A 53,202-nucleotide genomic window follows, 5' to 3' on the forward strand; every position below is an offset into this window, starting at 1 on the left:
GGGCGAAGCGAGCTGAACTATGGCGCGCATCGCACGATCGCCGACACCCTCTCCAGGATCGAAGCGGTAACGCTAGACGAGGTGAACACCGTCGCGCGCAAACTGCTGACCCGGCAATACGGTGGCGCAGTTCTCGGTCCGCAAACTTCGAAAAGGATGCTGCCACAGCCGCTTCGGGACATCACGCGCTGATCGCCTAGGCTGGGAGTCGATGACTCGACTGAGGCGCTCCGGCGCCGACATCCAGCAACTGTCCAGACGAAACGTTCTGCTCGGTGGGTTGACGCTCGCCGCGGTGGCCGCATCCTTGTCACGTACCGCGACGGCACAGCCGCCGCCGTCCATCGAGGCGTCCCTGCAGGGTCTCGAGCAACGCCACAACGCCGCTATCGGGCTGTTCGCTTCAAACCTGGTGTCAGACAAGACTGTTGCGCACCGCGCACAGGATCAGTTCGCCCTGTGTTCGGTGTTCAAGGGGTATGCCTCGGCGCGAGTATTGCAGATGGCTCAGCACGGTGAGCTCTCGCTCGACGACAGGATGTTCGTCGACCCGGCTCAGATCCTGCCGAATTCACCCGTCACCGGACCGCGCGCCGGCAGCGAGATGACGCTCGCCGAGCTGTGCCAGGCCACGCTGCAGCAGAGTGACAACGCCGCGGCGAACCTGCTGCTCAGCAGGATCGGCGGGCCGCAGGCGATCACCGCGTTCGCGCGCAGCATCGGGGACCGGCAAACGCGTCTGGACCGCTGGGAGACAGAGCTGAACTCGGCGATCCCGGGTGATCCGCGGGACACCAGCACACCAGAGTCGCTCGGTGTGGGTTATCGCGCGATGCTTGAGGGAGACGTCCTCGCGCCACCTCAACGCCGCCTGCTCGAGGATTGGATGCGTGCCAATCAGACGTCGAGCATGCGGGCGGGGTTTCCGCCGGACTGGACCAGTGCCGACAAGACCGGCAGCGGGGACTACGGCACCACCAACGACGTCGGTGTCGCGTACGGGCCGGACGGCCAACGCGTGCTGCTCGCGCTCATGACGCGGTCGCAAGCCGATGATCCCCAAGCGGAGAACATGCGCCCGCTCATCGGGGAGATCACGGCGCTGGTGCTGCCGACGCTGCTCGCGTAAACGCCGCTGACCAGGACACCCGGTCCCCCCGGTAGTCCGGGTGTGCCTGGTCAGACGACTGCTTACGGGGTGTGTGGAGCACCTGCAGCTGAACCAACGGTATCGGAGCCGCCCGCGGAACGAATCGGGTGAAACCCTATGATTCCGACCTCAGGGACCCCTAAAACGCAGCAAAGTCGGCTTGGCACACTGTGAGCATGGATCCGGCCGCGTTGTGTCCCTGCGGTTCGGAACTGCTGTTCGGACGCTGTTGCCTACCGCTGCACCTGGGCGAAAGACAGGCCGAAACGGCCGAACAATTGATGCGGTCACGCTACAGCGCCTTTGCCGTCGACAACCTCGACTATGTCTGGCAGACCTGGCACCCAAGGACACGACCCTCGGAGCTGACGCCGGAGGCCGCACTGACGTGGACCGGGCTCGAGATCGTGGACACCGTCGACGGCCGCGCCGGCGATGATTCGGGCGAGGTCGAATTCCGTGCGCACTACCGACAGAACAGACGCTCAGGCCGATCTGCTCCTTGCGGCGCGGGGACGCTACATGAGCGGTCCCGCTTCGCCGTTAGAGCCCGTCGGTGGTTTTACATCGACGGGGAGTTGTTCGAGTGATCACGCCAGCAGTGCGGCCGGATCGGTGAAGGGCAGATCCAGATCGGTGGCGACCTGCTCGGAGAGCAGCGAGCCCTGGTGCGTCGACAGTCCCTTGGCCAGCGCCGGATCGGCCTCGCATGCGGCCTGCCAGCCCTTGTCGGCCAGCTTCAGCACATAGGGCATCGTGGCGTTGGTCAGCGCGTAGGTCGACGTGCGCGGAACCGCGCCCGGCATGTTGGCCACGCAGTAGAACACGGTGTCGTGGACGGCGAAGGTCGGATCGTCGTGCGTGGTGGGCCGCGAATCTTCGAAGCACCCGCCCTGATCGATCGCGATATCGACGAGCACCGCACCGGACTTCATGTGCGCCACAGTCGAATTCGTCACCAGCTTGGGCGCCTTGGCGCCAGGGACGAGCACCGCGCCGATGACCAGATCGGCCTCCTTGACCGCGTCCTCCAGATCGAGGGTGGAGGAGTAACGGGTCTCGATGGCGCCGCCGTACTCGGCGTCGATCTTGCGCAGGATGTTGATGTTGAGGTCGAACACGGTGACGTGCGCGCCCATGCCCCAGGCGACGGCGGCGGCGTTGTCGCCGGCCATGCCACCGCCGATGACCACGACCTTGGCCGGCGCGACGCCGGGGACGCCGCCCATCAGCACGCCACGACCACCTCGGGTTCGCATCAGGTGATATGCGCCGACCTGGGCGGCCAGTCGTCCCGCGACCTCGCTCATGGGGGCGAGCAGCGGCAGGGATCCGTCGGCCAGCTGGACGGTTTCGTAGGCGATCGACGTGGTGCCCGAGGCGAGCAGTGCGTCGGTGCACGGCTTGGAGGCGGCCAGGTGCAGGTAGGTGAACAGGGTCTGGCCCTCGCGCAGGCGCGAGTACTCGGCCTCGATCGGCTCCTTGACCTTGAGCAGCAGCTCGGACTCTGCCCACACCTCGTCGACACTGGGGATCATCTGCGCGCCAGCGCGCTTGAAGTCGGCATCAGAGACCGCCGAGCCCTCGCCCGCGCCGGCCTGAATGAGCACCTCATGGCCCCGCCGGACCAGCTCAGAGACACCGGCCGGGGTGATGGCCACACGGAATTCGTTGTTCTTGATCTCGGTCGGGATGCCGACGCGCATGATCGCTCCTATAGTCGAACTTGCTTCCTAAAGTGTGAAGAACATTCGATCGAATGGCAATTGCTCCGCTGATAATTCGCTAAAATGCCGTAATGAACGAAGAACCATCATCAAGCGTCGCGCGCCCACCGCGCTCGCCGAAGGATGTTCAGGCCGTCGACCTCGACGACATCGACCGGCGGATGCTGCTCACGCTCCATGGCGATGCGCGCATCTCCAACAGCGCCCTGGCCGACGTCGTCGGCATCGCCCCGTCGACCTGTCACGCGCGGCTGCGGCGGCTGCAGGACCTCGGGGTCATCCGGGGCTTCTACACCGACATCGATCCGGCGGCCATCGGTCTGACCATGCAGGCCATGATCTCGGTGAGCCTGCATTCCAATGCCCGCGGCAAGATCCACAGCTTCATCGACCAGATCAGACGCAAGCCCCAAGTGATGGACGTCTACTTCCTGGCAGGAGCTGAGGACTTCATCCTGCACGTCGCCGCGCGCGACACCGACGACCTGCGGTCGTTTGTGGTGGAAAACCTCAACGCCGACACCGACGTGGCAGGAACGCAGACGTCGTTGATCTTCGAGCACCTGCGCGGCGCCTCCCCGCTCTGAGTGACCAACTAGGGTTGGCCCATGCGAGTGGCGGTGCTGGGGTCCAAGGGCAAAGTCGGCGCGACGATGGTGCAGGCAGTCGAAGAGGCTGCGGACCTGACGTTCACCGCGGGGGTCGACGCCGGTGATCCGCTGAGTGAACTGGTCGACTCGCGCACCGACGTCGTCATCGACTTCACGCATCCCGACGTCGTGATGGACAACCTGAAATTCTTGATCGACAGCGGAATCCACGCGGTTGTCGGTACGACCGGCTTCACCGACGAGCGCATCAGCCGGGTCCAGCAGTGGCTGTCCGGCAAGCCGGATGTCGCGGTGCTCATCGCACCGAACTTCGCGATCGGCGCGGTTTTGTCGATGCACTTCGCGCAGCAGGCCGCCAAGTTCTTCGAGTCCGTCGAAGTCATCGAACTGCACCATCCGCACAAGGCCGACGCGCCGTCGGGCACGGCCGTCCGCACCGCCCGGCTGATCGCCGAGGCGCGCAAAGACCTTCCGCCCAATCCCGACGCGACGAGCACGGGCCTCGAGGGTGCCCGCGGTGCCGACGTCGATGGAGTTCCCGTGCACTCGGTCCGGTTGGCGGGACTCGTCGCGCACCAGGAAGTGCTGTTCGGCACGCAGGGTGAGACGTTGACAATCCGGCACGACAGCACCGACCGCACGTCTTTCGTACCCGGCGTGCTGCTCGCGGTACGCAAGGTCGCCGAACGTCCCGGCCTCACTGTGGGTATTGAGCCGCTGCTCGACCTCTGATGAGTGAGGAATCGCGAGCGCTGCGCATCCAGCTGCTGATCGGTTTCATGTGCGTAGCGCTCGTCGTCTATTTCTTTCTGCTCGGCCGGATCGCGTTGGCGTTCCTCACGTCTGGTGAACCCGCCGCAATCGGGCTCGGTGCCGCGCTGATGATCATGCCGCTGATCGGTATCTGGGTTCTGGTCAGCACGCTGCGGGCCGGGCTCGCTCACCAGCGGCTTGGCCGGATCGTCAAGGACGAGGGCATGGAACTCAACGTGAGCTCACTGCCGCGGATGGCTTCGGGACGGATCGAGCGCGAGGCCGCCGACGCGCTCTTCGCCACCGTGCGCGACGAGTTGGAGCAGGACCCGGACAACTGGCGTCATTGGTATCGGCTGGCCCGTGCCTACGACTACGCCGGCGATCGCAGCCGCGCGCGCGAAGCCATGAAGAAGGCTGTCGAGATGGAGGAGCAGGGTTGAGCAATCCATCGAATAAAACATTGCTGATCGTCCATCACACACCGTCGCCTCATTGCCAGGAGATGTTCGAAGCCGTCGTATCCGGCGCAGGCGACCCCGAGATCGAGGGCGTGGAGGTCGTGCGACGGCCGGCCCTCACCGTCTCGGCGACCGATGTACTCGAAGCGGACGGCTATCTGCTCGGCAGCCCCGCCAACCTCGGTTACATGAGCGGCGCTCTCAAGCACGCGTTCGACGTCATCTACTACCCGTGCCTCGACGCGACGCGTGGACGACCCTTCGGTCTGTACCTCCATGGCAACGAGGGCACCGAGGGCGCCCAAAACGGGGTGACCGCGATCACGACCGGCCTGGGCTGGACGAAGGCCGCCGAATACGTTGTCGTCTCGGGCAAACCGAGCAAAACCGATCTCGAATCGTGCTGGAACCTTGGCGCAACAGTCGCCGCTCGGCTGATGGAATAGCCGGGGGCCGTGTCGCCGACCACCAATCAGCCGATTAGCGCGACTAGACGGCTGTATCACTGGCACTGTTCACGGTGGACGAGGTGGTCCGCCGGTGGCGAACCCGTCCCTGCGGCGGATGTGGAGAAAAGTTGTGACCCAAGGACCTGGACGTCTGCTCGGCAAGTCGGCGGTGATCACCGGGGCGGCGATGGGCATCGGGCGGGCGACCGCGGAGGTCTTTGCCCGTGAGGGCGCACGTCTGATCGTGACTGACATTCAACGCGAACCGCTGCTTGGGCTAGCCGATGAATTGCGCCGTAGCGGTGTCGAAGTCGAGACGGTCGTCGGCGACGTCTCGGTCGAGGAGGACGCGAGGCAGATGATCGCGGCCGCAATCGATCGCTTCGGCCGGCTCGACGTGCTCGTCGCCAACGCCGGCATCATCCCGCTCGGCGACGCGACAGAGGTGACGGCCGCCGCCTGGGACGAAGTCATGGCGATCGATGGGCGTGGCATGTTCCTCACCTGCAAATTCGCGATCGAAGCGATGGTGTCGAACGGTGGAGGTGCCATCGTGTGCCTCTCCTCGATCTCGGGACTGGCCGGCCAAAAACGTCAGGCGGCCTACGGGCCGGCCAAGTTCGTCGCTACCGGCCTGACCAAGCACCTGGCGGTCGAGTGGGCTGACCGCGGTATCAGGGTGAACGCCGTTGCGCCGGGGACGATTCGAACAGAGCGGGTCAACCGGCTTCCGGAGGAGCCGGGCGGCTCGGAATATCTCGCCGACATCGAGCGCATGCACCCGATGGGCCGACTTGGTGAACCGGCGGAGGTCGCCAACGCCATCGCCTTTCTGGCCTCCGACGAAGCTTCGTTCGTCACCGGCGCTGTGTTGCCCGTCGACGGGGGATTTCTGGCGCAATAGCGCCCCACCCGGCCGCATCATGAAACAGTCCGGTGGCCGCCGGGGCGAACTACTATTGCCCCTCGACACGGACCGCTGGCGAAGCGCTCGCCGCAACACTTTTCACACGAATCGGAGGAGGACGAGCGATGCCAGGGATAGCCGACATTGCGTTGGGTGCAGCGCCGATCGCCGGCGGTGCCCTGCTGGGTGCCGCTGCGGGCAGCTTCAAGGGCCCCGATGTTCGCGCCATGATCGCCAAGGACATGGACCTGCTGGAACGGATTCCGGACGACCAGCCGGAACTCAAAGAGCGCCTGAAAACGAGCATCACGGAGCGCATCAACGATCTGGTCGAAGGGACGGAGCGCTCGCGGGCGTTACGCGAAGCCGCAGCGTCCTACAGCGGAAATTGGCGCGACATCGTGGTGTTCATCTGCGCCGTCCTGTTCACGATCGTCTGGTGGAACGTCAGCCACAGCCGTTCGAACTGGCTCGTGATGTTCATCGCGATGATCATCTTGTCCGTGGTCGCAGCCATCTATGCGGGCCGGGGGATTGCGCGCGCCATCGGCAGCTACCTACACAGAAACGACGAGAAGAATCAATAGTCGCCGTGGTCATTGCGTGCTGCCCAGCAGCTACTGCATCAACTTCTCAATGCGCCAACCGGTTTGATCCACGTTAGTTGTTGCTCTGTGGTTTGGGTTGGAAGGGTGTGTACCACCACCATTGGGCGCGTTCGCCGGTGGGTCCGCGGTAGGGCGGGACGTCGGGTGGGGGTCGAGTGGGTGGTCGGGCCAGTGATCCTGGGCTCAGTGTGTGTCCGTGGCTGTCGGTGACGGTGAGGCTGTCGGCGGGTCCGGTGATGGTGATGATCCCGCGGTGGTGGGCGCGGTGGTGGTAGGGGCAGAGCAGCACGAGGTTGTCCAGGTCGGTGGGGCCGCCGTCTTCCCAGTGCTGGATGTGGTGGGCGTGCAGTCCGCGGGTGGCGCTGCAGCCGGGGACCGCACACGTGGGGTGGCGGTATTCCAGGGCCCGGCGCAGGCGGCGGGTGATGGTGCGGGTGGCTCGCCCGGCGCCGATGATCTGCCCGTCGCGTTGGAACCACACCTCGCAGGTGGTGTCGCAGGTCAGGCATTGGCGGTCGGCGTCAGACAGCAGCGGGCCCAGATGCAGGTGGGCGATCTGCTCGGTGATGTCGAGGTGTACCACGACGGTGGTGTGCTGGCCGTGCGGTCGTTGGGCGGCGTCGGTGTCCCAACCGGATTCGATCAGGCGCATGAATGCCTCACCGGTGGTCGGGAACGGCGGCGCCACCGCGGCGTTGTCGGTGTCGTGGTCGCGTTTCCATTGGGCGATCGCGGCGTCGAGATGGGATTGCAAGGCTGCGTCGAAGGTGGCGGCGTCGAGGTGCGACAGGGTGATTTTCCAGGTGGTGGTCTGCTCGTCGCTGCGGGATGTGGTGATTGTGGGCCGCGGTGGCGGTTCGGGTTCACGGTCGGGTGGGGTGTCGCGCCAGGGGTCGGGTTCAGGTTCTAGGGGTGGTTCGAGTTTGAGGGCGGTGTTGAGTTGGTTGACGGTGGCGACTTCGGCCAGGCTCACGTAGTGCGCATCAGATCCTTGGCCGGCTTTCTCGGCGATGATGCCGACCTGGTCCAGCGATAGCCGGCCTTCGCGCAGGCCCGCCAGGCACAGCGGAAACTGTTCGGCCCGGTGCGCGATCGCGGCGATCTTCTCGGCATTTCTCGACGAGCTTCCGGTTTTCCACGCCACCAGCGCCGGGATCGAGCGACACCCGGTGATGCCCACCAGGTTGTCGTGGTCCATCTCCGCGACGATGTCCACGATGCGCCCGTCGATGGCGTTGCGCTGACCCATCAGCTCACCCAACTCGCCGAACAACACCTCCAGCCGATCTTTCGGACGCAACACCCCCGCATCAGGTGTCGTGGTCGTGGACATGAACCCATCAAAACAGCAGGGTCCGACAAGTACAGCGCCCAGAGACGAGGAAAAGCTCAGTAGTGGTAGGTGTCCGACGGCGCGGGGATGTGCGCCGGGTCGTCGACGTCGTCGAACTCCGATTCGTGAATGCCGTAGGACCGAGCGAGGTCGAGGATCTTGTTGGCCCGCGCGATACGCGGCAGGTCGGAGCCGTTGCGGATCTCGCCGCCGTCACGTTCGAACTCGGTGAAAAACTCCTTGGCCCAACTGATTTCCTCTGCCGACGGTGACAGTCCCTCGTTCACCGTCGGGCACTGATCGGGTGTCAGGCAGATCTTGCCCGTCATCCCGAACTCAGCGGACACCGCCGTCGCCTCACTGAGCTTGAGCGCACTCGAACCGACCGTCGGCCCGTCGATCGCGCTGGGGAGATGCGCCGCCTTGGCCGCGATCGTGAACCGCGACCGCGCATACGCCAGCGTCGTCGGGTTGTCCCCGAAGCCGGTATCCCGTCGAAAATCACCGATGCCGAACGCCAGCCGGAATGTGCCCTTGGTGGCGGCGATCTCGGTGATGCGCTCGAGACCGCGCGCCGTCTCCACCAGCGCCACGATCGGCACGTTCGGCAGTCGCTTGGCGGTTTCGGTCACGTGGTCGACGGACTCCACCATCGCGAGCATCACCCCGCCCGGCGACAACTTGCCCAACGCGTCGAGATCGTCGGCCCACCACGGCGTGCCGAACCCGTTGACGCGGACCCAGTCACTGTTGCCCTCGCTGAGCCACCGGATGACATTCTCCCGGGCGCCCAGCTTGTCCTTCGGGGCGACCGCATCCTCGATGTCGAGGACGACGATGTCGGCGCGCGACGCCGCCGCGGGTGCGAAGCGGTCGTACTGCGCGCCGTTGACCAACAGCCAACTGCGGGCCAGTACCGGATCGATGCGCGTTCCGTCGCCGGAATCCGAGTGCTCTGCCGTCGCCTGGTCCATGCGTTCATCGTGGCGCACCCGCACCCACCGGCGCTACGGGGGTCAGCCCAGGTGCGTGCCGAAGAACGACTCCATGGCGTCCCAGTGCCGTTTGGCCGCCGCCTTGTCATACGGCCCGTTGTCAGGTACGGCGAAGCCGTGCCCGGCCGCGTACCACTCGATCGTGTGCTCGACGTCGGCGGCGGTGAGCGCCTTGTCCAGGGTTTCAGCTGCTTCCGGGGTGAAGGACGCGTCGTTCTCGGCGCCGCCGACGTAGACGGCCGCTTTCATTTGATCGGCGAGCAGGTGCGGGCTGCCGGGGTCGTCGGCCGCCAGACCGCCGCCGTGGAATGACATCGCCGCGGCGACACGCTCCGGCACACGACCCGCGACCACGAGCGACGTCCGCCCGCCCATGCAGTATCCGGTGGTGCCATACGCCTCGCCGGTGACCTCCGGCCGTGCGGACAGGTAGTCGAAGAAGGCCTTCGCGTCGGCGGCCATGATGTCGGGCGTCACCTTCGAGATCATCGAGAACAGCCGCTTGCGCTCGTTCTCGTCGCTGAACACCGACGCCATCTCGAACGGGGCCCAGTCGCCGTCGCGGTAGTACACATCGGGCACCAGGACGGCGAAGCCGTAGGCGGCCAGCTGGTCGCCCATCTCGCGGAAGGTTTGGCGCGCCCCGCCGGCGTCGGGGTACATGACGATTCCCGGCCACGGGCCAGCAAAATCCGAGCCCTCGGGAGTGTGCAACGTCACCGGGCAGGTCCCGTCGGCGGTCGTGATGGAGTCGGTGGTTGTCGGCATGCCTTCGGTTCTACTCCTGCCCTCTGGACGTAAGCTGACCGAGTGCCGGTCACTGGGTCTATAAGCACGCCGTATGAGGACCTCCTTCGCCTGGTTTTCGAGCGTGGGACAGCGAAATCGGACCGCACCGGCACCGGCACCCGCAGCCTGTTCGGCCACCAGATGCGCTACGACCTGACGGCGGGCTTCCCGCTGCTCACCACCAAGAAAGTGCACACAAAATCGATCATCTACGAGCTGTTGTGGTTCCTGCGCGGCGACTCGAACGTGCGCTGGCTACAGGAGCACGGCGTCACGATCTGGGACGAATGGGCTTCTCCGACAGGCGATCTGGGGCCGGTATACGGGGTGCAGTGGCGGTCGTGGCCCACCCCGTCTGGTGACCACATCGACCAGATCAGTGCGGCGCTCGAGCTGCTCAAGTCGGATCCGGATTCGCGCCGCAACATCGTGTCGGCCTGGAACGTCGGCGAGATCCCGCAGATGGCCCTGCCTCCATGTCACGCGTTCTTTCAGTTCTACGTGGCCGACGGCCGGCTGAGCTGTCAGCTCTACCAGCGCAGCGCCGACCTGTTCCTCGGCGTTCCCTTCAACATCGCCAGCTACGCGCTGCTCACCCACATGATGGCCGCCCAGGCCGGGCTCGAGGTGGGGGAGTTCATCTGGACCGGCGGTGACTGCCACATCTACGACAATCACCTCGCGCAGGTCACCGAACAGCTGAGCCGCGAGGCGCGGCCCTATCCGGAACTTGTGCTCGCACCGCGTGATTCGATCTTCGACTACACCTACGACGACATCGTGATCAAGAATTACGACCCGCACCCGGCGATCAGGGCGCCCGTGGCTGTATGACGACGGTGGGGCTGATCTGGGCCCAGTCGACTTCCGGTGTCATCGGTCGCCGGGGAGGTATTCCGTGGCGGCTGCCCGAGGACCAGGCCCGCTTCAAAGAGCTCACGATGGGGCGCACCGTCGTGATGGGGAGACTGACCTGGGAGTCGCTGCCCGCGAAGGTGCGGCCGCTGCCGGGCCGCAGAAATGTCGTACTGACCCGGCAAGCTGACTACATGGCTGACGGTGCGCACGTGGTTCCCCTGCTTCAGGACGCTCTGACCGACGACATGACCTGGGTGATCGGCGGTGAACAGATTTACACGCTGGCGCTCCCGCTCGCGACGCGGTGCGAGGTCACCGAGGTGGAGATCGACCTGCCCCGCCACGACGGTGATGCGGTGGCGCCCACGCTGGACGAACAGTGGATAGGCACCGAAGGGGAGTGGCTCACCAGTTCCTCCGGTCTGCGCTATCGGTTCTTCAGCTACGTTCGCCCGTGAGCACGCTGACCTCGGCACAGGCGCGCAGGATCGCCGTCGCGGCCCAGGGCTTCGCCGAACCGCGACCGAGCGGGGCGTTGACGCGCGCACACCTGCGTCGGCTGATCTCGCGGATCCAAGTGCTGCAACTGGATTCGGTGTCGGTGGCGGTGCGCGCCCACTACGCGCCGGTGTTCAGCAGGCTCGGCCCCTACGACCGCGACGTGCTGGATCGTGCGGCGTGGAGCCACAGCACCCGCTCGCCACGCCTGCTGGTCGAATATTGGGCGCACGAGGCCGCGCTGATGGCGGTGGACGACTGGCCGCTGATGCGGTGGCGCATGCGCGAGTACACGCATGGCCGCTGGGGCAAGGAGATCGTCAAGAGGAACGGACGGCTGGCCGACGACATCGTCGCCGCCATCGCCGAACTCGGACCGTCGACCGCCGGTCAGATCGAAGCGCACCTCGGCGCCGACCAGCGCGGCCGCAAGGGCCCGTGGTGGGACCGCAGCGACACGAAGTGGGTGACGGAGGCGTTGTGGTCGGCTGGCGTGCTGACCACGGCCACCCGCATCGGGTTCGCCCGCCACTACGACCTCACCGAGCGGGTGTTGCCGCCGGAGGTCGTGGCACGGGAGGTTGACGACGATGAGGCGCTGCGCGAGCTGATGCGGCGGGCCGCCGGCGCGCTCGGCATCGGCACGGAAGCCGACATCCGGGACTACTTCCGGCTGTCGCCGAAACTGTCCAAACCGGCGCTCGCCAAGCTCGTCGCCGACGGGGAACTGGAGCAGGTCGAGGTCGACGGTTGGGCGGCGCCGGCGTACCTGCGTGCGGGTCAGATCGTGCCCCGGCGCGACCGTGGCACGGCGCTGCTGTGCCCGTTCGACCCGTTGATCTTCTTCCGGCCGCGCGTGGAGCGGCTGTGGGAATTCCATTACCGCATCGAGATTTACACGCCCGCCCCCAAGCGCCAGTTCGGGTACTACGTATGGCCGTTTCTGCTCGACGGCAGACTTGTCGGCCGCGTCGACCTGAAGGCCGATCGTGCGCAGGGGACGCTCTACGTCGTCGGTGCATTCGCCGAAGACGGGGAGCAGCCGACGCGCCTGGCGGCGCCGTTGGCCGCGGAATTGCAGACCATGGCGGCGTGGCTGGGGCTGACCGACGTCACGGTGGGCAAGCGGGGTGACCTGGTGACCCCCCTCAAGCAAGCGCTGCGCTGATCGACTGTCGGGTAATGTCACGCTGTCAGCCCCGACGGCGTGACACAATCCGACGCTCGAGCTTAGGTGTCGTCAGTTGAACGGAATGTCGTTGTCGGCCTTGGAGTCTTGATACTGCTGTGACAGTCCGGCGTATACATCGCGGATGCACCGATCCTGCTCGAGCAACCGGCTGCGCAGCGGCTCGGGTTCCGCGTCGACGAGGTCGCGGATCGACCGTCCGGTCCAGAACGCGTTGGTGTGCCGGTAGTTGCCGTCCTCGACGCCGAAGACCTCTTGGAGGATCTTCAGGTCGTGGGGGATGCCGAATGCGTCGCGCGAATCCTGATAGGTGAAGAAGTAGTAGAAGTTGTCGAACCCCGCCCACGTGATGGCCGACAGGCACAGGGGGCAGGGTTCATGAGTGGATAAAAAAACCAGTTCGCGCGTGGCCGGGCGGTCGGGCAGTTCGTAGAACTGGTTGAGGGTGCTGATCTCGCCGTGCAGCAGCGGATTGTCCGTCTCGCTGTTCGTGCCGCACAGCACCAGCGACATATCGGATTTACGGAGCAATGCGGCGCCGAACACTTTGTTGCCCGCCGCGACACCACGCTCGGTCATCGGCAGGATGTCGCGTTCCATCACATCGAGAAGACGCGATGCCACGGTCGACCCTGCCATGGCGTCACCCTAGCGCCGACGGCGGCGGCAGAAGGTCAGACGCAGTCCGCGCACACCAGTCTGTCGCCAGACTGCAGCGCGAGCCTGTTGCGGTGCTGCACCAGGAAGCAACTGGAGCAGGTGAATTCGTTGGCCTGCTTCGGGATCACCCGAACGGTGAGCTCTTCACCCGACAGATCGATGTCGGGCAGGTCGATCGCGTCTACGGCATCACCGTCATCGACATCGAGCACCGCCACGTCGACCTTGTCGCGCCGGCGCGCGGCGATCTCCTCCAGAGACTGGTCGCCTTCGTCCGTGTTCTGGGTACGGGGCGCGTCGTAATCAGTGGGCATCGGCCACTCTCCCTCCAAGTCCGGTGCTGCGTTAAACGCCGACCGAGGACCGCATAATTCCCCTCCGATCCGCAGCCCAAACGCGCACGTCAGTCCCAACCGTGACGAGGCGCTCGCGCTAGGGTGAGCCGTGGCCGAGATCGCGCCGTTGCGCGTACAGCTGATCGCCAGGACGGAGTTCGCGGCGCCGCCTGACGTGCCGTGGAGTACGGACGCCGAGGGCGGGCCCGCGTTGGTGGAGTTCGCCGGCCGTGCGTGCTATCAGAGCTGGTCAAAGCCCAATCCGCGGACCGCGACCAATGCCGCCTATCTGCGGCACATCATCGACGTCGGTCACTTCTCGGTGCTTGAACACGCGTCGGTGTCCTTCTACATCACCGGGGTCTCGCGGTCGTGCACCCACGAGCTGATTCGGCACCGCCATTTCTCCTATTCGCAACTGTCGCAGCGCTATGTCCCCGAGCACGACGCGCAGGTCGTCATGCCACCCGGTATCGAGAACGATCCCGAACTCGAAGAGATCCTCACCGCTGCCGCCGACGCCAGCCGCGCGACGTACACCGAACTGCTGGGCAGGTTGGAGGCTCGGCTCGCGGACGAGCCGAACGCCGTACTTCGACGTAAGCAGGCCCGACAGGCTGCCCGGGCGGTGCTGCCCAACGCCACCGAGACCCGCATCGTCGTCACCGGCAATTACCGCGCGTGGCGGCATTTCATCGCGATGCGCGCCAGCGAGCACGCCGACATCGAGATTCGCCGGCTGGCCATCGAATGTCTGCGCCAATTGATCGAGGTCGCACCGCAGGCGTTCTCCGACTTCGAGATCTATGCGCTGGCTGACGGCACGGAGGTGGCAACCAGCCCGCTAGCCACAGAGGCGTGACCCCGAGCGGGTAATCTCACTGTTCGTGAGTACCGGCGGATTCGACGTGACGGCCCAGTTGGGCACCGTGCTGACCGCGATGGCTACCCCGTTCAAGCCCGACGGCACCCTGGACACCGACACCGCGGTCCGGCTGGCGACCCGCCTGATCGACGCGGGCTGCGATGGCCTGGTGCTGTCCGGCACCACCGGTGAGTCGCCGACGACGACGGACGGCGAGAAGCTGACGTTGCTGCGGGCCGTACTCGAGGCGGTCGGGGACCGTGCCCGCATCATCGCCGGCGCCGGAACGTACGACACCGAGCACAGCATCGAGCTCGCCAGAGCCTGCCACGGCGAGGGTGCGCACGGCCTGCTGATCGTGACGCCGTACTACTCACGTCCGCCGCAGGCCGGGCTGGTCGCACATTTCACCGCGGTCGCCGACGCCACGCCGCTGCCGGTGGTGCTGTACGACATTCCGCCGCGCTCCGCCATCCCGATCGAATGGGACACCATCCGGACGCTGGCCACCCATCCCAACATCGTGGCGATCAAGGATGCCAAGGGAGATCTGCACGGCGGCGGGCAGATCATCGCCGAGACGGGGCTGGCCTACTACTCCGGTGACGACGCGCTGAACCTGCCGTGGCTGGCGATGGGCGCCGTCGGGTTCATCAGCGTATGGGGCCACGTGGCGGCGAGTCAGCTGCGGGACATGTTGTCGGCGTTCAACTCCGGCGATGTCGCGACGGCACGCAAGATCAACGTCACGCTCGGACCGCTGGCCGACGCACAGGCACGTCTGGGCGGTGTGACGCTCGCCAAGGAGGGGCTGAGACTGCAGGGTTTCGAGGCCGGCAACCCGCGGCTGCCGCAGATACCGGCGACACCGGACCAGATCGACGAGCTAGCCGCAGATATGCGGGCCGCCACGGTGCTGCGCTAGTGAACGAAGAACTCGCACCGCCGGGGCCACTGGCCCCGGGGGGACTGCGGGTCACCGCGCTGGGCGGCATCAGCGAAATCGGCCGCAATATGACGGTTTTCGAGCATCTGGGCCGGCTGCTGATCGTCGACTGCGGCGTCCTGTTCCCGACGCACGACGAGCCCGGGGTCGATCTGATCCTGCCCGATCTTCGCCTGATCCAGGATCGTCTGGAAGACGTCGAGGCACTGGTGCTCACCCACGCGCACGAGGACCACATCGGTGCTATCCCGTTCCTGCTCAAGCTGCGCCCTGACATACCGGTGGTCGGCTCGAAGTTCACGCTGGCGCTGGTGAACGAGAAATGCCGCGAACACCGCATCAAGCCGGTGTTCGAGGAGGTGGACGAGGGCCAGAGTTCGAGGCACGGTGTGTTCGAGTGCGAGTACTTCGCCGTCAACCACTCCATCCCGGGCTGTCTGGCCATCGCGATCCACACCGGTGCGGGCACCGTGCTGCACACCGGTGACATCAAGCTCGACCAGTCGCCGCCCGACGGCAAGCCGACCGATCTGCCGGGCATGTCACGGCTCGGTGATTCCGGAGTGGACCTGTTCCTCTGCGACTCGACCAACGCCGAGATCCCCGGAGTGGGGCCCTCGGAGAGCGAGATCGGCCCGAACATCCACCGGCTGATGCGTGGGGCGCAGGGGCGCGTCATCGTGGCCTGCTTCGCATCGAATGTTGGTCGCGTGCAACAGATCATCGACGCGGCGGTCGCGCTGGGCCGAAAGGTGTCGTTCGTGGGCCGGTCGATGGTCCGCAACATGGGGATCGCCAAGGAGCTGGGTTACCTCACGCTCGCCAACGATGACGACATCATCGACATCGGCGCTGCGGAGATGATGGCTCCTGAGCGCGTGGTGCTCGTGACCACGGGCACGCAGGGCGAAACGATGGCCGCGCTGTCGCGGATGTCGCGCGGTGAGCATCGCAGCATCACGCTGACGGCCGGCGATCTCATCATCATGTCGTCATCGCAGATACCTGGCAATGAGGAAGCGATCTTCGGCGTCCTGGATGCCCTGGCTAAGATCGGCGCCCGCGTGGTGACGAATGCCCATGTGCGCGTACACGTCACCGGCCACGCCTACGCCGGGGAATTGCTCTTCCTCTACAACGGCGTGCGGCCGCGCAACGTGATGCCGGTGCACGGAACCTGGCGGATGCTTCGGGCCAACGCGGCGCTGGCGACACGCACCGGGGTGCCCGAGGAAAACATCGTGCTGGCCGAGAACGGTGTCAGCGTCGATCTGGTGGCGGGCCGGGCATCGGTCTCCGGTGCGGTGTCGACGGGCAAGATGTTCGTCGACGGACTCGTTCTCGGGGATGTCGGCGAGACGGTGATCGGCGAACGGCTCACGCTGTCTTCGGGTTTCATCGGTATCACCGTTGTGCTGCGAAGCGGCACCGGTAAGTTGGCGTCGGCGCCGCAACTGCACTCGCGCGGCTTCTCGGAGGACCCGAAGTCGCTGGAAGCCGCCACGCGCAAGGTCGAGGAAGCGCTGGAAGCCCTTGCCGCCGAACGGGTGACCGATGTCAACCGCATCGCGCAGGCGGTACGGCGGGCGGTCGGCAAGTGGGTCGGTGAGAGCTACCGCCGCCAGCCGATGATCGTGCCGACGGTCATCGAAATTTAGGGGCTCAGGTCTTCTCGGCGTACGCCGTCCACTCCAGTTGCGACGCCGTGAGCTTGCGGCCCGACGGTTCGACGTAGCGGCGTAGAAAGTAGTCCGGGCCCGCCTGTTCGATCAGCCGCCATCCGTACTGCGCGACGAACGCCGCGATGTCGTCTGTATCCAATCCGAACTTCCACAGCTGCTGCTTCTCGCGAAAGCGGCGATACGCCGACCGGGCGCCGTACAGGTTCGTGCCGTCGATGAAGTCCCGTCGCACGTAGGTGAACACCAGCCGGCTCGACGGCGCGGCGCTGCGCAGGTACTCGAACGTGGCATGTACCGCATCTGCGGTCAGGTACTGCGTCACGCCCTCCCACACGAAGAACGCCCGATCGCCGCTGCGGTGGCCCGCCCTGGTCAGTTCGGCGGCCAGACCGTCGCGCTCAAAATCCATCGGCACCAACCGAACCGAGGGGGGCGCCGCACCCAACACCCGGCGGACGGCAGCCTTCTTGCGTTCGATGTTCACCGGCAGGTCAACTTCGTACACCGGCACATCGGATCGCCGGGCGAGGCGGTACGGCATGGTGTCCATACCGGCGCCGAGGATGATCACCGCATCGATATCGGGCAGCGTGTCGTCGAGCGTCTCGTCGATGAATCGCTTGCGACACGCCAGATTGGCCCACAACCCCTGGCCCGCTCGTTCCGTGGCGCCGATCATCAACCGCCGCAGCGGAGCCAGCCGCGTCGCACTCACGAGACCGCGCAGGCCGGCGGGCAGGAACGCACGAGCCAAGTCGTCGTCGACGAGCCGGCGTTCTGGCGCCTCGTACTGTTCGACGGCGGCCAGCACCATGGGCCCGAAAGCCGTTTGTGCGGGTCCGTTGTCGGCCATCAGCGCTTGTTGACCGATCCGGCATCCACGGGCAGCGCCACGCCGGTGATGTAGCGAGCTTCGTCGGAAACCAGCCACGCCACGGCGTTGGCGATGTCCTCCGGCTGCAGCACCTGAACGGGCAGCGCGTTACCCATATCCTGTGGGCTCTTCTCAGCGATGCTGCCCAGCCACTGCCGGGTGGCCTCGTTGTTGATCATCGGGGTGTCGACACCCGCCGGATGTATCGAGTTGACCCGAATGCTGTGTGGAGCAAGCAGATTGGCGTAGAGCCGCATCAATCCGACAATACCGTGTTTGGCCGCGACGTATCCGATGGCGCCGGGGTCGTCGCTGCCCATCCCGACGAGACCCACGACCGAACTGGTGAGCACAATCGACCCGCCGTCGCCCTGCTCGACCAGCGTCGGGATCGCCACTTCGGCCGTGTGGTACACGCCCGTCAGGTTGACGTCGATGACGTCCTGCCAGCCCTCCGGCCCCGATTGCATCGGCGCGATACCGGCATTGGCGACGACGATGTCCAGCCGGCCCAGTTCGTCGACACCGGCCTGCAGCGCGGACTGGAGGGCAGCCTGATCGCGAACATCGGCCTGCTGCGCCACGATTCGCGCGCCGGTGTCCTCGACGAGCTTTACCGTCAACGCGAGATCGTCAGGCGTCGCCAGGGGATAGGGCACCGACGCGATCTGGTCGCAGATGTCGACCGCGATGATGCTCGCGCCGTCTGAGGCCAGCCTGACCGCCTCGGCGCGGCCCTGACCTCGGGCGGCACCGGTGATGAACGCGACCTTGCCGTCGAGGGCACGCATTACGGACGCAGTGCACCCTTCGAGGGATCGCCGCCGACGACCGGCTGCAGCATCTTGATGTCGGGTGCGCCGTCGAGGAGCTCGCCGACGGTGCCGAACAGCGTCGCGACGGCCGGGGCCTGGCTGTGGGCCGTCAACGCATCGGCGTCGGCCCACTGCTCGACGAAGACGAAGGTGCCGTCGGCCTCGTGCAGTGCGTAGAGGTCACAGCCGGGTTCGGCATGCACCGCCTCGATAGCCTGCTTGCATGCGTCCCGGACGGTGTCCACCGACTCGGGTTTTGCCTTCATGGTTGCGACGACGACGATGGGCATGGGCGGTGAACTCCTCGGTGAGTGCTGGCCGGAACGGTGATCACCCTACTCAGCGAACCTAACTAAATTCTCGCTACCCGGTGTTCAGCCCACATCGACCCAGATCACGATCGCCGCGATGGCGACTCCGAGGATTGCCAATGGAATCGTGTCGCCACCATCAGGATCACCGCTGGGAAGGCGAGCAGAAACAGGTCGACCGTCAGTGACCGGGCCGCCGGTGTCACTTTGGTGTCGTTCCAGAACTCGAGCAGAAAATTGGCGCTGTCGGAGTAGGCCAGGTTCTGGCTCCAGGTAGCCACCAGCGCGCCTATCGAGACCAGCGCATATACAGCGCAGAGCACTCTACTCGAGGTCGGCAGGCCCGCAGCCCGCGTCGTTTCGGTCATGGGGGCACGCCACGACGTGCCAGGTCAGCGATTGATACCGTTCTGTGACCCGTGTGGCAGATGGTGATTGTGGGGCCATTGCGACTAGTCTTACAGCATGCCTAGTAAGACCGCCGCGCGTTCCGGCAGCCGCTCTAGCAGGTCAAAGTCCGGCGCGCGGACCACCCGGAAGCGCAAGCCGGCGCCGCGGCGGGGTCCATCACCGGTGTCGTCGGCCGGCGCCACCGTGGGCCGCGGGGTACGGGCGGGGTGGCTGATGCTGGCCAAGGGCGCCGGGTCGACGGCGCGGTCCGTCGGCCGGGCCCGCGAGCTCGACCCGGGTCACCGCCGCGACGGCATCGCGCTGGCTCTGCTCGGCATCGCCGTGGTGATCGCCGCGAGCTCATGGTTCGACGCGGCCCGTCCCGTCGGCGCGTGGATCGACACCTTCCTGCGGGTGCTGATCGGCTCATCGGTCGCATTGGTGCCGATCGCACTGGCCGCGGCCGCCGTCGTGCTGATGCGCACCGAACCCAACCCCGACTCCCGGCCGCGCCTGATCCTCGGCACGGCGATGATCGTGCTGCCCGTCCTGGGGCTGTGGCATCTGTGGGCAGGATCGCCTGCCGACCCCGTCGCGCGACAGCACGCCGCCGGCTTCATCGGGTTCGCCATCGGCGGCCCGTTATCCGACGGGCTGACCGTATGGATCGCGATGCCGCTGCTGGTGATCGGTGCACTGTTCGGTCTGCTGTTGGTGACCGGCACGACGATTCGCGAAGTGCCCGACGCGGTTCGGAGCATGTTGTCCACGCGATCGTTCCGCGGTGAGTACTACGACGATGACGAGTACTACGACGACGAAGAAACCGCCGTCGCCGCCGGCTCCGACGATTTCTCCGACGGGTACTACGACGACCCCGCCGGCTACACCGACGACGAGGCGACGGCCTGGCCTTCCGGAGCCGGGGGGCCCGCGACGTTCAACGGCGGTACGCCGATGGAGAACTACCCGATCGAGGACGAGACACCGACCGTTCCCGAGCCCGCCGCCAGGGCGCGCAAGAAGAAGACGGCCAAGCCCAAGATCGTCGACCGCGTCGTCGACGGGCCGTACACGCTGCCGTCGCTCGACCTGTTGATCGCGGGCGATCCGCCGAAGCGGCGCAGCGCGGGCAACGACCGGATGATCGAGGCGATCACCGAGGTGCTCGACCAGTTCAAGGTGAACGCCACGGTGACCGGCTGCACACGCGGGCCGACCGTCACCCGCTACGAGGTCGAGCTGGGCCCGGGCGTCAAGGTCGAGAAGATCACCGCGCTACAACGCAACATCGCCTACGCCGTCGCGACCGAGAGCGTGCGGATGCTCGCGCCGATCCCGGGCAAGTCCGCCGTGGGCATCGAGGTGCCCAACACCGACCGGGAGATGGTCCGGCTGGCAGATGTTTTGACCGACCCGGGTACCCGTAGCGACCACCACCCCTTGGTGATCGGCCTCGGTAAGGACATCGAGGGCGAGTACATCTCGGCCAACCTCGCCAAGATGCCGCACCTGCTGGTGGCCGGATCGACGGGCTCGGGCAAGTCGAGCTTCGTCAACTCGATGCTCGTGTCGCTGCTGGCGCGCGCGACTCCCGAGGAAGTCAGGATGATCCTGATCGACCCGAAGATGGTGGAACTGACGCCCTACGAAGGTATTCCGCATCTGATCACCCCCATCATCACGCAGCCGAAGAAGGCGGCCGCGGCGCTGGCGTGGCTGGTCGAGGAGATGGAGCAGCGCTACCAGGACATGCAGGCGTCGCGCGTGCGCCACATCGACGACTTCAACAAGAAGGTTCGGTCGGGGGAGATCACCGCGCCGCTGGGCAGCCAGCGCGAGTACAAGCCGTACCCCTACATCCTCGCGATCGTCGACGAGCTCGCCGACCTGATGATGACCGCACCACGTGATGTGGAGGACGCCATCGTGCGTATCACGCAGAAGGCCCGCGCCGCGGGCATCCACTTGGTGCTCGCCACGCAGCGGCCGTCGGTGGACGTCGTCACCGGCCTCATCAAGACCAACGTTCCGTCGCGACTGGCGTTCGCCACGTCGTCGCTGACCGACAGCCGCGTGATCCTCGACCAGCAGGGCGCCGAGAAGCTCATCGGCATGGGCGACGGGCTGTTCCTGCCGATGGGCTCGAACAAGCCGATCCGACTACAGGGCGCGTTCATCACCGACGAGGAGATCCACGCCGTCGTCGAAGCCACGAAGTCCCAGGCCGAGCCGGAATACACCGAGGGCGTCACCGCCGCCAAGACGACCAGCGAGCGCACCGACGTCGACCCGGACATCGGCGACGACATGGACGTGTTCCTGCAGGCGGTCGAGCTGGTCGTGTCCAGTCAGTTCGGTTCTACGTCGATGCTCCAGCGCAAGTTGCGTGTGGGCTTCGCCAAGGCGGGCCGGCTGATGGACCTGATGGAGACCCGCAACATCGTCGGCCCCAGCGAGGGATCCAAGGCGCGCGAGGTGTTGGTCAAGCCCGACGAGCTGGCGGGCACGCTCATGTTGATCCGCGGCGGCGACGCGGGTGACGACGACGAGGAATGAGAGTCGCGGTTAGCATGAAGTCCGGCTAACCGGAAGCGTTGGGATGTTCACCGCAGGCGACAAGGTCAAGGCGCGAACGCTGCGCACTGTCACAGACACGCACGTGAGCGTGCCTGCGCCGGAGCGGCTGGTTCACCTGCAATTCCGACGTTTCGCGGGGTGCCCGATCTGCAACCTTCATCTTCGAGACGTAGCACGGCGGCGCGATGAGATCGAGAACGCCGGGGTCACTGAGGTCGTCCTGTTCCACTCTGCCGCCGACCGGCTTCGGCAATACGTTGCCGATGTCCCGTTCGCGATGGTGGCTGATCCGGAACGCAAGTTGTACAAGGAGTTCGGCGTCGAGTCGTCGCTGCGCTCGGTGTTACATCTCGGTGCGGTTCGAGCCGCCGTCCGCGGAATCAGACACTCCACCTCGGTCGTCGGTGCCCTCGCCCCGGGGGAAGACCACCTCGGCAATCCAGCCGATTTCCTGATCGAGCCGGATGGCACCATACGGGCCTGCAAGTACGGCATCCATGCCGACGACCAGTGGTCGGTCGACGAATTACTCAAACTCGCGGCAACTTAACGGGTTGATTGCGGCTACCGGGTGCACGCAATCAACCCGTTAACGGCCGCAGGCGGCTACAGAGTGAGCAGCATTCGGGTGTTGCCGAGGATGTTCGGCTTGACGTAGGACAGGTCGAGGAACTCCGCCACGCCGGTGTCATACGAGCGGCACATCTCCTCGAAGACCTCCGCCGTGACCGGCGTGCCGTCGATCTCCTGGAAGCCGTGTCGGCTGAAGAATGCGACTTCGAAGGTCAGGACGAAGATGCGCTCCAGGTGCAGATTCCTGGCCACATCCAGCAGCCGGTCGACGATCGCGTGCCCGACCCCTTGACCCCTGACCTTCGGATGCACCGCGACTGTGCGCACTTCGCCGAGGTCCGACCACAGCACGTGCAGGGCGCCACACCCGATCAGTTCGCCGTTGAGCTCGGCGACCCAGAACTCCTGGACGGCCTCGTACAGCGTCACCAGGTTCTTCTCCAGCAGGATCTTGCCGGAGTAGATGTCGACCAGAGCCTTGATCGCAGGCACATCCGATGTTCTGGCCCGCCGGATGGCGACCGATCCGGGATCTGCGCTCACACGTGGAGAGTATCCGTCACAGCAACCGATATTCTGTTGCGGTGCCGGGCGAACCCACGACCGATCCCGTGGTGCCGCGCGCCCGGGTGGCGAACATCGCCAATGTGCTCACCGGTATCCGGCTGGCGTTGGTCCCGGTGTTCCTGGTCGTCCTGTTTGTCGCTGACGGCCACGAAACGTTCTGGCGGATAGCCGCATTCATCGTGTTCACGGTTGCGGTGATCACGGATCGGTTCGACGGCGCACTGGCCCGCAGCTATGGGATGGTCACCGAATTCGGCACCCTGATCGACCCGATCGCCGACAAAGCCCTCATCGGTGCGGCGTTGATCGGTCTGTCGATCCTCGGCGAGATGCCGTGGTGGGTGACCGTCGTGATCATGACGCGCGAGATCGGCATCACGGTTTTGCGCTTCGCGGTGCTGCGCCACGGCGTCATTCCGGCCAGCCGCGGCGGAAAGCTGAAAACCCTCGTCCAGGGCGTGGCGATCGGCCTGTTCGTGCTGCCCTTGTCGGGCCCCTGGCTCACCGGGGCCTGGGTGGTGATGGGGGCGGCCGTCGTCCTGACGGTGATCACCGGCATCGACTACGTCGTCTCGGCCATTCGCGATTCGCGCGCACGCCCCGCCGCGCACTGAGTCCAGTCCGTTTGTACAGCGGTTTCGCCTCGAACGGCCGCTATTTGTGCGATCCGGGAACCCCCCGCATGCCCGCGGCGTTGCCCTAATACAAAGCCCAGCGACGGACCTCTCGAAAGGGGAGCACGTATGACGGCATTGCTGCGCGAGGTGATCGGCGACGTGCTGCGCCGCGCCCGCACCGAGCAGGGCCGCACCCTGCGCGAGGTGTCCGACTCCGCACGGGTCAGCCTTGGTTACCTCTCCGAGGTCGAGCGTGGCCGCAAGGAGGCTTCCAGCGAGTTGCTCAGCGCCATCTGCAGCGCGCTGGACGTGCCGCTGTCGCGGGTGCTGTCCGACGCGGGCGACGAGATGGGTCGCCAAGAACTTGCGGCGTTCGAGCGCGAATCGATCGGTTCGGCCAACATCGACGCCTCGACGAAGGTCGTCATTCCGCAGGTCGTGTCGATGGCGGTCGCCTGAGCCGGTGTAGGTGCGACAACAGTCACCGACCCGATAGATTGGGCAGCACGGTAAGCCGGCGGCCCAGGGCCGAGACAACGACAGACACGAAGGCGGGATGAACCGATGGCCAATCCGTTCACCAAGGCGTGGAAGTACCTGATGGCGCTCTTCAGCTCCAAGGTCGATGAGTACGCCGATCCGAAGGTGCAGATCCAGCAGGCCATCGAGGAGGCCCAGCGCCAGCACCAGGCGCTGACTCAGCAGGCCGCCCAGGTCATCGGTAACCAGCGTCAGCTGGAGATGCGGCTCAACCGCCAGCTCGCCGATATCGAGAAGCTTCAAGTCAACGTCCGCCAGGCCTTGACGCTGGCCGACCAGGCGACCGCCGCCGGCGATGCCGCGAAGGCCACCGAGTACACCAACGCCGCCGAGGCGTTCGCCGCGCAACTGGTGACCTCGGAGCAGAGCGTCGAGGACCTCAAGTCCCTGCACGATCAGGCGCTGCAGGCCGCCGGGCAGGCCAAGAAGGCGGTCGAGCAGAACGCGATGATGCTGCAGCAGAAGATCGCCGAGCGCACGAAGCTGCTCAGCCAACTCGAGCAGGCCAAGATGCAGGAACAGGTCAGTGCATCGCTGCGGTCGATGAGCGAGCTCGCCGCGCCCGGCACCACGCCGAGCCTCGACGAGGTCCGCGACAAGATCGAACGGCGCTACGCCAACGCGATCGGGTCCGCCGAGCTGGCGCAGAACTCCGTGCAGGGCCGGATGATGGAGGTGCAGTCTGCCAGCGTGCAGATGGCCGGACACTCGCGGCTCGAGCAGATCCGTGCGTCCATGCGCGGTGAGCAGTTGCCGGCGGGCGGTAACGCCGCAGCCGCGCCTGCCGCACCGGCTGCCAACCCCCAAGCGGCACCGGAAAACCCACTGTCGCAGTAACTTCCGTGAGGAACAGGTGTGAATTCGCGAGCCAGTAGACCGGAGGCGTGGCGCTCGATGGTGCAGCGCGGCGTGGACACCGCCGCGGAGTGGTCCGATGTGGTGGCCGAAAAGCTCAACGCCGCAGCGGATCCGCGCGCCAAACTGTTGCGCAAGCGACGCTGGGCACTGCGGCTCGGCGTGTTCTTCACGGTGTCGTCGCTGTTCTGGATCGGTGTCACCGGACTGCTGTCGGCGTGGGAAACCCCGTTCTGGGCACTGTTCATCCCGGCTCCCATCGCGGTCGGCGCCGCATTCCTGGCGACGCTGTCGTTCCTCCGCTACCGCTGGCTGCGCGGTGAACCGTTGCCGCCGCAGCGTTCCCGTACCGCTCGACGGCTGCCGGCGTGGGGTTCGGCCGCCCGCCAGCCGATGGCCGCGCTGGCCGCCTCGGAACGCGGTCTGTTCTCGCTTCTCGGGGTGATGGAGCGCGGCCGGCTGCTGCCCGCCGACGAGCTTCGGGAGCTGACGGCCGCGGCCAACCAGACAGCCGCCACGATGACCGCGACCGCGAACGAGGTGGTGTCGATGGAGCGCACGATCAGCTCCGCACCGCAGTCGCGCGCGCATTTGGCGCCGACGATTCAGGCCTTCACCGCTCAGCTGCAGCAGGGTAGCCGTCAGTACAACGAAATGGTCACCGCGGCAGCGCAATTGGTGTCGGCGGCCAACACCGGGTCGATGTCGAGCTCACCGATGACCCAACAGCGCTACCGCAATGAGCTGTCGAACGCGACCGATCGGCTGCTCGGATGGGCGCAGGCCTTCGACGAACTCGGCCACCTGCGCCGGGCCTAGACGTCGTGCGAGCTCGACGGTCCTGAGCGCGGCCCGTAGCGCTCGATATACGCCTCGTGGACGTGGGCGTTCTTCTGGCGGGAGAGTGCGTCGACGAGGTTCGGGTCCAGACCGTGCTTTCGCAACATGTGTCGTCGCCAGACCTTGTTGAGCGCGTGTGAGAAGAACACGAATGGGATCAGGATCGGCAGCGTCATCGACAAGTGCACGTCCAACGTGGTCGGGATGAACCAGAACGGGATCAGGATGACGAACGCCGGGATGAAGACGCGAATCATCATGCGGACGGTGGCGCCCTTGCCGGCCAGGTCGTTGCGCACCCAGTCGTGCATGGAGGCCGGCAGCGCTCTGCCGTAGCAGTAGCCGATGTATTCGACGAAGTTCGGCCGTGTGCGCGCGGGTTCGGTGCTCATATCGAGCCCGAATGATAGCAATGCGGCAGGCTACATGGTCGCGCGCAAGGACGGGAACACCGTTGCGGCGACTCCCCGGACGGTCCCCTTCAGGAAGTCGAGCGTGTCGAAATAGTCTCGCCATAGGGTGATCCGCCCCGCATGCACCTCGAAAACCCCGCACACCCAGAACTGGATGCGCAGCGGTCCGAACACCAAGGCGTCGGTGCGCTCGGTCAGCACCGCATTGCCCTCGGCGGCGATCCGGTGAATCTTCACCTCGAAGCCCATGCGGCCTTCGCCCCGTCTCATCATGCCGACGATGCGTTCGCGGCCCCTGATCGTAGGGAATCCGACGTTCTGCCATTCGATGGTGTCCGCCAGCGAGCGGTCGACGGTGTCGAAGTCCTCGTCCTGAAGTGCGTAGAGGAACGTTTCGACGACACGGACGTTGTCGAGGTCGGGTCTTACTCCAGATGCCTGGTCGGTCATGTCTTCAGACTATGGGGCAGCGCTGTGGCATGGTAGGCCCAATGCGCGTCGCGGTCGTTGCCGGACCCGATCCCGGGCACGCCTTTCCGGCCATTGCGCTGTGCCTTCGCTTCCTGGCCAACGGGGATTCACCGACACTTTTGACCGGCGCACAGCGGCTGGCCGTGGCCACAGCGGCAGGTGTCGACGCGGTTGAACTCGTCGGCCTGGACGCGACCGAAGCCGACGACGACGCCGACGCAGGCGCCAAGATCAACCAACGGGCGGCTCGGATGGCGGTGCTCAACGCACCACAGCTGACGGAGCTGGCACCGGACCTGGTGGTGTCGGATGTCATCACCGTCGCTGGCGCGTTCGCCGCCGACCTCCTTGGCCTGCCCTGGGTCGAACTGAACCCTCAGCCGCTGTATCGACCCTCGAAGGGCCTTCCGCCGATCGGCAGCGGGCTGGCGCCCGGCGTCGGCATCCGCGGCAAGGTCCGCGACACGGTGTTACGGGCGATGTCCGCCCGGTCATGGCGCGAGGGACTGCGGCAGCGGCAGGCGGCGCGGGTCGAAATCGGTTTGCCTGCAGTCGACCTGGGACCACGGCGACGGCTGATCGCCACGCTGCCCGCCCTGGAGATGCCGCGCCCCGACTGGCCGTCCGAGGCGGTGATCGTCGGGCCCCTGCACTTCGAACCCACGTCGTCGGAACTGCCGATTCCGCCCGGCTCCGGCCCGGTGGTGGTCGTCGCGCCGTCGACGGCGACGACCGGTGCCCACGGCCTGGCCGAACTTGCCCTGGACACCCTGATCCCCGGCGAGGCCCTTCCCGAGGGGTCGCGGGTCGTGGTGTCGCGGCTGGGCGGTCCGGCTGCGCCGGTGCCGCCGTGGGCCGCGGTCGGGCTGGGCCGCCAGGACGTACTGCTGTCGAGCGCCGACGTGGTGATCTGCGGTGGCGGGCACGGCGTCGTGTCCAAGTCACTGCTCGCGGGCGTACCGCTCGTGGCGGTGCCCGGCGGTGGCGATCAATGGGAGATCGCCAATCGCGTTGTGCGCCAAGGTAGTGGGGTGCTGGTTCGCCCATTGACCGCCGAGGGGTTGGCGGCCGCGGTGCGTGAGGTGCTGTCGTTACCGGCTTATCGTGAGGCCGCGCGAGACGCAGGCGCGACCCTGGCCGACGTTGACGATCCGGTACGGGTGTGCCATGAAGCGGTTGGGCCGACGGCGTAGGTTGGGCGACGTGCGGTTGACGGAATTCAACGAACTCGTCGAGGGGCAGTTCGGGTCGGTGCGCGGCGCGTCGTTGCTCGTTGACCACGTCTTGACTGGTCTCGGCGGGCGCACCCCTGCGCAGGCCATCGAGGATGGCGTCGACCCGCGCGATGTCTGGCGCGCGCTGTGCGCGGATTTCGACGTCCCGCGCGACCAGTGGTGACCCTCAGGCCCGTCTGGCGGCGTTGACCAGGTCGAGTGTCACCTGTGTCGCTACGGCGAGCGCGTCCGCATCAGCGTCGCTCAGCGACCCGCACACCCAGTCCCAGTGCGCCGATACCAGGTCTCCGGGAGTCGGCGGTGGGCCCAAGGATTCGCCGTTCTTGCTCCAGCGCACCGATTCGACGCGCGGATCTGCCAGCGCCAGTTCGCCGGTGTCGAACGACAGGGGGCGACAGACTATCTCGGCTTCCTCGCCCGCGACGGAGTCGACGGTGCCCCAGCGAATCCGGCAATCCTGCATGACCCGCACCGGCGTCGCCGGATCGCGATCAAGGAAACGGATCCACGGGTAGACGACGAACACGTGAAAACTGTGGTGCGCCAATGCGTGTGCGTGCTCTCCTGGATCGCCCAGCAGCCCGGTGACCTGGCCGGCGAAGGCGCTACGCAGACGTGACAACAACTCGGCAGGGTCGACCTTGTCCAGCAACGGTCCGCCGATCCAATAGCTGCGTACGACGTCGTCATCGAGCGGATCGGCGATCCCCGCTGCATCGGCAATGGCCTGCAGATACGGCCACGCACCGTCGAATTCGCGCGCATGTGAGGCCAAGTCGGTATGAGCAACATCAGCGGGTCCGCAATAGCCCAGTTCGTTCGGCGGGAAGGCGTAACAGGCGAAGGTCTCGTGCCCGCTCATTCAGCAGATCCGCGGTAGTTGTTCGCCGATGGGCAGGTCGACGACGCGGGTGCCGCCCAGTGCTGTCTTGGCGGACACCATCCCGGGGTGCTCGGCGACACAGCGACCGATCACCGTGGCATGGCCGCCGAGCGGATGTGCGTGCATGGCGGCGAGCACTCGATCGGCGTCCGCCGGTGGAACGAACGCGAGCAGCTTGCCTTCGTTGGCCACGTAGAGCGGGTCGAGACCCAGCAGACCGCAGGCGTCGCGTACCTCGGCCGGAATCGGGAATGCCCGTTCGTCCAGCGAGATTCCGACGCGGGCCGTCTTGGCGATCTCATTCAGCGTCGCCGCGACACCACCCCTGGTCGGATCGCGCAGCACGTGGATGTCGGCGCCCGTGTCGATCATCGCGGCGACCAACCCGTGCAGTGGGGCGGTGTCGCTCGCGACGGTGGTACCGAACTCCAATCCTTCTCGACAGCTCATCACCGCGACACCGTGGACTCCGATGTCGCCGCTGACGATCACGACGTCACCCTCCGTGGCGCGCTGCGGCCGGATGTCCGCTCGCTCGTCGATCAGACCGATGCCCGCCGTGTTGATGTAAACGCCGTCCCCGTGTCCGGCATCGACCACTTTGGTATCGCCGGTGACCAACTTGACGCCTGCCGCCAACGCCGCGGTTCCCACCGCCTGGGCGACATGTGCGAGCTCATCCAGGGAAGTGCCCTCTTCGAGAATGAACGCAGTGGAGAGCACCATCGGCCGTGCTCCAGCCATCGCCAGATCGTTGACCGTGCCGTTCACTGCGAGATCACCGATCGTGCCGCCCGGGAAGGTCAGCGGTTTGACGACGAAAGAGTCCGTCGAGAATGCCAGCCGCACATTGCCGACCTCCAGCACCGCGGAATCGCCCATTGCCGCATCGGCCGCGGGGCCGAACGCCGGCAGGAACAGGTGCTCGATGAGTTCGGCCGACATCGCCCCACCGCCACCGTGTCCCATCACGATGTTGGGCGAGTTCCGCAGGGGGGCGGGACAAACCCACGATTCCATGTCGATCTTGGCGCCGGTATCCGCAGGCGTATCAGGCACTCGCCACCTCCAGCCGCCGGTACAGGTAGTAGGCGGCACACGCCCCCTCCGACGAGACCATCGTGGCCCCGAGGGGATTACGCGGAGTGCACAGCGTGCCGAACGCCTCACACTCGTGCGGCTTGATCAGGCCCTGAAGCACTTCGCCCGACCGGCATACCGGTGATTCCTCGGTGTGAATATCGGTGACGGAGAACCGGTGCTCCGCGTCGTAGTCGCGGTACGCAGACGAGAGCCGCCAACCGCTACTGGGGATCATGCCGATGCCGCGCCATGCCCTGTCGGTCACCTCGAAGACGTCGAGGAGCATGGCTTTGGCCGCGGAATTTCCGTCGGATTGAACGGCACGCGGGTAGGCGTTCTCCAGCTCGTGGCGACCCGATTCCAGCTGTAGCACTGTGCGCCGAATTCCCTCGAGGATGTCCAGCGGCTCGAACCCTGTGACGACGATCGGAATGTTGTACTTGTCGCACAACGGCGGATACTCCTCTGTTCCCATCACCGTGCAGACATGACCGGCTGCCAGGAACGCCTGCACCCGGCAGGTCGGCGACTCCATGATCGCCGAGATCGCCGGGGGCACGAGAACGTGGGATACCAGTAGTGAGAAGTTCTCGATGCCGAGCCGCTTGGCTTGATAGACCGTCATCGCGTTGGCCGGCGCCGTGGTCTCGAAGCCGATTCCGAAGAACACCACCTGTTTTGCGGGGTTCTCCTTCGCGATCTTCAGCGCGTCCAGCGGTGAGTAGACCACCCGTACGTCGCCTCCGCGGCTCTTGACCTGGAACAGGTCCTTTTCGCTGCCGGGCACGCGCAGCATGTCGCCGAACGAACAGAAGATCACATCGGGACGTGACGCGATCTCCAGCGCCTTGTCGATGATCTCCAACGGAGTCACGCAGACCGGGCATCCGGGGCCGTGGATCATCTCGATGGTGTCCGGCAGCAGTTGGTCGATGCCGTGTCGGATGATCGAATGTGTCTGTCCGCCACACACTTCCATGATCGACCAACGCTGACTGGTAGCCGCCTTGATCTCGTCGACGAGGCGGCGGGCGAGCTGGGGGTCGCTGAACTCATCCAGGTACTTCATGGCTTTACCTCAGTATTTCCGTTGGTCGAGTTGGGGTTGTCGAGGCCGGCCTGTTGGGCGGCCAGTTCGAAACCATCGGTGAACTCCTCCTTGAGCACCCCGAGGTGCTCGAATTCGGCGAGTGTCCGCATCGCTGATTCCTCGTCGAGGCGTTGAAGCGCGAAACCGACATGGACGACGACGTATTGGCCCACTTCCGCGTCGGGGATGTACTCCAGGCAGACATCCTTCTTGATCCCGCCGAAATCGACGACGGACATCAAAGTGCCGTCACGGTCGTCGATGCTGACAATTTTTCCCGGAACCGCCAAGCACATCAGCGGCCTCCCTTCCTCATGAGGAATTCCCCACCAACAGTTGGCCCAGTGCGATCCCGCCGTCGTTCGGCGGCACGAAACGGTGAGTGATCACGTCGAATCCTTTGTCCCGCAGTCCGCACAGGGCAAGGCGTAGCAGCGATGCGTTTTGGAACACGCCGCCCGACAGCGCGACAGTGGGGGTATCGGTCACCACAGTGGTGGCCAGGCGCACGATCAAATCCGCTACCGCTCGGTGGAACCGTACGCCGACCACACCTGCGGTCACTCCGGATCGGATGTCGTCGACGACCGCCTCGATGACAGGTGTCGGATCGATCAACGCAGGTGATTGGGTGAGGTCGATGAAGAATTCGTAAGTAGCTGTGCCACAGGCCGCGTCGCGGGACATCCCCTCGAGCTCGATGGCCGCCTGCGCCTCGTAGGCGACAACCTGCCGCACGTCGGCCAATGACGCGACGGTGTCGAAGAGCCGTCCCATACTGGACGTCGGAGCGCAACCCAGGCCGGTCTCTAGCTGGTGCGCCAGTACGCGCCGCTCATCCGTCGGGCATGCCCGTACGGGCGCGAGGTCCTCGTCCCAGGCCATTCCCGCCGCCCGCAGGTGCGCCAGAGCCATCCGGTACGGCCGCAGCACGCTGACGTCCCCTCCGGGCAACGGCACATACCGCAGGTGTGAAAGCCGCCGGTAACCCTTGTAATCGGCAAGGAGCACCTCGCCGCCCCACACGGCATTGTCGGGCCCGTAGCCGGTTCCATCGAAGGCGAATCCGAGTACCGGCCGCGACCCGTCCAGGCCGTGTTCGGCCATGACCGAGGCGATATGAGCGTGGTGGTGCTGGACCGTCCGCACCGGACGACCCCGAGAGTTTCGGTGCGCCCATGCGGCGGACCGGTACAGCGGATGGGCGTCGGCGACCAGCACTTCCGGTTCGACACCGGTGAGTGCCTGCAGGTGGCCCCGTGCCGAGTCGAAGGCCGCCAACGTCGACAGGTCGTCCATATCGCCGATGTGCTGGCTGAGCCACGCGTACTTCCCGTCTGCCACTGCCAGTGTGTTCTTGAGGGCGGCGCCGACCGCGAGGGTGGGCGGCAGCGCAACCGGCAGCGCGACGGGCAGCGGTGCGTATCCTCGGGAGCGCCTGATCGGCAATTCGGCTTGGTCGACGACCCGGACGACGGAGTCGTCGCACGGAACCAGGATCTCGCGGTCGTGCATCAGCCACGCATCGGCCAGCTGCGAAAGTCGTTCCAGCGCATCGTCGTCCGCATGGCAGATCGGCTCTCCGCCGAGGTTGCCCGAGGTCATCACGAGTGCGACGGGGCCCGGTTCGTCACCGGGGAGGCCGAACAGCAGCGCATGCAGGGGTGTGTAGGCGAGCATGACGCCGAGATCCGGATTGTGCGGGGCCACGGCGTCGGCGACCGCGGCATCGTCGCGGCGCGGCATCAGCACGATCGGCCGTTGCGCACCGGCCAGCAGCCGCGCCGATCCGTCATCGATCTCGGCGATGGTGCGTGCGGTCATCATGTCCGCGACCATCACCGCGAACGGTTTGTCGCCACGCCGCTTTCGGATGCGCAACTCTTTGACCGCGCGGTCGTTGGCGGCATCGCAGGCGAGGTGGTAGCCGCCGATGCCCTTGACGGCGACGATGCCGCCGTCGCTCAGCAGTCGCCGCGCCTGCCACAGCGCGGCTTCGGATTCGGCCGAACGGCCGTCGCGGGCCCGGTAGTGCAGCGTGGGTCCGCATTTCGGACAGCACACGGGTTGGGCGTGGAATCGCCGATCAGCTGGATCGTGGTATTCGGCGGCACAGTCGGCGCACATCATGAAGGGCGCCATGGTCGTGGACGCGCGGTCGTAGGGTAGCGACGCGATGATGGTGAATCGCGGGCCGCAGTTGGTGCAGTTGACGAATGCGTGCCGGTAGCGCCTGTTGGCCGGATCACTCTGCTCGGCGGCGCATTCGGCACACATGGCGACGTCGGGGGAGGCCAGCGTGCGGCCCGTGGCTGATCGGGACGTATCCGCGATGGTGAAGCCGGTTCCGCCGACAACCGGGACGTCGGCGGTCTCGATCGATTCGATCACGGCCAGTGGCGGTGGTCGGTCACGTAGGCGGGCGAGGAAGTCGTCGATCTGGTCGGCGCCACCCTCTATCTCGATCACGGCACCGGAACTGTCATTGCGTACGGATCCGGACAGGCCGAACGCGGCCGCGCACGCGTAGACGAACGGCCGGAACCCGACTCCTTGAACGACGCCGTGTACGCAGACACGGAGCCTGCGTCGGCCGGTCATGGGAACGCCTCGGGGGCTTCTCCTGGCTCGCCGCCCCTGCCCATCATCTCGAGGCCTGCCATCGCGGCGTCGGCACCTGCTTTGTCGGTTTTCTCGACGACGAATCCCATGTGGATGATCACCCAGTCGCCGGCGTCGAATGTCTCCTCGGGCAGCATGCCGATGTTCACTTTGCGGTTCTCGCCCGCGACATTGACCAGGGCCAGTTGATCACCGTAGCCCTCCAGCATTCCGACCACCTGTCCTGGGATCCCGAGACACATCGTCTCAGCCCTCCGCAGGTGCCGGCGAGCGGACGGCAAGGTCGGCCAGCACGTCGTTGATGGCCGCGACGGCCACCGGCACCGCCGCGGCGACCGGCTCCGACAGACCCATGCCCTCATCGATGTTCTCGACTTCGCAGCCGATGACGATCGTCTTGGGTGCAGTCCCGCCCAGTGCACTTAGTGTGGCGAAAACGGCCGCCGGGTCCATGCTGTGCGCTTCGAGACCGGCTGTGGAAGACAGGGTTTCGTGGTCAGCCTCGAATATGTGGAGTGTCCCGGGTGTTCCGCGATCGGGCAGTGCATCGACGAGGACGAGCGCGTGCCACTCCTCGAGGAGGTCATAGGCGAGGTGCATACCCCTGATTCCATAATCCACCGGGTGCACATCGGCGCCTAGGGCCCGACCGACGACATGACGCATCACCTCGGGGCCGAAGCCGTCGTCTCCGAGGAAGATGTTGCCGATTCCGGCGACCAGGATGCGGGCTGTCATCTGGTTGACGAACTCCTGACTACATGTTGCGGATCTTCATGTACCGTCGCACGTCTGGGATGGAGCGGAGTCCGATCACCACCCCGCCGACAACGACGACGGCCACGACACCGGTTGCCAACCAACCAATTACATCCATCATGAACTCCTATCTGGACTGACTATTCTTGCGTCGATCGGTTCGACCTCGTCCGGCGTGAAGTACAGGTATCGGCCGTATGAGTCGGGCATCTCGACGTCTGGATCGTCCTCCACGATGACGCCGACGTACTGCTGGCCGTCGACGTCCTCGTGGACGGAAGTGACGCGGGCGCTCTTGCCCGCGAAGAAGATGTCCTGCGCATCGGCGCGGCGACACGGCCGCAGGCGGACTCTGCTGCCCGCGGACACCCGCACGCCGTTCACCAGTACGGCATCCACGTCGGGGCGGACGGCGGTGTCGGCTACCGGATCCCACCAATCGACGCCTTCCGGGATCTCCGGGATCAGCCCGGCCGACCTCATCTGCTCGTCCAGTGCATCGAGTCCCGGCGGGAGCCCGGGTTCTTGCGCGTGCGGATTGCGCAGGATGCCGTGCAATTGCTGCAGGGCCTCCGGCGACATCGAATCGCACCTGTCGATGATCGCCGCGGCCAGTGGGTCGGTGGCGCGTGCTTGCGCCTTCTCCTCATCGGTCATCGTCATCACGCGAAGGGTGAGGATTTCGTCGATCTCGGTCGAGTCGTACAGCGCCCCCTCGCTCTGCTCGGCGATCTCCGGGTGGTCGTAGAGAATGATCGGCGAAATCAGCAGCAGGTCACGTTCCCCAGGCCGCCCGGCGAGCACCGGAAAGCAGCGGTGCTGGACCAGGCGCGAAACCGCGTCCGCCGCGGAGTCCGGCGGTTCGAGCAGTGAGATGAACTCTCCGCCAACCACTTCGGCAATGATATGGGTACCGATCATTGATGTGGCGATGGCTTGTTCCTTGTCCAAGGCCTTGTCTCCTGCGGCCGCGCCTGCGTTGTGCACCGTCACGCTGACCCGGTAGAGGTCGGTGGCCTCGCGCTCGACGGCGACGGTCAGATCGGCCCGGATGGCGGATCTGGTGCGGACCAGTCGACCGCCGTCCACGTTCTCGGCCTCACTGCCCTCGGCGACCTCGATGGCCAGGGTGCGCGGCCGCACGAGGCCGGTGAGATCGAAGGGGCCGAACGACAGTTCGCGCTCCACCGCCTCGTCCCAGGTGACCCAGGTTTGCAAGCCACTGGTCAATTCGTCGACCGGTTCGAATGTTCCGCCGCCGATATCGCGTTCGGCGCGGCGGTGCTGCAGCTGCAGGAAACGCACGACGAGGGTCAACTCGCTGTCACCGTCGACCAGGAATTGCGCCGACATGCAGGCGTCCTCGCCGATGCCCGCCTCCGCCGCGCCCGGGGGTCCCACCACGCCGAACTGCCAGCGGGATTGGTTCTTTGACGACGTCGCTCGGTACGGATAGAGCAGGTACCCCTCATAGAGCACCGCATCGGCGATGGCACGTGCGCGATCCCAGGTGGGTTTCACCGGACCTCCTCGGGCGCAGGGGTCGGTGGGGTCAATTGCGGGGCTTCGGCGAGCAAGGTGGTGACGGCGTCCTCGAAGTCGAGCATCCCACGGGCCGACTTGTAAGCGGCCAGTGCGGATACGGTGTCGTGCCCGAGTCGCACCCACCCCGCGTTGGGATAGTGGATCCGCACGAGGTCGTTCCACACCGCGACCGGCATCTCGTGTTGGGCTTCGCATTCCCAGGACACCTGACGAACCGAGAAGCCACGTTCGCCCGGCACGAACACCGTTCCGCTGAACAGGAACAGCAGGGGGATGGCGCCGTCGCGCAATGCGTGCAGGTATTTCGACGCCGCGACCTCGAAATCGTAGGTGCACTCCAGCGGCAAGGACACCTCGGTGACGCCGGTGAAGCCTTGAACCATCGCGGTGCTGTGTTGCCAGAGGAACGTGCGTTGAGTGTTGACCCACCGCTCGCGCGGGCCGAACAGATCGATCAGGCCAGCGGCTTCTTCGTCGGAGTAGGGCCGGCGCAGCGGTTCGATGCGGATCTGGCATCGCAAAGCGATCGCCTGGATCGGCTCGGTGTCGCCTGCCGTGATGCCGATGCGCGCGGTCAGTCGTGGCGTGACCGAGAACTGTTCTGCGACCACGTCCACGACGGTGAACGTCAAATTGCTCACACGGACGCCACCTTGCTGCGCGCCTTGACCCGCTCGAAGAACTCGTCGACGAACTCCCGGACCTCGTGGCCACCGTCGAAGCCCCGCCACAACATTCGCAGTCTGCCGACGAATTCATAGCATGCGTCGATGGGGACCAGATAGCACTCTGCTGGGGCGTTGAGTTCCGGATCCACGTGGTCTCGATCGGGCACCCGCACCAACAGCGCTTCGACATCGTCGGCGAGCAAGCCCAGGGCGAGCGAAGCGACGGGAGAATGTGGCAGCCGGCTGTCGGCGCCGCTGATCTCGCTCCAGGCGTCGAGGTCCAGTTCCGACTCGGTGGCTCCGGCCGGGCCCGGGTAGAAGGCCACGGTCTTGCCCATGTCGGAGTTGTGGAAGAAGAACGCCAAGCCGACGGGAATCTGGAGCGCTTCCCATGCCCGACGGTCCAACGAGAAATCGGCGAAGCTGAGATATCGATCGGGCACCGCCCGGTACCGGAGTTTGGCGTGTGGGTCGGTGAACAACAGATAGCAGCCGCGGCACGTGCACATCAGTTGGCGCGCTGAAACATTGACGACGTGCTGGTGCTCGTCGGCGATCGGTTCGGCGCACATCTCGCATCGTTCACCGGCCGGCTGCGTGGAGGGCTTGTTGGCCCGGATTCGCGTCAGCACGTCGAAAGCGCTCGCATCGGCCATCACGTCACCCCGGTGGCCTCAGCGAGCACCGCGACCGACAGGACGCCATCGCGACGGAGCAGGGGAATCGGATCGAGATGCGTTCGAGCGGACGGTTCGGCAGTGTCATCCAAGCCCGCGCCAGCGTGCACCACATCGAAATGTGCGTGACAGCGCGGACAGCGGAGGACCGCCTGTCCGATGGGTGCGCCCATCGGACGGTGCAGCGCAGCGCCGGCCATCGAGTCCTCACAACGACCGCACCGGTCGTGGTACGCGAACAGGTCGTCGCCGATTCGGCAGGCCAGGATCGGCACGCCGGCGACCAGGAAGCCGCCGACCTCGCCGGGATCGAGATCCGCGATCTCGGGAAGTGGGCGCCAGGCGGCGCCTGCGCTGTCCACCGTGTCCTTGGGGTGGACGCGGCTCATCAACGAATCCACCGAGATCAGGCCCGACGGGCTCTCGGACGCAGCCACGACTTCGATCGAGGCGATCTCGGGGGCAGCGGCACGTACGGCGTCCTCGACGGCGAACTCGAGGGTGACCGCCGATGACGGGCAGCTTTTGCAGCTGCCCGCGAACTGCAGGCGAACCACCGGCCCGTCTTGGCCGTCGACCACACCGAGCAGCGCGACGTCGCCGCCGTGCGAACCCAGATACGGTCGAACACTGTCCAGGGCATCCTCGATCCTGCGCTCGACGCCGTGGGGGTGGAGTCCGTGCACGAGCATGAGACTGGCGACGAGTTCGTCGGCGGCGAACCGCTCGACCAGCTCCGGCGCCGACTCGGAAGTCATGGCGACGATCCGCTGGAGCGCGGCGCCGTAGAGGTCCGTCAGCTCGGCGGCGAGCTGTTCGGTCCGCTCCCGCACGATCGTTCCGCTGCCCGCACTGGCGTCCAGCAGGGTCTGAATCCGATCACCTGCTGAACGCCATCGCGTTTCGTCGTCGAGTGCCTCCGGGCTCTGTTGTCCAGTCGAGGCCATATATCACTCCCCAGTAACGGACTGGGTCGGTGAATGCAGCTTCTCGAGCGTCTTGCCCTCACCGAGATACATGTGCACCCCGCACGGCAGACACGGATCGAAGCTGCGCACCGTACGCATGATGTCGATGCCCTTGAAGTTCTCCCGATCGTTCTCTTCGAAGATCGGCTGACCCTGAACGGCGTCTTCATACGGTCCAGGGGTGCCGTAGCTGTCGCGTGGGTTGGCGTTCCACGGCGTCGGGGGATAAGGGTGGTAATTCGCGATCTTGCCGTCCCGAATCACCATGTGGTGGCTGAGCACACCACGCACCGCCTCGGTGAAACCGCAGCCGATGGCCTCGTCCGGCACCGTGAACTTCTCCCACGTCTTCGTTCGGCCCGCCCTGATCTCGATCAGCGCCTGCTCGGCGAAGTGCAGCGCGCACGCGGCCGCGTAGGCCTGGAAGTAGGTCCGCGCCCGGTTGCGTTCCAGGGTGTTGCTCCCGTGTTCGGGGATCTTCCACTCCAGCGAAACGGGGCCCTTGAGTGCCGTTTTGGGCAGATTGATCTGCACGCTGGCGCCGGTCGACTTCACGTAGCCGATGTCGACGAGCCCGGCCAGCGCGGTACTCCACAACCGGGCCAGCGGACCGCCACCGGTGTCGAGTGCGAGATGATCCTTGCCGTCGAACCAGCGCGGCGACATGACCCAGCTGTACTTGTCGTCCATGTCGCGCTTCTGGGGCCGTGGGTTGGTGTGCTGATTCCACGGGTGCCTGCGATCGACCGGATTGCCCAGCGGATCGTTGCGGACGAACATCTCCTGATCCGTCCAGTCGTCGTAATACGAACTGCCCAAAAGGATTCGGATGCCGAGATTGATGTCCACCAGCGAGTGGGTGACCAGCTTTCCGTCGACCACGACACCCGGAGTGACGAACATCGCGTTACCCCAGCGCTCCATGTCCTTGTACGCGAAGTTGCAGACCTCCGGATCCTGGAACGAGCCCCAGCATCCGAGCAGGGTGCGCCGCAAGCCGACCTGCTCGTAGCCGGGAAGCGCTTCGTAGAAGAAGTCGAACAGATCGTCGTGCATCGGCACGACCTTCTTCATGAACTCGACGTAGCGCATCAACCGGGTCATGTAGTCGGTCATCAGCTGAATGGTGGCCACCGTGCCCACGCCGCCGGGATACAGCGTGGAGGGGTGGACGTGCTTGCCCTCCATGAGGCAGAACATCTCTCTCGTCCAGCGGCTGACGACGAGGGCCTCGCGGTAGAACTCGCCCGTGAACGGGTTCAGCGCCCGCATGATGTCGGCGATCGTGCGGTAACCGTGCGCGTCGGAGTTGGGCGCCAACGTGTTCTCGGCCTTGGCCAACACGCCTGGGTTGGTTTCGGAGACCATCTTCTCGCAGTAGTCGACGCCTACCAGGTTCTCTTGGAAGATGTTGTGGTCGAACATGTATTCCGCGGCTTCGCCGAGGTTGACGATCCACTCGCCGAGGTTGGGCGGTTTGACGCCGTACGCCATGTTCTGCGTGTAGCACGAACAGGTGGCGTGGTTGTCGCCGCAGATGCCGCAGATGCGGCTCGTGATGAAGTGCGCGTCGCGGGGATCCTTGCCTTTCATGAAGATCGAGTAGCCGCGGAAGATCGAGGACGTGCTGTGGCACTCGGCGACCTCGCGATTCTCGAAGTCGATCTTGGTGTAGATGCCGAGGCTGCCGACGATTCGGGTGATCGGATCCCACGACATGTCGACGAGCGTGCTCGGGTCCTTCTTGGTGTGCTGGGGGCCGGGAACTGTGGTTGTCATTGAGTTTTGCCTTTCCTGCGTTGCGCACCTACCAGGTGCGCTTCGCTCCTGTGGTCAGTTCCTTGCCCCGGTGCCGCCACTTCGGTTCTTTGTCGACGGTCTTTCCGGTGACGTGGCGCAGATTGCGAATGACCGAGCCGTACAGGCCGGACGCGGTGGTCGAGAGCTTTCCGCCAGGGGGCTCGTCCATGAAGGGCATGAACTTGTCTGGGAAGCCCGGCATCGTGCATCCGATGCATATGCCGCCGACGTTCGGGCAGCCGCCGACGCCGTTGATCCAACCGCGCTTGGGCACGTTGCACTTGACGACCGGTCCCCAACAGCCAAGTTTCACAATGCATTTCGGCGAGCCGTATTCGGTTGCGAAATCGCCTTGCTCGTAATAGCCAGCGCGGTCGCACCCCTCGTGCACCGTGTTGCCGAACAGCCACTGGGGTCGCAGCGCGTCGTCGAGCGGGATCATCGGCGCCTGTCCGGTGGCCATGTACAGCAGGTAGGTCAGCGTCTCGGAGAGGTTGTCACCCTGAATCGGACAGCCCGGCACGCACACGATGGGTATGCCCGCCTTGCTCTTCCAGTCCCAGCCGAGGTAGTCCGGCACACCCATCGCGCCGGTCGGGTTGCCTGCCATCGCGTGAATGCCGCCGTACGTCGCGCACGTACCGACGGCCACGATCGCGGTCGCCTTGGGCGCTAGTCGGTCGAGCCACTCACTGGTGGTGATCGGCTGGTCGGTTGCCGGGTCATTGCCGAACCCGCACCAATACCCCTCCTGATGCAGGTCCTCGTTGGGGATCGACCCCTCGACAACCAGTACGAATGGTTCCAACTCGCCGCGGTCGGCCTTGAAGAACCATTCGAGGAAATCGTCCGCGCCACCCGTCGGTCCGCACTCGAAGTCGATCAACGGCCAGTGCACTGCGATTTGGGGTAAACCGGGAAGTGCTCCGAGCGCGATCTCCTCGATGCTTGGTTGGGTGGCGCCTGTCAATGCCACGGAATCGCCGTCACAACTGAGGCCGGCGTTGATCCACAGAACATGGATCAATGTGTCTTCCGCTTTTTTGGCAGCTTCACTTAGCATGCTTGCGGCTTTCCGGGACCGGGCTGGGGTCCCTGCGGCGCAGGAGTCGCCCTTCGGCCCACTTGCGCGTCGCTAGTTCTCGGTCTACTCCCGCGAAAGTGTGTTGTCAATCACATCTAAGCGACGGGCATACGCAGTTCATTTGCGCGCGCGTCAATCCACTGGAACCAGGCGTCCATTCCGTCTCCTTTGGTAGCGGAGAGGGGTAGGATCCGGACGTCCGGATTGACCGAACGCGCATGCTGCGCACAAAGATCGAGATCGAATTCGACGTACGGCAGCAGGTCGATCTTGTTTATGAGGACCAGTCCCGCCGCGGCGAACATGTGCGGATACTTCAGCGGTTTATCGGTTCCTTCGGTCACCGAGATGACCACGATCTTGCTGTGCTCACCGAGATCGAAGAGCGCCGGGCAGACCAGGTTTCCGACGTTCTCGATGAACAGCACCGAACCGCTGTCGGGCTCCAGGGTGTGAAGCGCACGGTCGATCATCTCAGCGTCGAGATGACAACCCGCGCCGGTGTTGACCTGTACCGCGCGGGCCCCGGCGGCGGTGATGCGATCGGCGTCCAGCAGCGTCTCCTGATCACCTTCGATCACCGAAACCTGATGCCGCGAGCCCAGCTGGCGGATGGTGCGCTCGAGCAGGGTGGTCTTCCCGGCGCCCGGTGAACTGGTGATGTTGAACGCCAGGATCCTGCGGTCGGCCAGCCACTGTCGGTTGTGTTCGGCCAGCACGTCGTTCTTCGCGAGCACCTTCTGCTCCAGCGTGATGGTCTCGGTGTGCGGGTGGTCGTGATCGTGATCGTGGGGGTGGTCATGGGGATGGTTGTGTCCCGGCTCTGTCTGTCTGCTCTTCGCGCGAGCGCTCATCGCCGTGATGGTCGCTCCGTCGTCGCCGCACCCACAGGTTGCGCACATGCTCAACTCACTTCCATCGACAGGATCTTCAGGTCTCGGCCGGCGACCACGTCGACATCGGCACTTCCGCAGGGGCACAACAAGATCAAGTCGTTCAGTGCGAAACCGGTGTCGCAGGTACGGCATCGTGCCTCGCCTGAACGCAATTCGACCTCGAGGCTGGCGCCTTCGGCGGCGGTGCCCTCGGTGGCGAGTTCGAAGCAGAACATCATCGCGTCGGGGACGACGGCGCACAGCGCACCGACCTCGAGTTTGACGCTGTGCACTCGACGGCCCGCAGCGTGCTCGCACACCGCCTCGACGACGCTCTGGGTGATCGCCATTTCGTGCAAGATTGCCCCGTTTCAGCCGGGATGACCCCACCATAGGCGCGCGTGCGTCTTCCGGCGAGGAAGATGCAGAATCCTCGACTCGGCACAACTGATCAGAACTCGGCGTGTCAGCTTGAATCGAACAGGTGTTCGTCTACTGTGGTGACAGCGCGGGATGCTGGTCACGCCGACTTGTCGGTACGGACCTCTAGCGTCACGGCCAACCGATCGAAAACCGATCACGGACGAGGATGGAGACCAACCCCATGGCGCAGGCCCCTGACCGCGAGAAAGCCCTCGAACTGGCGCTCGCACAGATTGAGAAGAACCACGGTAAAGGCTCGGTGATGCGGCTCGGCGATGAGGTCCGTCAGCCGATTTCCGTCATCCCCACCGGCTCGATCGCCCTGGATGTGGCGCTCGGCATCGGCGGGCTGCCGCGCGGGCGGGTCATCGAGATCTACGGCCCGGAATCCTCGGGCAAGACCACCGTCGCGTTGCACGCGGTCGCCAACGCGCAGGCTGCAGGCGGCATCGCGGCGTTCATCGACGCCGAGCACGCGCTGGATCCCGACTACGCCAAGAAGCTGGGCGTGGACACCGATTCACTGCTGGTCTCTCAGCCGGACACCGGCGAGCAGGCGCTGGAGATCGCCGACATGCTGATCCGCTCCGGCGCGCTGGACATCCTGGTCATCGACTCGGTGGCGGCGCTGGTGCCGCGGGCCGAAATCGAAGGCGAGATGGGGGACAGCCACGTCGGCCTACAGGCCCGGCTGATGAGCCAGGCACTGCGCAAGATCACCGGCGCCCTGAGCAACTCGGGTACCACCGCGATCTTCATCAACCAGCTCCGCGAAAAGATCGGCGTGATGTTCGGTTCGCCCGAAACGACAACGGGTGGAAAGGCGTTGAAGTTCTACGCTTCGGTCCGGTTGGACGTCAGGCGGATCGAAACCCTCAAGGACGGTACCGACGCGGTCGGCAACCGCACCCGGGTGAAGGTCGTCAAGAACAAGGTGTCGCCGCCGTTCAAGCAGGCCGAGTTCGACATCCTCTACGGCAAGGGCATCTCCAAGGAGGGCTCGCTCATCGACATGGGTGTCGAGCATGGCTTCGTCCGCAAGTCCGGTTCCTGGTTCACCTACGAGGGTGAGCAGCTCGGCCAGGGCAAGGAAAACGCGCGTAACTTCCTGCTGGAGAACCCCGACGTGGCCAACGAGATCGAGAAGAAGATCAAGGAAAAGCTCGGTATCGGTGCCGACGTGACCGCGGACTTGTCCGATGGCTCGATCGATGACGTCCTACCCGCCCCAGTCGACTTCTGAGGCCTCTCGCGAGGAGCAGGCGCGAGCACTGTGTCTGCGCCTGCTCACCGCGAGGGCACGCACGCGCGCCGAGCTAGAGGGACAGCTGGCCAAGCGGGGCTACCCCGACGACGTCAGCGCCACGGTGCTGGACCGGCTGGCCCGAGTCGGGTTGGTCGATGACGTGGACTTCGCCGAGCAGTGGGTCCGCTCGCGACGCGTGAACGCCGGAAAAGGCAAGCGCGCCTTGGCCGCCGAGTTACGCAACAAGGGCGTGCGCAACGAGGTGATCACCGCTGCGCTGGCCGACATCGACGCGGGTGCGGAACGTCAGCGCGCCGAGCAGTTGGTCCGTGACAAGCTGCGTCGCGAAAAGTTCGGCGACGATGACGACACCAAGCTGACACGCCGGCTGGTCGGGATGCTGGCCCGCCGTGGTTACCCCCAGACGATGGCGTTCGACGTGGTCAGTGTCGAGTTGGCCAGCGAGCGGGAGCGACGGCGGGTGTAGACGTCGAAGGCGGTGTGCCGCGCCGGGTACGTTGCGCACATGCTGTTATCGGCGAAGATCGCCCCGACGTTCGACTATCCCGTGCTCCAGGAGTTTTGGTCGCGGGCCGACGAGCTGGGCTTCCATTCGGTCGCCAACTACGACCACTTCTACGGGCTGTCGGATCTCTCGGATCCCACGTACGAGGGGTGGACGTCGCTGGCCGCCATGGCGGGTGTGGTGTCGCGGGCCCGCATCGGCTGCATGGTCTCCGGTGTGACCTACCGCAACCCGGCCATCCTGGCCAAGATGGCGGTGACGGTTGACCACATCAGCGGCGGCAGACTGGATTTCGGTCTCGGCGCCGGCTGGCATGAAGAAGAACACCGCGGATACGGGATCGAGTTCCCCAGTGCGGGCGTGCGCGTGGAGATGCTCGATGAGGCACTGACCATCATTCGCCGACTGTGGACCGAGGACTCGGTCACCTTCGAGGGCCGCCACTATCAGCTGACCGACGCGCTGGCCAGTCCGAAACCGCTGCAGCAGCCGCACCCGCCGATCGTCGTCGGCGGCGAGAAGCCGAAGATGTTGCGCGTCATCGCCCGTCACGCGGACGAGTGGAACGTTCCCAGCCATGGTGACGTGGCGACGTGGGCGGAGACCAGCGCCCTACTCGACGAGGCGTGCGCCGAGGTCGGCCGCGATCCCGCCGCGATCCGCCGCTCAATTCAACTGTTCGTCCTACCCGCCAAGCGCGGCCACCTCGAGGAGCAGTTGGCGCGTCTGCCGGAGCTGGCAGGCCGCGGCTGCGACCATGCGGTGCTTTCGTTTTACCAACCGCCGTCGACGGCACAGCTGGAGCGTTGCGCGGAATTGATCTAGCCGGGGCCGGGTTCTGCCACCTTCACCGTCGCGCCGGGCGCACCCTCCTGCTCGATCGTTTCCGGGTCGAGCGGCTTCGTGCCGCGGCGTGATCGGCGCAGCCTCGCCTCCAGCCATGTCGCGAACGACGACAGCGCGAAGTTGACGATGATCATCAGTACTGCGATGACGACGAGTGCCGGCAAGAGATTCGTGAACGCCGCGCCGATGTTCGTGCCCTGCGACACCAGTTCGGGGTAGGTGATGGCCACACCCAACGCGGTGTCCTTGAGTACGACGACCAACTGCGATATCAGCACCGGCAGCATCGACGTAATCGCTTGTGGCAACAGGATCGACCGCATGGTTTGACCCCACCGCATGCCGAGTGAGGACGCGGCCTCCGACTGTCCGCGGGGCAGCGCGTTGACACCCGCGCGGACGATCTCCGCGATGACAGCACCGTTGTACAGCGTCAAGCCGGTCACGACACCGGCCAGGGTCGAGTACTCGGAGGCGAAAACGTCGTACCTCGAGTAGAAGAAGTACGCGAAGATCATCATGATCAGCACGGGCACTGCCCGGAAGAACTCGACAAACACCGCGCATGGCGAACTGATCCACTTGTGCGGGGACAGACGTCCGACTCCGAGTGCGACGCCGAGGATTCCCGCCAGCACGATCGACAGCCCAGCGGCCTTCAACGTGCCCTCGATACCCGGAAGGATGTAGTTCTCCCAGACGTTGGGCGTGATGAACGGTTCCCACTTCGCCCACTGCAGTTGTTCTTTGGCCCAGAGTTCAAGACCGACGAAGACGAGCACGAGGATGACGACGAGTACGGTGACGGCAGTCGCGATGTGATTGCGGACTCTCGCACGCGGACCGGGCGCGTCGAAGAGGACGGACGATCCACTCACCTGGCCACCGCCAATCGCTTACCCAGCCATCCGAACAACAGACCCATCGGCAGGGTCAGCACCACGAAGCCGGCGGCGAACAGGCTGCCGATGAGTAGCAGTGCCGACGAATTCTCCACCCACTCCGACATCAGCAGCGACGCTTCCGCGACGCCGATCACCGAGGCGATCGTCGTGTTCTTGGTCAGCGCGATGAGCACTGACCCCAACGGAATGATCGTCGCCCGAAAGGCCTGGGGCAGCAGGACCACCCTCAGGTTCTGACTGAACGTGAATCCCAGCGACCGGGCGGCCTCGGCCTGTCCCAACGGGATCGTGTTGATCCCCGACCGCAGCGTCTCGCACACGAACGATGCCGTGTACACGGACAGGCCGAGCACCGCCAGCCGGAAGTTGTTGTCCACCAGGAATGTCGGCGAATCTGGATTGGCCAGATCCAGACCGAGCGATGTGTAGAGGCCCAGCGAGGTGAACAGGATGATCAGCGTCAACGGCGTGTTGCGCACGATGTTGACATAAGTGGTGCCGATCCAGCGCAGCACCGGCACCGGCGACAACCGCATCGCCGCCAACGCCGTGCCGATGACCAGCGCCCACAGCGCCGAGAACAACGTCAACTGGATGGTGACCCAGAACGCGTTCAAGAACGCGTCGGCTCTGAAGACCTCCATACTCGCTCCGCTGGCAGACCGCCGGTCAGTTGGTGGCGGCGATGGCCGGCGGCGCCGGCGTCTCGACACCGGCTGGGCCGAGGTTCTTTTCGAAGGCCGCCGCCCAGGCTCCGTCGGCCTCCATCTTCTTCAGCGCGTCGTTGATCTTGTTCAGCAGTTCGGTGTCGCCCTTCTTGAGGCCTATGCCGTAGTTCTCCTCGGAGAACGTGCCGCCTACCAGCTTGAACGCGCCGGGGGATTGCGCGGCGTAACCGGCGAGGATGACCTCGTCGGTGGTCACTGCCGCTACCTTGCCCGTCTTGAGCGCCTCAACGCACGCCGAGTAGTTCGGATATTCCTGCAGCTGCACCGTGGGGAACTCGTCCTTGATCTTCTGCGCCGGGGTCGAGCCCTTCACGGAGCAGAGGATCTTGCCGGCGAGCGAATCCTTGCCGGTGATGTCGGTGTTGTTCGCCTGCACCAGCAGGCTCTGCCCGGTGACGAGGTAGGGACCCGCGAAGTCGACGCGCTTCTTACGCTCGTCGGTGATCGAGTAGGTGGCGACGATGTAGTCGACCTGGTTGTTGTCGATGAGGTTCTCGCGCTGGGCTGAGACCGCTTCCTTCCACTCGATCTTGTCGGGCGTGTAACCCAGCTGCTCGGCGACGAACGTCGCTACGTCGACGTCGAATCCGCTGTAGGTGCCGTCCGGGTTCTTCAGACCCAGACCCGGCTGATCGAACTTGATCCCGATGGCGATCTTCTCCTTGTCGCCCGATGCGGCGCTGCCGCCGGAATCGCCACCGCCGCAGGCGCTCAGAGAGAGGGGGATGGTGACGGCGAGCGCGATCGCCCCCAGGATTCGCTTCGAAATGGATGGCATTCGTCGTTCCTTTCGAGTCAGTGCTTGAGGATCTTGCCGAGAAAGTCTTTGGCGCGGTCGGACTTCGGGTTGGTGAAGAACTCCATCGGCTCGGCCGCTTCGACGATCGCCCCGTCGGCCATGAACACGACACGGTTGGCCGCGCCCCGTGCGAAACCCATCTCGTGGGTCACGACGATCATCGTCATCCCTTCTTTGGCCAGGGTGGTCATGACGTTGAGGACTTCGTTGATCATTTCGGGATCCAGCGCGCTGGTCGGCTCGTCGAACAGCATGACCTTCGGGTTCATCGCCAGCGACCGCGCGATCGCGACCCGCTGCTGTTGACCGCCCGACAGCTGCGCCGGGTACTTGTCGGCCTGATTGGCCACTCCGACGCGCTCCAGCAGCGCCATGGCGGCCTCGCGCGCCTTAGCCTTGGACGCCCTGCGCACCTTCATCGGCGCCAGCGTGACGTTATCGAGGATTGTCTTGTGCGCGAACAGGTTGAAGGACTGGAATACCATGCCCACGTCGGAACGCAGCTGCGCCAGCTTCTTGCCCTCCGCGGGCAGCACTTCGCCGTCGATCGCGATGGTTCCGGAGTCGATGGTCTCGAGCCGGTTGATCGTGCGACACAACGTCGACTTTCCAGAGCCCGACGGTCCCAGCACGACGATCACCTGTCCGCGGTCCACGGTGAGGTTGATGTCCTTGAGCACATGGAGGCTGCCGAAGTGCTTGTTGACGGCCGCCATCGAGACCATCGGCACGCCGCTCGGGCCCGGATCGACCTCTTTCACCTCCGGCCCGCTGGCTTCCATGGGTGCAGACCTTACCCAGGTAAGGCCGGGCGTGCTCAGAACTCGTCAATCCGCTCAGATCGCCATGCTGACCAGTCCGTACCATGGGGCGCGTGACTTCTACGGTGACGCAACAGGCGATGGCCGACAGTGCCGTTCGCCAGACGGCCGCGCTCACCGGCACACGTGAACGCTCGTCAGCGCGCACGTATCAGGTCCGCACCTACGGCTGCCAGATGAACGTCCACGACTCCGAGCGGCTGGCGGGGTTGCTGGAGGCGGCCGGGTATCGCAAGGCGGCCGACGGTTCTGACGCCGACATCGTCGTGTTCAACACCTGTGCGGTGCGCGAAAACGCCGACAACAAGTTGTACGGCAACCTCAGCCATCTCGCGCCGCGCAAGAACGCCGACCCCGATATGCAGATCGCCGTGGGCGGCTGCCTGGCTCAGAAGGACCGCGACGCGGTGCTCAAGCGGGCGCCGTGGGTCGACGTCGTGTTCGGCACCCACAACATCGGATCGCTGCCCGCGTTGCTTGACCGCGCGCGCCACAACAGGGTGGCCCAGGTCGAAATCGTCGAGGCGCTTGAGGAGTTTCCCTCCGCGTTGCCCGCGGTGCGCGAGTCCGCCTATGCCGCATGGGTGTCGGTGTCCGTCGGCTGCAACAACACCTGCACGTTCTGCATCGTCCCCGCGTTGCGCGGCAAGGAGGTCGACCGCAGGCCCGGCGACGTGCTCGCCGAGGTGACCTCGCTCGTCGACCAGGGAGTCCTGGAGATCACCCTGCTCGGCCAGAACGTCAACGCCTACGGCGTCTCCTTCGCCGACCCCGATCAGCCGCGCGACAGGGGAGCCTTCGCCAAACTCCTGCGCGCCTGCGGACGTATCGATGGACTGGAACGGGTGCGGTTCACGTCGCCGCACCCCGCCGAGTTCACCGACGACGTGATCGAGGCGATGGCCGAGACACCGAATGTCTGCCCCACACTGCACATGCCGCTGCAGTCGGGTTCCGACCGAATACTGAAGGCGATGCGCCGCTCGTATCGCGCCGAGCGCTACCTCGGCATCATCGACCGGGTGCGCGCCGCCATCCCGCACGCCGCGATCACCACCGACCTCATCGTCGGCTTCCCCGGCGAGACCGAGGAGGACTTCCAGGCCACGCTCGACGTCGTCGAGCGGGCACGGTTCGCCAGCGCGTTCACCTTCCAATACTCCAAGCGGCCCGGCACGCCGGCGGCCGAACTCGACGAACAGGTACCCAAACATGTTGTGGCCGAGCGGTATCAGCGGTTGATCGACCTGCAGGAGCGGATCTCACTCGAGGAGAACACCGCGTTGATCGGGAGCACCGTCGAGCTGCTGGTTGCCACGGGAGAGGGGCGCAAGGACGCCGCCACCGCGCGAATGTCAGGGCGGGCCCGCGACGGGCGCCTGGTGCACTTCCACCCCGACGGTCTGCCGATTCGGCCCGGAGACGTCGTCACGACGACGATCACCGGCGCCGCGCCGCATCACCTCATCGCCGACTCCGCCATCGCCGCCCATCGGCGCACCAGGGCGGGTGACGCGCACGCTGCCGGTGTGGGCCCCCGCACCGGCGTCGGCCTCGGAATGCCCGGTATCGGAGCCCCGACCGAGCCGCAGATGTCGACCGGGTGCAGCCGGTGAGCAAGCCAGACAACGGCGAGTTCGACAGTTTCAAGGGCGACATCGAGGCGGCCGAGCGCCGTGTGGCGCGTGAAATCGATCCCGGCGCAAGGGCGTTGGTCATCGCCATCGGTGTGTTCGTGCTGCTGCTGTCGTTCGTCCTGCCGCACACCGGCGGCGCCAAGGGACTCGATGTGCTCATCAGCAGCGATGTGGCGGTCCGCGAAGGGATCACCCTGCCGTCGCGGGTGTTCATCTGGCTGGCGCTGGTGTTCGGCGTCGGATTCTCCATGCTGGCGCTGCTGACGCGCCGGTGGGCGCTGGCATGGATCGCCCTGGCGGGGTCGACGGTGGCGTCGCTAGTCGGCCTGTTGGCGGTGTGGTCCCGCCAGACCGCCCCCGGCGGCTATCCCGGTCCCGGAATCGGGCTGATCGTCGCCTGGCTGGCGGTCATCGTGGTGACCTACCACTGGGCGCGCGCGGTGTGGGTGCGCACGGCCGTTCACCTCGCCGCCGAGGAGGAGCGCCGCCGCTATGTCGCCGAACAACAGCGCAAAGGTCTGCTCGACGGCCTCGACGACGACCCCAAGGACTGACACGCCGAGTGGCGCCAGCTGGCCTGGACGGGCGTCAGTCGCGTCGAGGCAGGTCGCCCTCCAGCGCGGCGGACACCGCGGGCGAGTATGCGTCGATGAACTCTTCTGTCGACAGTGCGGCGACTGACGCCACCTCCAGCACGTAACGCGCATAGATCACGCCGACCAATTGCGTGATGAGGACGGCGGAGCACCGTTGCGCCTCGGCGGTGGGCATGCCTTCCTCGGTCAACCGCGCCACGACCGGCGCATCGAGTGCCGCTTCGACGAAACCCCTTGTGAGTGCCGGGCTTTCCCCGCCGCCGCCGGCGTGCGCGATGGCCACCAGAGTCGCGCGGTTCTCGGGGTCGTCCCACGTCCGCACCAGAGCGGTCAACAGCCGACGCGCCAGATCGGTGACTGGCCCGGCGATCTGCTCTTCGATGACAGTCACCGGGTTGGCCCGAAGTGCGAACGCCTCACCGAAAAGTTCTTGCTTGGACCCGAAGAAGTAACTGATCAGGGCGGGGTCCACGCCCGCGTCGGCGGCGATCATGCGCATCGTTGCCGCGCGGTATCCGATCTCGACGAAGCGTGCCCGGGCGGCGTTGAGGATCTGCGCTCTGGTGTCTGGGCCGCCTGCGCGGCGCCCGGGACCGCGACGCACGGGCCCTTTATTCATCACAGTTGAATTGTAGGCGACCCTGATCTAATCTCAATTCATCAGCGTTGAATAACTGACGAAGGGACTCGAAATGCCTGTTCGCTCGGAAACGATGCCGGCCCGGCTGGTGCCACCGACCGACCACGGATACCTGATGCTGGCGGCGACCGTGGACCGTCGGCTGCCGTTCTTGCCGAACAGCCGACGCAAGGCCGCGCTACTGTCCGCGCTGTCCGGGGACATCGCCCAGCTCGAGCAGGTGCACGGCGTGACGCAGGCGCTCCTGTTCGACGCGCGACTGGTCGCGCCCGGGATGGGCCATGACCTTCTTCGTGCGCGTGCGATCACGCCTGCGCGATTCGACGTGGTGGTACTCATCGAGACCGTCGACCCTGAAACAGCGGTGACACTGAAGGGCGGTGACTCTTACCGTCGGTTGCAGGATCGGCTGGATTCGGTGGCGGCCAGGACCTACGAGCTCGCCGCTCACAACGTCCGGCGAATCGCCGATGTCGACCACGACAGGTCGTCGGTGTTCCTGTTCAACTTCTTCTACGCGGATGATCCGCGCCGGCTCCTGCGCGTGTGGGAGGACACGGCGGGATGGTTCGTCGCCAAGACCGCGTTGCCCGACTCGACCGTCTTCGAGCCGCTACCCGGCGAACGCGACGACTACGGCATCATCAATCACGCGAGCTGGCCGAACTTCCGGACATTCCTGCCGCACCTGATCCTGCGGCCGTCGTTCCGACGTTTCGTACTGGCCACCTTCGAATCCAACTGTGTTGCAGCACAACCAATTCTGTTCCGGCGGGTGATACCGCAACAGGCGGTGACGCGGGCTGGAGTGCCCTAGCGCTTGCCCAGGGCTTCGGCCGCGGCGTCGGCCCACTGCCGCCACTGCTCGGCGTTGGCCCGCGCCTCGGCGGCATCCTTCTCCCGCCCGGCAGCCGCAGCCTTCTCGGCCTGACGCTCGTACTGTTCTGCGCGAGCACGGAATTGATCGGCGCGCGCCTTCGCTTCGGGATCCACACCGCTGGTGGGAGCGTCGCGCACCTTCTTCTCGATCGCGCGCAGTCGGCGTTCGAGGTCGGCGCCCCGCTCGCGCGGCACCTTGCCGATGGCGTCCCACTTGTCGCCGATAACCCGCAGCGCAGCCCTCGCCGCGTCGAGGTCGCTGGTGTCGATCTTCTCGGCTTCGGCGAGCAGCTTTTCCTTCGCCTCGGCGTTGGCGCGGAACTCGGTGTCGCGCTCGGCGTTGGCGGCGTTACGCGCCGAGAAGAACTTGTCCTGGGCGGCTTTGAGCCGTTGCCACAACGCGTCGTCGACGTCCTTGGCCGCCCGCCCTGCGGCTTTCCACTCGGTCAGCAGGTCGCGGAACGCCGCAGCCGTCGGACCCCAGTCTGTGGAGTCGGCCAACGCCTCGGCGCGTTCGCAGAGCGCTTCCTTGGCCTGCCGGGCGCCGGCACGTTCGCGGTCGAGGTCGGCGAAATGCGAGCCCCGCCTGCGGTTGAACGCCTCACGGGCCGCGGAATAGCGCTTCCACAGCGCGTCGTCGGTTTTGCGGTCGAGACCGGTGATCGTGCGCCACTCGTCGAGAATCTCGCGCAAGCGGTCGCCGGCGACCTTCCATTGGGTGGAGTTGGCCGCCAGCTCCTCGGCCTCCGTCGCCAACGCTTCCTTGCGTGCGATCTGGGCGGCACGATGCTCCTCGCGCTTGGCCCTTTCGGCCTGTGCGGTTTCGTCGGCATGTTCGACGATGGCGGCCAGCCTCGCGGCGACGGCGTCGACATCGCCCAGCACGTGGGCGTCGGCCAGCGTCTCGGCCAGCGCGGCCGCCGCCGCCTTGATCTTGCGGGCGTCGCCGGTACCGGACTCGAGCCTGCTCTCCATGAGAGCGACTTCGGTGTGCAGATCGTCGAAGCGCCTGCCGAAATGCGCGAATGCCGCTTCGGTGTCGCCCGCCTGCCACGAGCCGATGACGCGTTCACCCGAACCGGTGATCAGCCATACCGTGCCGTCGGGGTCGACCCTGCCGAACCGGTGCGGGTCGCTGGTGGCGGGCACCGCGATCGTCGGCGCCGGCTTGCCGGGGCGCGGGGTGGGCCGCGGCGGTCCCGGCC

At 65.7% G+C, this 53,202-nt stretch carries 64 protein-coding genes (1 of these 64 only partly in view); 29 read left to right on the top strand and 35 right to left on the bottom strand.

Going from position 1 to position 53,202, the window contains the following annotated elements; genetic code table 11:
• The 3 genes from BST47_RS20940 to BST47_RS20950 all read left to right on the top strand — a co-directional run.
• A protein-coding gene (locus tag BST47_RS20940) for a M16 family metallopeptidase (RefSeq protein WP_083127635.1) crosses the window boundary here: on the top strand, positions 1-192 show its final stretch. Its footprint begins 1,149 nt before the window's first position; 192 of the gene's 1,341 nt are visible here — the last part of the coding sequence; its start codon lies beyond the left edge, outside the window; it ends in the stop codon at positions 190-192.
• Positions 193-241: 49 nt separating this feature from the next.
• On the top strand, positions 242-1,129 hold the full coding sequence (gene bla / locus BST47_RS20945; protein ID WP_107529041.1) for a class A beta-lactamase: 888 nt from the start codon (positions 242-244) through the stop codon (positions 1,127-1,129).
• Positions 1,130-1,326: 197 nt separating this feature from the next.
• Entirely contained in the window at positions 1,327-1,740 is a 414-nt protein-coding gene (locus BST47_RS20950) for a YchJ family protein (protein WP_083127562.1), read from the top strand.
• Here BST47_RS20950 and ald read toward each other — a convergent pair whose 3' ends face one another.
• The gene (gene ald / locus BST47_RS20955) at positions 1,741-2,856 is read right to left on the bottom strand and encodes an alanine dehydrogenase (protein ID WP_083127563.1); all 1,116 of its coding nucleotides are present in this window, start codon (positions 2,854-2,856) and stop codon (positions 1,741-1,743) included.
• A gap of 92 nt (positions 2,857-2,948) precedes the next feature.
• Between ald and aldR the strand changes: the two genes are divergently transcribed.
• The 6 genes from aldR (at position 2,949) to BST47_RS20985 (ending at position 6,645) form a co-directional block, all read left to right on the top strand.
• Positions 2,949-3,464 (top strand): HTH-type transcriptional regulator AldR, encoded by a 516-nt coding sequence (gene aldR, locus BST47_RS20960; protein WP_083127564.1) that lies wholly within the window; start codon positions 2,949-2,951, stop codon positions 3,462-3,464.
• 21 nt (positions 3,465-3,485) lie between these two features.
• Positions 3,486-4,220, top strand: coding sequence for a 4-hydroxy-tetrahydrodipicolinate reductase (gene dapB, locus BST47_RS20965; RefSeq protein ID WP_083127565.1), 735 nt, complete (start codon positions 3,486-3,488; stop codon positions 4,218-4,220).
• Positions 4,220-4,684 carry a tetratricopeptide repeat protein gene (locus tag BST47_RS20970; protein ID WP_083127566.1) on the top strand — a complete coding sequence of 155 codons (465 nt, stop codon included), beginning with the start codon at positions 4,220-4,222 and terminating at the stop codon, positions 4,682-4,684. Before dapB ends, BST47_RS20970 begins: the two co-directional genes overlap by 1 nt.
• 62 nt (positions 4,685-4,746) lie before the next feature.
• Positions 4,747-5,148 carry an NAD(P)H-dependent oxidoreductase gene (locus tag BST47_RS20975; RefSeq protein ID WP_083127567.1) on the top strand — a complete coding sequence of 134 codons (402 nt, stop codon included), beginning with the start codon at positions 4,747-4,749 and terminating at the stop codon, positions 5,146-5,148.
• A gap of 133 nt (positions 5,149-5,281) precedes the next feature.
• On the top strand, positions 5,282-6,055 hold the full coding sequence (locus BST47_RS20980; RefSeq protein WP_083127568.1) for an SDR family NAD(P)-dependent oxidoreductase: 774 nt from the start codon (positions 5,282-5,284) through the stop codon (positions 6,053-6,055).
• A 128-nt stretch (positions 6,056-6,183) separates the two neighbouring features.
• Entirely contained in the window at positions 6,184-6,645 is a 462-nt protein-coding gene (locus tag BST47_RS20985) for a hypothetical protein (protein WP_083127569.1), read from the top strand.
• Between the two features lie 73 nt (positions 6,646-6,718).
• On the opposite strand, the gene BST47_RS20990 is transcribed toward BST47_RS20985, so the two are convergent.
• From BST47_RS20990 to BST47_RS21000, 3 genes are read right to left on the bottom strand one after another with little or no spacing between them, the layout of a single operon-like run.
• A complete protein-coding gene (locus BST47_RS20990; protein ID WP_083127570.1) occupies positions 6,719-7,999 on the bottom strand; it encodes an HNH endonuclease signature motif containing protein in 1,281 nt (426 codons plus the stop codon).
• A 56-nt stretch (positions 8,000-8,055) separates the two neighbouring features.
• Complete coding sequence (locus BST47_RS20995) at positions 8,056-8,973, bottom strand: HpcH/HpaI aldolase/citrate lyase family protein (RefSeq protein WP_083127636.1); 918 nt, start codon at positions 8,971-8,973, stop codon at positions 8,056-8,058.
• A 42-nt stretch (positions 8,974-9,015) separates the two neighbouring features.
• Positions 9,016-9,762 carry a dienelactone hydrolase family protein gene (locus BST47_RS21000; protein ID WP_083127571.1) on the bottom strand — a complete coding sequence of 249 codons (747 nt, stop codon included), beginning with the start codon at positions 9,760-9,762 and terminating at the stop codon, positions 9,016-9,018.
• 60 nt (positions 9,763-9,822) lie between these two features.
• On the opposite strand from BST47_RS21000, the gene BST47_RS21005 reads away from it, so the two are divergent.
• Genes BST47_RS21005 through BST47_RS21015 form a run of 3 tightly spaced genes read left to right on the top strand, consistent with a single transcriptional unit; the run spans position 9,823 to position 12,307 of the window.
• Complete coding sequence (locus BST47_RS21005) at positions 9,823-10,617, top strand: thymidylate synthase (RefSeq protein WP_207568653.1); 795 nt, start codon at positions 9,823-9,825, stop codon at positions 10,615-10,617.
• Positions 10,614-11,099, top strand: a complete 486-nt coding sequence (locus BST47_RS21010; RefSeq protein WP_083127573.1) for a dihydrofolate reductase — start codon at positions 10,614-10,616, stop codon at positions 11,097-11,099. The genes BST47_RS21005 and BST47_RS21010 overlap by 4 nt, the downstream gene beginning before the upstream one ends.
• A complete protein-coding gene (locus BST47_RS21015) occupies positions 11,096-12,307 on the top strand; it encodes a winged helix-turn-helix domain-containing protein (protein WP_083127574.1) in 1,212 nt (403 codons plus the stop codon). The genes BST47_RS21010 and BST47_RS21015 overlap by 4 nt, the downstream gene beginning before the upstream one ends.
• 72 nt (positions 12,308-12,379) lie before the next feature.
• On the opposite strand, the gene BST47_RS21020 is transcribed toward BST47_RS21015, so the two are convergent.
• Together BST47_RS21020 and BST47_RS21025 are read right to left on the bottom strand one after the other, a co-directional pair.
• Entirely contained in the window at positions 12,380-12,967 is a 588-nt protein-coding gene (locus BST47_RS21020; RefSeq protein WP_083127575.1) for a nucleoside deaminase, read from the bottom strand.
• A 35-nt stretch (positions 12,968-13,002) separates the two neighbouring features.
• Positions 13,003-13,302, bottom strand: a complete 300-nt coding sequence (locus tag BST47_RS21025) for a DUF4193 domain-containing protein (RefSeq protein ID WP_083127576.1) — start codon at positions 13,300-13,302, stop codon at positions 13,003-13,005.
• Positions 13,303-13,432: 130 nt separating this feature from the next.
• Between BST47_RS21025 and thyX the strand changes: the two genes are divergently transcribed.
• From thyX to BST47_RS21040, 3 genes are read left to right on the top strand one after another with little or no spacing between them, the layout of a single operon-like run.
• Positions 13,433-14,185: an FAD-dependent thymidylate synthase gene (gene thyX / locus BST47_RS21030; RefSeq protein ID WP_083127577.1), complete on the top strand. Its 753-nt coding sequence runs from the start codon at positions 13,433-13,435 to the stop codon at positions 14,183-14,185.
• 19 nt (positions 14,186-14,204) lie between these two features.
• Positions 14,205-15,113 carry a 4-hydroxy-tetrahydrodipicolinate synthase gene (dapA, locus tag BST47_RS21035; RefSeq protein ID WP_207568654.1) on the top strand — a complete coding sequence of 303 codons (909 nt, stop codon included), beginning with the start codon at positions 14,205-14,207 and terminating at the stop codon, positions 15,111-15,113.
• A complete protein-coding gene (locus BST47_RS21040) occupies positions 15,113-16,792 on the top strand; it encodes a ribonuclease J (RefSeq protein WP_083127579.1) in 1,680 nt (559 codons plus the stop codon). Before dapA ends, BST47_RS21040 begins: the two co-directional genes overlap by 1 nt.
• Before the next feature lie 4 nt (positions 16,793-16,796).
• On the opposite strand, the gene BST47_RS21045 is transcribed toward BST47_RS21040, so the two are convergent.
• From BST47_RS21045 to BST47_RS21060, 4 genes are all read right to left on the bottom strand, one after another.
• Positions 16,797-17,669, bottom strand: coding sequence for an SAM-dependent methyltransferase (locus BST47_RS21045; RefSeq protein ID WP_083127580.1), 873 nt, complete (start codon positions 17,667-17,669; stop codon positions 16,797-16,799).
• Positions 17,669-18,481, bottom strand: coding sequence for a mycofactocin-coupled SDR family oxidoreductase (locus tag BST47_RS21050; RefSeq protein ID WP_083127581.1), 813 nt, complete (start codon positions 18,479-18,481; stop codon positions 17,669-17,671). The genes BST47_RS21045 and BST47_RS21050 overlap by 1 nt, the downstream gene beginning before the upstream one ends.
• Complete coding sequence (locus BST47_RS21055) at positions 18,481-18,795, bottom strand: putative quinol monooxygenase (protein ID WP_083127582.1); 315 nt, start codon at positions 18,793-18,795, stop codon at positions 18,481-18,483. Before BST47_RS21055 ends, BST47_RS21050 begins: the two co-directional genes overlap by 1 nt.
• 104 nt (positions 18,796-18,899) lie before the next feature.
• A complete protein-coding gene (locus BST47_RS21060; RefSeq protein ID WP_083127583.1) occupies positions 18,900-19,184 on the bottom strand; it encodes a DUF2834 domain-containing protein in 285 nt (94 codons plus the stop codon).
• 97 nt (positions 19,185-19,281) lie between these two features.
• Between BST47_RS21060 and BST47_RS21065 the strand changes: the two genes are divergently transcribed.
• Both BST47_RS21065 and BST47_RS21070 read left to right on the top strand, forming a co-directional pair.
• Positions 19,282-21,765, top strand: coding sequence for an FtsK/SpoIIIE family DNA translocase (locus BST47_RS21065; protein ID WP_083127584.1), 2,484 nt, complete (start codon positions 19,282-19,284; stop codon positions 21,763-21,765).
• A 43-nt stretch (positions 21,766-21,808) separates the two neighbouring features.
• Positions 21,809-22,336, top strand: coding sequence for a peroxiredoxin-like family protein (locus BST47_RS21070; RefSeq protein ID WP_083127585.1), 528 nt, complete (start codon positions 21,809-21,811; stop codon positions 22,334-22,336).
• Between the two features lie 56 nt (positions 22,337-22,392).
• On the opposite strand, the gene BST47_RS21075 is transcribed toward BST47_RS21070, so the two are convergent.
• The gene (locus BST47_RS21075) at positions 22,393-22,902 is read right to left on the bottom strand and encodes an amino-acid N-acetyltransferase (RefSeq protein ID WP_083127586.1); all 510 of its coding nucleotides are present in this window, start codon (positions 22,900-22,902) and stop codon (positions 22,393-22,395) included.
• A 41-nt stretch (positions 22,903-22,943) separates the two neighbouring features.
• Here BST47_RS21075 and pgsA point away from each other — a divergent pair, with 41 nt between their 5' ends.
• The 4 genes from pgsA (at position 22,944) to pspM (ending at position 25,757) form a co-directional block, all read left to right on the top strand.
• Positions 22,944-23,540: a CDP-diacylglycerol--glycerol-3-phosphate 3-phosphatidyltransferase gene (gene pgsA, locus BST47_RS21080; RefSeq protein ID WP_083127637.1), complete on the top strand. Its 597-nt coding sequence runs from the start codon at positions 22,944-22,946 to the stop codon at positions 23,538-23,540.
• Positions 23,541-23,669: 129 nt separating this feature from the next.
• The gene (gene clgR / locus BST47_RS21085) at positions 23,670-24,002 is read left to right on the top strand and encodes a transcriptional regulator ClgR (protein WP_083127587.1); all 333 of its coding nucleotides are present in this window, start codon (positions 23,670-23,672) and stop codon (positions 24,000-24,002) included.
• 105 nt (positions 24,003-24,107) lie between these two features.
• Positions 24,108-24,920 (top strand): phage shock protein PspA, encoded by an 813-nt coding sequence (pspA, locus tag BST47_RS21090; RefSeq protein WP_083127588.1) that lies wholly within the window; start codon positions 24,108-24,110, stop codon positions 24,918-24,920.
• Positions 24,921-24,938: 18 nt separating this feature from the next.
• Positions 24,939-25,757: a phage shock envelope stress response protein PspM gene (pspM, locus tag BST47_RS21095; RefSeq protein WP_083127589.1), complete on the top strand. Its 819-nt coding sequence runs from the start codon at positions 24,939-24,941 to the stop codon at positions 25,755-25,757.
• Here pspM and BST47_RS21100 read toward each other — a convergent pair.
• Both BST47_RS21100 and BST47_RS21105 read right to left on the bottom strand, forming a co-directional pair.
• On the bottom strand, positions 25,754-26,170 hold the full coding sequence (locus tag BST47_RS21100; RefSeq protein ID WP_083127590.1) for a DUF5313 domain-containing protein: 417 nt from the start codon (positions 26,168-26,170) through the stop codon (positions 25,754-25,756). The genes pspM and BST47_RS21100 overlap by 4 nt on opposite strands.
• A 30-nt stretch (positions 26,171-26,200) precedes the next feature.
• On the bottom strand, positions 26,201-26,641 hold the full coding sequence (locus tag BST47_RS21105; RefSeq protein ID WP_083127591.1) for a limonene-1,2-epoxide hydrolase family protein: 441 nt from the start codon (positions 26,639-26,641) through the stop codon (positions 26,201-26,203).
• 41 nt (positions 26,642-26,682) lie between these two features.
• Between BST47_RS21105 and BST47_RS21110 the strand changes: the two genes are divergently transcribed.
• Together BST47_RS21110 and BST47_RS21115 are read left to right on the top strand one after the other, a co-directional pair.
• The gene (locus BST47_RS21110) at positions 26,683-27,855 is read left to right on the top strand and encodes a glycosyltransferase (protein ID WP_083127592.1); all 1,173 of its coding nucleotides are present in this window, start codon (positions 26,683-26,685) and stop codon (positions 27,853-27,855) included.
• Positions 27,856-27,865: 10 nt separating this feature from the next.
• Entirely contained in the window at positions 27,866-28,060 is a 195-nt protein-coding gene (locus tag BST47_RS21115) for a DUF3046 domain-containing protein (protein WP_083127638.1), read from the top strand.
• Positions 28,061-28,063: 3 nt separating this feature from the next.
• Here the strand turns inward: BST47_RS21115 and BST47_RS21120 are convergent, their stop codons facing one another.
• The 16 genes from BST47_RS21120 to BST47_RS21190 form a co-directional block, all read right to left on the bottom strand.
• Entirely contained in the window at positions 28,064-28,759 is a 696-nt protein-coding gene (locus BST47_RS21120) for a DUF6390 family protein (protein ID WP_083127593.1), read from the bottom strand.
• Entirely contained in the window at positions 28,760-29,800 is a 1,041-nt protein-coding gene (gene hypE, locus BST47_RS21125; protein WP_083127594.1) for a hydrogenase expression/formation protein HypE, read from the bottom strand.
• 31 nt (positions 29,801-29,831) lie between these two features.
• Entirely contained in the window at positions 29,832-30,932 is a 1,101-nt protein-coding gene (gene hypD / locus BST47_RS21130; protein WP_083127595.1) for a hydrogenase formation protein HypD, read from the bottom strand.
• On the bottom strand, positions 30,929-31,249 hold the full coding sequence (locus BST47_RS21135; RefSeq protein WP_083127596.1) for a HypC/HybG/HupF family hydrogenase formation chaperone: 321 nt from the start codon (positions 31,247-31,249) through the stop codon (positions 30,929-30,931). Before BST47_RS21135 ends, hypD begins: the two co-directional genes overlap by 4 nt.
• A gap of 16 nt (positions 31,250-31,265) precedes the next feature.
• Positions 31,266-33,554 (bottom strand): carbamoyltransferase HypF, encoded by a 2,289-nt coding sequence (hypF, locus tag BST47_RS21140; RefSeq protein WP_083127597.1) that lies wholly within the window; start codon positions 33,552-33,554, stop codon positions 31,266-31,268.
• Positions 33,551-33,817: a HypC/HybG/HupF family hydrogenase formation chaperone gene (locus tag BST47_RS21145; RefSeq protein ID WP_083127598.1), complete on the bottom strand. Its 267-nt coding sequence runs from the start codon at positions 33,815-33,817 to the stop codon at positions 33,551-33,553. Before BST47_RS21145 ends, hypF begins: the two co-directional genes overlap by 4 nt.
• A gap of 4 nt (positions 33,818-33,821) precedes the next feature.
• On the bottom strand, positions 33,822-34,313 hold the full coding sequence (locus BST47_RS21150; RefSeq protein WP_083127599.1) for a hydrogenase maturation protease: 492 nt from the start codon (positions 34,311-34,313) through the stop codon (positions 33,822-33,824).
• Positions 34,314-34,332: 19 nt separating this feature from the next.
• Positions 34,333-34,452, bottom strand: a complete 120-nt coding sequence (locus BST47_RS31675; RefSeq protein ID WP_372512220.1) for a DUF6893 family small protein — start codon at positions 34,450-34,452, stop codon at positions 34,333-34,335.
• Positions 34,452-35,855, bottom strand: a complete 1,404-nt coding sequence (locus BST47_RS21155; protein WP_083127600.1) for a hypothetical protein — start codon at positions 35,853-35,855, stop codon at positions 34,452-34,454. The genes BST47_RS31675 and BST47_RS21155 overlap by 1 nt, the downstream gene beginning before the upstream one ends.
• Positions 35,852-36,520: a DUF6084 family protein gene (locus tag BST47_RS21160; RefSeq protein WP_083127601.1), complete on the bottom strand. Its 669-nt coding sequence runs from the start codon at positions 36,518-36,520 to the stop codon at positions 35,852-35,854. Before BST47_RS21160 ends, BST47_RS21155 begins: the two co-directional genes overlap by 4 nt.
• A complete protein-coding gene (locus BST47_RS21165; protein ID WP_083127602.1) occupies positions 36,517-37,203 on the bottom strand; it encodes a DUF5947 family protein in 687 nt (228 codons plus the stop codon). The genes BST47_RS21160 and BST47_RS21165 overlap by 4 nt, the downstream gene beginning before the upstream one ends.
• Positions 37,203-38,171: a NifU family protein gene (locus BST47_RS21170; RefSeq protein WP_083127603.1), complete on the bottom strand. Its 969-nt coding sequence runs from the start codon at positions 38,169-38,171 to the stop codon at positions 37,203-37,205. Before BST47_RS21170 ends, BST47_RS21165 begins: the two co-directional genes overlap by 1 nt.
• A 3-nt stretch (positions 38,172-38,174) precedes the next feature.
• The gene (locus tag BST47_RS21175) at positions 38,175-39,971 is read right to left on the bottom strand and encodes a nickel-dependent hydrogenase large subunit (protein WP_083127604.1); all 1,797 of its coding nucleotides are present in this window, start codon (positions 39,969-39,971) and stop codon (positions 38,175-38,177) included.
• 28 nt (positions 39,972-39,999) lie between these two features.
• Positions 40,000-41,055 (bottom strand): NADH-quinone oxidoreductase subunit B family protein, encoded by a 1,056-nt coding sequence (locus BST47_RS21180; RefSeq protein WP_083127605.1) that lies wholly within the window; start codon positions 41,053-41,055, stop codon positions 40,000-40,002.
• A gap of 116 nt (positions 41,056-41,171) precedes the next feature.
• Positions 41,172-41,978, bottom strand: coding sequence for a hydrogenase nickel incorporation protein HypB (hypB, locus tag BST47_RS21185; protein ID WP_083127606.1), 807 nt, complete (start codon positions 41,976-41,978; stop codon positions 41,172-41,174).
• A gap of 2 nt (positions 41,979-41,980) precedes the next feature.
• Entirely contained in the window at positions 41,981-42,310 is a 330-nt protein-coding gene (locus BST47_RS21190; protein ID WP_083127607.1) for a hydrogenase maturation nickel metallochaperone HypA/HybF, read from the bottom strand.
• Between the two features lie 245 nt (positions 42,311-42,555).
• On the opposite strand from BST47_RS21190, the gene recA reads away from it, so the two are divergent.
• The 3 genes from recA to BST47_RS21205 are packed head-to-tail and all read left to right on the top strand — an operon-like array spanning position 42,556 to position 44,971.
• Positions 42,556-43,617, top strand: coding sequence for a recombinase RecA (gene recA, locus BST47_RS21195; RefSeq protein WP_083127639.1), 1,062 nt, complete (start codon positions 42,556-42,558; stop codon positions 43,615-43,617).
• Positions 43,586-44,107, top strand: a complete 522-nt coding sequence (recX, locus tag BST47_RS21200) for a recombination regulator RecX (RefSeq protein WP_083127608.1) — start codon at positions 43,586-43,588, stop codon at positions 44,105-44,107. Before recA ends, recX begins: the two co-directional genes overlap by 32 nt.
• Before the next feature lie 39 nt (positions 44,108-44,146).
• Positions 44,147-44,971 carry an LLM class F420-dependent oxidoreductase gene (locus BST47_RS21205; protein ID WP_083127609.1) on the top strand — a complete coding sequence of 275 codons (825 nt, stop codon included), beginning with the start codon at positions 44,147-44,149 and terminating at the stop codon, positions 44,969-44,971.
• On the opposite strand, the gene BST47_RS21210 is transcribed toward BST47_RS21205, so the two are convergent.
• From BST47_RS21210 to BST47_RS21225, 4 genes are read right to left on the bottom strand one after another with little or no spacing between them, the layout of a single operon-like run.
• Positions 44,968-45,870: an amino acid ABC transporter permease gene (locus BST47_RS21210; protein ID WP_083127610.1), complete on the bottom strand. Its 903-nt coding sequence runs from the start codon at positions 45,868-45,870 to the stop codon at positions 44,968-44,970. The genes BST47_RS21205 and BST47_RS21210 overlap by 4 nt on opposite strands.
• Positions 45,867-46,541 (bottom strand): amino acid ABC transporter permease, encoded by a 675-nt coding sequence (locus BST47_RS21215; RefSeq protein ID WP_083127611.1) that lies wholly within the window; start codon positions 46,539-46,541, stop codon positions 45,867-45,869. Before BST47_RS21215 ends, BST47_RS21210 begins: the two co-directional genes overlap by 4 nt.
• Before the next feature lie 25 nt (positions 46,542-46,566).
• Complete coding sequence (locus BST47_RS21220) at positions 46,567-47,403, bottom strand: glutamate ABC transporter substrate-binding protein (RefSeq protein WP_083127612.1); 837 nt, start codon at positions 47,401-47,403, stop codon at positions 46,567-46,569.
• A 17-nt stretch (positions 47,404-47,420) separates the two neighbouring features.
• A complete protein-coding gene (locus tag BST47_RS21225) occupies positions 47,421-48,149 on the bottom strand; it encodes an amino acid ABC transporter ATP-binding protein (RefSeq protein WP_165799833.1) in 729 nt (242 codons plus the stop codon).
• Between the two features lie 176 nt (positions 48,150-48,325).
• Here BST47_RS21225 and miaB point away from each other — a divergent pair, with 176 nt between their 5' ends.
• Together miaB and BST47_RS21235 are read left to right on the top strand one after the other, a co-directional pair.
• Complete coding sequence (gene miaB / locus BST47_RS21230; RefSeq protein WP_083127640.1) at positions 48,326-49,861, top strand: tRNA (N6-isopentenyl adenosine(37)-C2)-methylthiotransferase MiaB; 1,536 nt, start codon at positions 48,326-48,328, stop codon at positions 49,859-49,861.
• Positions 49,849-50,436 carry an Rv2732c family membrane protein gene (locus tag BST47_RS21235; RefSeq protein WP_083127614.1) on the top strand — a complete coding sequence of 196 codons (588 nt, stop codon included), beginning with the start codon at positions 49,849-49,851 and terminating at the stop codon, positions 50,434-50,436. The genes miaB and BST47_RS21235 overlap by 13 nt, the downstream gene beginning before the upstream one ends.
• Positions 50,437-50,470: 34 nt before the next feature.
• Here BST47_RS21235 and BST47_RS21240 read toward each other — a convergent pair whose 3' ends face one another.
• Positions 50,471-51,097: a TetR/AcrR family transcriptional regulator gene (locus BST47_RS21240; RefSeq protein WP_083127615.1), complete on the bottom strand. Its 627-nt coding sequence runs from the start codon at positions 51,095-51,097 to the stop codon at positions 50,471-50,473.
• A gap of 73 nt (positions 51,098-51,170) precedes the next feature.
• Between BST47_RS21240 and BST47_RS21245 the strand changes: the two genes are divergently transcribed.
• On the top strand, positions 51,171-51,935 hold the full coding sequence (locus BST47_RS21245; protein WP_083127616.1) for a hypothetical protein: 765 nt from the start codon (positions 51,171-51,173) through the stop codon (positions 51,933-51,935).
• Here BST47_RS21245 and BST47_RS21250 read toward each other — a convergent pair.
• The coding region (locus BST47_RS21250; RefSeq protein ID WP_234809799.1) for a DUF349 domain-containing protein at positions 51,932-53,202 on the bottom strand (1,271 nt) is incomplete at its 5' end. The genes BST47_RS21245 and BST47_RS21250 overlap by 4 nt on opposite strands.

It is taken from the genome of Mycolicibacterium tusciae, assembly GCF_002086795.1.
In the GTDB taxonomy this organism is placed as follows: domain Bacteria; phylum Actinomycetota; class Actinomycetes; order Mycobacteriales; family Mycobacteriaceae; genus Mycobacterium; species Mycobacterium tusciae.

Coding starts and splice junctions, on each gene's coding strand:
- BST47_RS21025 (WP_083127576.1), bottom strand. CDS start 13,302: ATGCCCACTGATTACGACGCGCCCCGTACCCAGAACACGGACGAAGGC.
- clgR (WP_083127587.1), top strand. CDS start 23,670: ATGACGGCATTGCTGCGCGAGGTGATCGGCGACGTGCTGCGCCGCGCC.
- BST47_RS20985 (WP_083127569.1), top strand. CDS start 6,184: ATGCCAGGGATAGCCGACATTGCGTTGGGTGCAGCGCCGATCGCCGGC.
- BST47_RS21150 (WP_083127599.1), bottom strand. CDS start 34,313: ATGACAGCCCGCATCCTGGTCGCCGGAATCGGCAACATCTTCCTCGGA.
- BST47_RS21020 (WP_083127575.1), bottom strand. CDS start 12,967: ATGGCAGGGTCGACCGTGGCATCGCGTCTTCTCGATGTGATGGAACGC.
- pspA (WP_083127588.1), top strand. CDS start 24,108: ATGGCCAATCCGTTCACCAAGGCGTGGAAGTACCTGATGGCGCTCTTC.
- ald (WP_083127563.1), bottom strand. CDS start 2,856: ATGCGCGTCGGCATCCCGACCGAGATCAAGAACAACGAATTCCGTGTG.
- BST47_RS21000 (WP_083127571.1), bottom strand. CDS start 9,762: ATGCCGACAACCACCGACTCCATCACGACCGCCGACGGGACCTGCCCG.
- dapB (WP_083127565.1), top strand. CDS start 3,486: ATGCGAGTGGCGGTGCTGGGGTCCAAGGGCAAAGTCGGCGCGACGATG.
- recX (WP_083127608.1), top strand. CDS start 43,586: ATGACGTCCTACCCGCCCCAGTCGACTTCTGAGGCCTCTCGCGAGGAG.
- BST47_RS21120 (WP_083127593.1), bottom strand. CDS start 28,759: ATGAGCGGGCACGAGACCTTCGCCTGTTACGCCTTCCCGCCGAACGAA.
- BST47_RS21060 (WP_083127583.1), bottom strand. CDS start 19,184: ATGACCGAAACGACGCGGGCTGCGGGCCTGCCGACCTCGAGTAGAGTG.
- BST47_RS21110 (WP_083127592.1), top strand. CDS start 26,683: ATGCGCGTCGCGGTCGTTGCCGGACCCGATCCCGGGCACGCCTTTCCG.
- BST47_RS31675 (WP_372512220.1), bottom strand. CDS start 34,452: ATGGATGTAATTGGTTGGTTGGCAACCGGTGTCGTGGCCGTCGTCGTT.
- aldR (WP_083127564.1), top strand. CDS start 2,949: ATGAACGAAGAACCATCATCAAGCGTCGCGCGCCCACCGCGCTCGCCG.
- hypE (WP_083127594.1), bottom strand. CDS start 29,800: ATGGAATCGTGGGTTTGTCCCGCCCCCCTGCGGAACTCGCCCAACATC.
- hypD (WP_083127595.1), bottom strand. CDS start 30,932: ATGAAGTACCTGGATGAGTTCAGCGACCCCCAGCTCGCCCGCCGCCTC.
- BST47_RS20990 (WP_083127570.1), bottom strand. CDS start 7,999: ATGTCCACGACCACGACACCTGATGCGGGGGTGTTGCGTCCGAAAGAT.
- BST47_RS21065 (WP_083127584.1), top strand. CDS start 19,282: ATGCCTAGTAAGACCGCCGCGCGTTCCGGCAGCCGCTCTAGCAGGTCA.
- BST47_RS21055 (WP_083127582.1), bottom strand. CDS start 18,795: ATGCCCATCGTCGTCGTCGCAACCATGAAGGCAAAACCCGAGTCGGTG.
- BST47_RS21170 (WP_083127603.1), bottom strand. CDS start 38,171: ATGGCCTCGACTGGACAACAGAGCCCGGAGGCACTCGACGACGAAACG.
- BST47_RS21240 (WP_083127615.1), bottom strand. CDS start 51,097: ATGAATAAAGGGCCCGTGCGTCGCGGTCCCGGGCGCCGCGCAGGCGGC.
- BST47_RS21010 (WP_083127573.1), top strand. CDS start 10,614: ATGACGACGGTGGGGCTGATCTGGGCCCAGTCGACTTCCGGTGTCATC.
- BST47_RS21070 (WP_083127585.1), top strand. CDS start 21,809: ATGTTCACCGCAGGCGACAAGGTCAAGGCGCGAACGCTGCGCACTGTC.
- BST47_RS21220 (WP_083127612.1), bottom strand. CDS start 47,403: ATGCCATCCATTTCGAAGCGAATCCTGGGGGCGATCGCGCTCGCCGTC.
- BST47_RS21100 (WP_083127590.1), bottom strand. CDS start 26,170: ATGAGCACCGAACCCGCGCGCACACGGCCGAACTTCGTCGAATACATC.
- BST47_RS21105 (WP_083127591.1), bottom strand. CDS start 26,641: ATGACCGACCAGGCATCTGGAGTAAGACCCGACCTCGACAACGTCCGT.
- BST47_RS21180 (WP_083127605.1), bottom strand. CDS start 41,055: ATGCTAAGTGAAGCTGCCAAAAAAGCGGAAGACACATTGATCCATGTT.
- BST47_RS20950 (WP_083127562.1), top strand. CDS start 1,327: ATGGATCCGGCCGCGTTGTGTCCCTGCGGTTCGGAACTGCTGTTCGGA.
- BST47_RS21045 (WP_083127580.1), bottom strand. CDS start 17,669: ATGGCCGACAACGGACCCGCACAAACGGCTTTCGGGCCCATGGTGCTG.
- hypB (WP_083127606.1), bottom strand. CDS start 41,978: ATGTGCGCAACCTGTGGGTGCGGCGACGACGGAGCGACCATCACGGCG.
- miaB (WP_083127640.1), top strand. CDS start 48,326: ATGGCCGACAGTGCCGTTCGCCAGACGGCCGCGCTCACCGGCACACGT.
- BST47_RS21215 (WP_083127611.1), bottom strand. CDS start 46,541: ATGGAGGTCTTCAGAGCCGACGCGTTCTTGAACGCGTTCTGGGTCACC.
- hypF (WP_083127597.1), bottom strand. CDS start 33,554: ATGACCGGCCGACGCAGGCTCCGTGTCTGCGTACACGGCGTCGTTCAA.
- BST47_RS20975 (WP_083127567.1), top strand. CDS start 4,747: ATGTTCGAAGCCGTCGTATCCGGCGCAGGCGACCCCGAGATCGAGGGC.
- BST47_RS21175 (WP_083127604.1), bottom strand. CDS start 39,971: ATGACAACCACAGTTCCCGGCCCCCAGCACACCAAGAAGGACCCGAGC.
- BST47_RS21245 (WP_083127616.1), top strand. CDS start 51,171: ATGCCTGTTCGCTCGGAAACGATGCCGGCCCGGCTGGTGCCACCGACC.
- BST47_RS21050 (WP_083127581.1), bottom strand. CDS start 18,481: ATGCGTGCCCTCGACGGCAAGGTCGCGTTCATCACCGGTGCCGCCCGA.
- BST47_RS20970 (WP_083127566.1), top strand. CDS start 4,220: ATGAGTGAGGAATCGCGAGCGCTGCGCATCCAGCTGCTGATCGGTTTC.
- BST47_RS21145 (WP_083127598.1), bottom strand. CDS start 33,817: ATGTGTCTCGGGATCCCAGGACAGGTGGTCGGAATGCTGGAGGGCTAC.
- BST47_RS21165 (WP_083127602.1), bottom strand. CDS start 37,203: ATGGCCGATGCGAGCGCTTTCGACGTGCTGACGCGAATCCGGGCCAAC.
- BST47_RS20995 (WP_083127636.1), bottom strand. CDS start 8,973: ATGGACCAGGCGACGGCAGAGCACTCGGATTCCGGCGACGGAACGCGC.
- BST47_RS21205 (WP_083127609.1), top strand. CDS start 44,147: ATGCTGTTATCGGCGAAGATCGCCCCGACGTTCGACTATCCCGTGCTC.
- BST47_RS21135 (WP_083127596.1), bottom strand. CDS start 31,249: ATGTGCTTGGCGGTTCCGGGAAAAATTGTCAGCATCGACGACCGTGAC.
- recA (WP_083127639.1), top strand. CDS start 42,556: ATGGCGCAGGCCCCTGACCGCGAGAAAGCCCTCGAACTGGCGCTCGCA.
- BST47_RS21225 (WP_165799833.1), bottom strand. CDS start 48,149: ATGGTCTCGATGGCGGCCGTCAACAAGCACTTCGGCAGCCTCCATGTG.